The organism is Sagittula sp. S175, from assembly GCF_049800975.1.
Lineage (GTDB): Bacteria > Pseudomonadota > Alphaproteobacteria > Rhodobacterales > Rhodobacteraceae > Sagittula.
Window position 1 is genome coordinate 5,001 of sequence record NZ_JBNAGB010000010.1, and the last position, 57,344, is coordinate 62,344.

Genomic DNA, 57,344 nt, shown 5'->3' on the forward strand with positions numbered 1-57,344 from the left:
GCTTGGTAGGCCATTACCCCACCAACTACCTAATCAGACGCGGGCCGATCCTTCCTTCCCCCTAAGGGCGTATCGAGTTTTACTCCCAGTTTCCCGGGGCTATCCTCAACAGAAGGGCACGTTCCCACGCGTTACTCACCCGTCCGCCGCTCACCCCGAAGGGCGCGCACGACTTGCATGTGTTAGGCCTGCCGCCAGCGTTCGTTCTGAGCCAGGATCAAACTCTCAAGTTGAAACGCGTTACCGCGTATCCTTGACGTTCGAACCTCTGCACATCTCCAATACTCAGCGCAACTTTGGGGCCGCGCCTATATCCACCCGGCTAAGGAAGGATACGTATTGGAAGTCATCTGTTTGATAACGTGCTTCAGGTTTCATCAGAAACCGAAAGCCGCTCAAACAGTGAAGCTGACCTTTCCATCATCGGACCTAAATCCTAGGAAAGTCGATATGAGAGGGTTGATCCATCGATCGGACCAGAGCCGCCCACATATCTCTTCAGATACCAGCGATGTCAAATAACGTAGAGACAAAAACCGAACCGGTGCGCCCTAACTTCCGGCGCGCCCGCCCGTCAATGCCTCTGATTTTCTCCGCTTCCCTTCGCCTCAGTCCCGCCTCTCAGCGTCACATCCGCTCCGTTCCGCGTCCCAACCAGCACCTCAGCGCCGCCGGTGAAGGGGTATCTACTTAGACCATCACAGAGTCGCAAGAGCTTTTTTCAAAAAAGTTCCGCTGACCCGGCGGCACCGGCGAGATTTCTGCGCCGAAGCGCCGGACGCCCTCGCGAAACCCAATAAAACAAGGGGGATCACAGACGCCCGAATTTTGGTCGTCGCAGAAGAAAATCCCCGTGGCCCTGTCTGCCGCAGGCCGCTCAGGGCGCGTTTCCACGCAAGGTTGCCAAATCACCCGACTCGTATCCGCGATGCGGGTCAGACCCCCGTGTTCGCAGCCGCAGGATACGGGTCCAATGTAACAAGAAAGGCGGCCCCTCCGGAAAAGCGCCGCCTTCGATCAGGGATTCGAGGCGCGTCAGGCCGCGCGCGGGAATGCCTTTGCGTCGCCCACAACCAGCGAGTCATGCAGGGCCTTGATGGCTGCGCCCATGTCGCCCCGGGGCATGATGTACTGCACATCCACGTTGCGCGGCCCCTGCGAAGCCCCCAGCGACGCAAGCCCCGCGCCGTCCAAGGCCAGCAGACCACGGGTCAGCACGGACAGGCCGTTCAGGTCGCGCCCAACCACCGACACCAGCGCCAATTCGCGGGTGCTGATCTCGGACTGCGGGTATTTCGCCGCCAGGTCCTTTTCGACGCGGCGCACATCGGGGAGCGGCGCATCAACGTAATGCGTGATCGTATTTGCGTTCGAGACCTTCGACACGATGCGCACGCCATGACGGGTCAGCGCCTCGAGGATTGCGGCGTCGTAGCCTTTGACCCCCACCATGTCCTGTTCGAAGACTTCCAGCGCGAGCACGTCGAGGCCGGTGACGATCTCGACTGCCGCTTCTTCGGCGGGCTGGTCGTCGATCAGGGTGCCGGGGTCCTGCGGTTCGAAGGCATTGGTCACGCGCAGGGGTACGCCTGCCTGCCGCAGGGTCTTGGCAGCCGAGGGGTGGATCGCCTCCATACCGAGGTTCGCCATCTGGTCAGCCACGTCGTAGTTGGTCCGGCCCAGCTTGCGCACCTTGTCGGCACCGACCAGATTCGGATCGGCGGACGACAGGTGGAATTCCTTGTGGATGATCGCCTCGCGCGCACCGGTCAGCGCGGCCATGCGCGAGAAGGTCACCTCGGAATAGCCACGATCGTATTCGCGCATCAGCCCCTCGGAACATTGCGCGTAGCCGGTGACGATGGGCATCTCGGCCATCGGGTCCACGCCGTCGAGCGCCGAAGTGATGCGCTGTTCCAGCGTGACCTCTGCCTCGTCGCGCCAGCCGGTCAGGTCAACCAGCCGCGCATTCACTCCCGCCCGCGTCAACAGCAGCACTGCAACAAAGGCAGAATGCGCCTCGCCGATGCCGGACAGGAGTTCGCGGATTTGCAGGAGATGCGCGTTTAGCCGGAAATGTCCATAAGAGCAAAGCCGACCGAGATCCACGAGGCAGGTGCGCGCGCCTTCGATGCGGTCCTGCACCATTGCCGTGGCAGCGTCGATGTCGTCGGGGTGATCCAGCACGTTGCAATGCGCCGCGATCATGGCGGCGGCCGCGTCGTCCAGCGCGGCATTCCAGGCCCCTGCCCCCTTGCCATCGGCAAAGCAGGCGTAGGCGCCAGGCGTGCCGGTCTTTTTGTGTTCCAGCAGCAGGTTGGTGATGCCGCCGAAGGCCGAGACGACGAAGAACCGCCCGTAGTCAGTCCGCCCGTGGTCGGTAAAGACCGTGTCGCGCAGTTCATCGAGGCGGGACATGGAAGTCCCGCCGATCTTTTCGACCGTATGGCTCATGGCTTACGCGTCCTCCAGGGCGGGGGCGGCATAGGAGCCATCGGCCTGATGCACCTCGTTGCCGGTCACCGGCGGATTGAAACAGCAGGCCATAACCAGTTCCTCCTCCGCGCGCAGGATGTGGCGGTCGTGCTGGTCGAGCGCATACATGACGCCCGGCTTGATCGCATGCGTCTCGCCGGTGGCGAGATCGGTGATCGAGCCCTTGCCCTGCATGCAGTAGACGCTTTCGAAGTGGTTCTTGTACTCGAAGGTGTGCTCCGATCCGGCCTCGAGGAAGGTGATGTGGAAAGAAAAGCCCATCTTGTCGTGGGCCAGCAGCATGCGGACAGAGGTCCACTGCGCATCGGACACGACGCGGTCGGGGTCATTCTTGGTGATTTTGTTGAAGTCGCGAACGATCATGTCTGTTACTCCGCTGCCATTTTGGTTGTGGAAAGGACGTCACGCGCGGCGGCGATCAGGATGTCGAGGCCGCGTTGCAGCGTTTCGTCGGGTGTCGTGAGGGGGGCGAGGATCTTGACCACCTCGTCGTTTGCCCCCGAGGTCTCGATGATGAGGCCACGCTCGAAGGCGAGGGCGCAAATCTCGCCCGCCAGCTCGCCCGAGCCGACGTCGACGCCGCGCATCATGGAACGGCCCTTGAGGGTCGCGCCGGGGATCATGTCGGCGATGGCTTGCAGCCCCTTTTCGACGATCGCGGCACGGCGCGCGATGTCCTGCTGGAAGGTGTCACCGGTCCAGAATTTCTCCAGCGCGACGCGTGCCGTGACGAAGGCATGGGTGTTGCCACGGAAGGTGCCGTTGTGCTCGGCCGGGGTCCAGATGTCGTGCTGCGGACGGATCAGCAGCGCGGCGAAGGGCAGACCGAAACCGGACAGCGACTTTGCCAGCGGGATCAGGTCGGGTTGCACATCCATCTCCTCGAAGGAGAAGAACGTGCCGCAGCGGCCGATGCCCGCCTGGATGTCGTCGAGGATCAGCAGCGCGCCGTGCTTTTTCGCCAGGCGACCGATGCCTTCGATCCATTCCTTGGACGCGGCGTTCAGACCGCCCTCGCCCTGCACCGGCTCCAGCAGGAAGGCGGCGGGGGCGTCGATGCCCGAAGACGGGTTGTCGAGCATCTGCTCGATGATCGCCAGCGTGTCCACGTCGGGACCAAAGGCACCCTCAAAGGGCATACGGGTCACGCCATGCAGGTCCATGCCGCCGCCGCTGCGCTTGCCCGCGTTGCCGGTCGCCGCCAGCGCGCCCATGGTCATGCCGTGAAAGCCATTGGTGAAGGCGATCACGTTCGACCGCCCGGTCACCTTGCGCGCCAGCTTCAGCGCGGCCTCGACGGCGTTGGTGCCGGTGGGGCCGACCATCATGACCTTGTGGTCCATGCCGCGCGGCTTCAGCACGGTGGACTCGAAGGTTTCGAGGAAGGCCTGCTTGGCCTCGGTGTGCATGTCGAGACCATGGGCCACGCCATCGTTCGAGATATGCTCGATCAGCGCGGCCTTCATGTCGGGATCGTTGTGGCCGTAGTTCAGGGACGAACAGCCCGCGAGGAAGTCGATGTAGGTGCGCCCCTCGGCGTCCGTCATCTCGGATCCGGAGGCCTTGGTGAACACGGTGTCGAAGCTGCGGCAGTAGCTGCGCGCCTCGGATTCACGGCGCTTGAACACGGAAATTGTCGAAGCGGTCATGGACTGCTCCTTTCTATATGTACAGGTGATGGGAAGGGGGGTTGGGCGCGCGTTACGCGGCGCGCTCCATCCGTTCGGACGCCAGGTCGATTGTGACCATGTTCTCGGTCTTCTGGCGGTCTTCGAAGTGCTGCGATTGCAGGAAGTGCGGTTCGCTGTCGAGCGTGCCGCCCTGGATGCGGGCGAACTTGCGGAACATGCCCCAGGACGCCGCATTGTCAGCCGTAATGGTGGTCTGAAGGCGCTGAACATTCTCGCAGACGTCGCGGTTCAAAAGCGATTGCAGCATCAGCACGCCGAGGCCCAGACCACGCGCGCGCTCGGACACGGCGACCTGCCAGACGAACAGCGTGTCATCCGCGTTCGGCGTCAGGTAGCCCGAGATCCAGCCGACGACCTCCCCGTCCAGCTCGGCCACCACGCAGGTGTCGGCGAAATGATCGCACTGCAACAGGTTGCAGTAGATCGAATTCTCGTCGAGCGGCTTGCACGCGCGCACCAAGTCCCAGATGGCCGGGCCATCCTCGGCTGCGGGCTTGCGCAGGTTGGGGATACTCGTACGGGCAAGGTCACGGGGGTGCTGCATGTGTCTCTCGTCGGCTGTTTTCTTCGATCGTCAAAGTATCGTCGTTCCAGATTATTTCAATAGGCAAAGTAGTTTTTTTGACATTTCGCCGGAATATCCCATATTTTACCCCATAAATCCAAGTTTTATGGAGGCAATTAACTTTGATTAACGAAACGAAAGCGCCTTGTGAACCATTGGAAGCCCCGGTAGTCTGGCACCTGAGAGTGACAGGAGAGACAATGGACCGCGTCGATGCGAGCCTGATCGCCCTGCGGCGCATCATCCGCGCCACGGAGCTTTATGGCAAAGACCTCAAACAGGTGGCGGGCATCACCGCAGTCCAGTTCCGGGTGCTTCAGATCATCGGCGAAAAAGGCTTTGCCACGGCAAAGGAAATCTCGACCCGGATGCGGGTCAGTCAGGCAACGGTGACGTCCCTGGTGGACAAGCTGGTGCGCGAATCCATGGTCACGCGCGAAAAGTCCAAGACCGACGGCCGCCAGATCGACATCTGCATCACCGAGAAAGGCCAGACCACGCTCGACGCCGCGCCGGACCCGCTGCAACAGCGATTCGTCCGCAAGTTCGCCGCGATGGAGGACTGGGAGCAGGCCATGCTGATGGCAGGGTTGGAGCGAGTCGCGCAGATGCTGGACGCCGATGACCTTGATGCCTCCCCGGTGTTGGACACGGGTGACATAAAGCACTAGCTGGCCCGTCACGGTATCGTGACCGGCCGAAATGTCCCTTATTGGCGACATCCGGTCGCACCTGCGCCATGCGGGCACGCTTTCTTTGTTAACGTTTCGTTACGCAAACAACGTCCGCGACAACAACAGAAGGAGGGGACATGTTCCAGAAAATCGCCATACCCGTCGATCTCGCCCATGCCGACAAGCTGGGCAAGGCCTTGGCCACCGGGGCCGATCTCGCAAAGCGCCACGGCGCAAGCGTGACCTACATCGGGGTGACAGGCACAGCGCCCGGCAAGACGGCGCACTCTCCCGAGGAATACGCCGCGAAACTGGCGGACTTCGCCAGCGCACAGGCCACGGAACACGGCATCGACGCCATGTCCGAAACCGTGACCGCCCATGATCCTGCAATCGATCTGGACAAACTGCTGGTCGAAACGGTCGGCAAGCTGGGGGCCGATCTTGTCGTCATGGCCACCCATGTACCCAACGCCGCCGATTACCTCTGGGCCGCCCATGGCGTCTCGATTGCCGGTCACGTGAAGGCGTCGGTTTTTCTCGTGCGCGACGTTTGACGCCCGCAACAGGACACAAAAGGAAAGAGAGGACACATGACGGACCAGAGCACTGGTGCCGGGGACGGGATACCCGCACCTGACGGCCAATCCCATATCATCGACACCGAATACGAAATCGGCCAGGACAACGTCGAAGGCAGCGTCGGCCCCTTCGGGTTCGACATCCACAACCCGGTCTTTGCCATCTCCGGCCTCGCGATCGTGGCCTTCGTCTTTTACACGCTGGCACTGCCGGAACAGGCGGGGGCGGCCTTCAGCTGGCTCTTCAGCGCGGTCACGACGCGCTTTGACTGGTTCTTCCTCGGCGCGGCGAACATCTTTGTCATCTTCTGCTTGCTGCTGATCGTGACGCCCGCCGGCAACGTTCGCCTTGGCGGCACGGCAGCCACCCCGGACTACGGTTATGTCGGCTGGTTCGCCATGCTGTTTGCGGCGGGCATGGGCATCGGCCTGATGTTCTACGGCGTGTCGGAACCCATGAGCCACTTCTCCTCCTCGCTGGGCGGCACCGCCGTGGGCGAAGACGGCATCCGCACCGACTGGGCCCCCTTGGGCGCAGCAGCAGGAAACGAAGCCGAGGCTGCACGTCTGGGCATGGCCGCGACGATCTTCCACTGGGGCCTGCACCCCTGGGCGATCTATGCCGTGGTGGGCCTCGCGCTGGCGCTGTTCTCGTATAACAAGGGCCTGCCACTGACGATCCGCTCGGCCTTCTACCCGATCTTCGGGGACCGCGTCTGGGGCTGGACCGGGCATATCATCGACATCATCGCGGTGTTTGCCACGCTCTTTGGCCTTGCCACCTCGCTGGGCTTTGGCGCGACACAAGCCAACGCGGGCCTGAACGAGTTGTTCGGCATCCCGGTCAGCTCCACCACCGAAGTCATCCTGATCTCCTGCATCACCGCCGTGGCGCTGGTGTCGGTGCTGCGTGGCCTCGATGGCGGGGTAAAGGTCCTGTCCGAGATCAACATGGGCCTCGCCTTCCTGCTGCTGATCTTTGTCCTGCTGGTCGGCCCGACCATCTGGCTGCTGACCTTGTTCGCGGACAGCCTGCTGGCCTACCTGCAATACCTGCCCGCCCTGTCGAACCCGATCGGCCGTGAAGACGTGAACTTCAGCCAGGGCTGGACCGCGTTCTACTGGGCCTGGTGGATCAGCTGGTCGCCGTTCGTCGGCATGTTCATCGCGCGCGTCAGCCGTGGCCGTACCGTGCGTGAATTCGTCGTCTGCGTGCTGCTGATCCCTTCGCTGGTCTGCGTGCTGTGGATGTCCGTCTTTGGCGGCACGGCCCTGCACCAGGTCATCACGGACGGCTATACCGCCGCGCAAGACGCGAGCCTCGAACTGAAGCTGTTCAAGATGCTCGACGCGCTGCCGCTGACCCAGATCACCTCGATCATCGGCATCGTGCTGGTCGTGGTGTTCTTTGTCACCTCGTCGGACTCCGGCTCGCTGGTGATCGACACGATCACGGCGGGTGGCAAGGTCGACGCGCCGGTGCCGCAGCGCGCCTTTTGGGCGATCTTCGAAGGTGCCGTGGCCATCGTGCTGCTGCTTTCGGCGGGCGGTCTGCAATCGCTGCAATCCATGGTGATCTCCACGGGCCTGCCCTTCACGCTGGTTCTGCTGGTGATGTGCTGGGCGATCTGGCGCGGACTGGCCAACGAGCGCCGCGCGATCAAGTGAAAATGAGGGGCGGGGCCTCATGGCCCTGCCCCAACTTGCAGGCATGATAGAACTGTCCGAGGCGGGAATTGACAGCCCGCCCACCCCGCAACAAAAGTTGCGAAAGGCCGGGAGGAGGTCCGGGCCACAAGGACAGGGATTTCCCAGATGGACAAACCGGTACTTCGCGTCGGACTGATCGGCTCGGGCTTCATGGGCAAGGCGCATGTCTTTGGCTATGCCACCGCCGAAAAGGTCTTTGACCTGCCCGCCCGGATCGAACTGCACACCGTTGCCGACATCACCGATGACGCTGCCGCCCGCGCCGCCCATGCGTTTGGGTTCGCCAATGCCACGAGCGACTGGCGCGCCATGGTCGCCAACCCCGAGATCGACGTGGTGAACATCACCTCGCCCAACGCGCTGCACAAGGAGATGGCGTTGGCCGCCATCGCCGCTGGCAAGCATGTCTACTGCGAGAAACCCCTCGCCCCCACCGCCGCAGACGCGCTGGAGATGACGGAGGCCGCAGAGCGTGCGGGCGTGAAGACTCAGGTGGGGTTCAACTACCTTTGCAACCCGATGCTGAAACTGGCGCGCGAGATGATCGAGGCCGGGGAACTGGGCGAAATCCGTGGTTATCGCGGGCTGCACGCCGAGGATTACATGGCCGATGCCTCGGGCTGCTACACCTTCCGGCACGACCCGGCGGGCGGCGGCGCGCTGGCGGACATCGGCAGTCATGCGCTGGCGACGGCGGAATTCCTGCTGGGGCCGATCAGCCGCGTCATGGGTGACTGTGTGACGATGATCCCGCAACGCCCGGACGGCTACGGCGGCAAACGCGACGTGGAGGTGGACGACGTGGGCCGCGCCTTCCTGCGCTTTGCCAATGGCGCCACCGGCAGCATCGAGGGCAACTGGATCGCCACGGGCCGCAAGATGCAGCACGACTTCGAGGTCTACGGCACCAAGGGCGCGCTGTGCTTCAGCCAGGAACGGTTCAACGAGCTACACTTCTTCTCGACCGCCGATGCGCCGGGCCGTCAGGGTTTCCGCCGGATCGAGGCCGCGCCCACCCATGCGCCCTACGGCAACTTCTGCGTCGCCGCCGGACACCAGATCGGGTTCAACGACCTGAAGGCGGTCGAGGTGGCGGGCTACGTCAACGCCATCCACGGCGGCGCGGACGAGCCGTTCAACTTCCGCAAGGGTCTGGGCATACAGACGCTGGTGGAGCGCATCCAGCAAAGCTCGCGCGAGGAGCGCTGGCTGGACGTCTGAAAACCTGACCCGCGTCAAGGTGCGCGGGTCGCGTCCGTGGGACAATAGCCTCCTCTGAAAGGGAGGAGGCGACCATGGCAACGGCACATCATCACATCGTCGGCGGCGGCATCGCCGGTCTTGCGGCGGCGGTTTACCTCGTGCGGGACGCGGGCGTCGCGGGCGAGGATATCACGATCCACGAACAACTCGGCGTGTCGGGCGGGTCACTGGACGGGTCTGGCGATGCGCAACAGGGCTACCTCGTGCGCGGCGGGCGCATGTTCGAGGAGCATTTCGCCAATACCTTCGACCTGCTGGGGTCCATTCCCTCGGCGGACGATCCGACCGTTTCGGTCAAGGAAGATGTCCTCGCCTTCAATCAGATGGTGCCGGGGTCGGGCAATTGCCGCCTGATCCGCGACGGCAAACCCGCCGAGGACCGGTTCACGCTCGGCCTGTCTCCGCACGACATATTCGACATCAACCACCTGATCCTGCACCCGGAAAACGGGCTGGAGCAGCGCACCATCGACAGCTGGTTCCGCCCGGAGTTCCTCGAATCGAACTTCTGGATCATGTGGGCCACGATGTTTTCGTTCCAGCCGTGGCATTCCTTGCAGGAAATGCGCCGCTACCTGAAACGCTTCATCCACCTCTTCCCCGGGTTCACCCGGATCGAAGGCATCCTGCGCACCCGCTACAACCAGTATGATTCGATGATTGCGCCCATCGTGGCGTGGCTGCGGGCGCGCGGCGTGCGGATGGAACTGACCAAGCAACTGGTGGATGTGACTCTGGAGGGCACTCGCCAGTCGCGGCGCATCACGGCGCTCAGGATGCAGGACGGCAGTTCCATCGCCGTGGGCGGCATGGATTTCGTCTATCTCACCCTCGGGTCGATGACCGATGGCTCGGCCCTTGGCGACAACGACACCGCGCCGGTGCTGGACGACGCGCCCGGCGGTGCTTGGACGCTGTGGCGCAAGCTGGCCTCGGAGCACGAGGGCTTTGGCCGCCCCGAGGCGTTTTGCGGCGACACGCAAAAGACCGCGTGGAATTCCTTCACCGTCACCCTCGACGGCCCGGATTTCATCGAGTTCATGGAGGACTATTCCGGCAACCGCACCGGCACCGGCGGGCTGGTGACCATCGCGGATTCGGGCTGGCTCATGTCCTTCGTGATCTTTCACCAGCCGCATTTCCGGGGCCAGCAGCACGGGCGTTATGTCTTCTGGGGCTACGGGCTGCGCGGCGACCGTCCCGGAGACGTGGTGAAGAAACCGATGTGGCAGGCGACCGGCGACGAGATCATCACGGAGTTGGCCCATCATCTGCGCCTGACGCCCGAACAGAAAGCATGGTTCGACACCGCAAAGGTCCGCCCTTGCCGGATGCCCTTCATCACCAGCCAGTTCATGCCCCGCCGCCCCGGAGACCGCCCGGGCGTACGCCCCTCCGGCGCGGCGAACTTTGCCCTGATGGGGCAATTCGTGGAACAGCCCCGCGATTGCGTGTTCACCGTGGAATACTCGGTGCGCTCGGCCCGCGCGGCGGTTTCGGCCCTGACGCATCGTATCGATCCCCCGCCGCCGGTGGCGCGAACGGACCTCGACCCGCTGGTGCTGGCACGGGCCGCGAGAGTGCTGATGGGGATCTGACGACCCGGCGCAGGACGCACAACAGACCTGCGCCGACGCAGGGGAACCAAACCGCGTGATGCGTGGTTGATGCGTCATGCACGATCTCGCCAAAGCCCCGCATGACTCCGAACACTCCAACGCCAAGGCCATCCGCGACCCGGCGGACGAGGCCAGCGTCTTTCGCGCCTCCCGCCTCTCCGCCCGCCTGATCTACGAGGTCATCCGCCGCGACGGCGAGGAGGAGCTGGAACGCCCCACCGTCTCGCTGATCTATTCCGGCATCGCGGCGGGCATCCTGATCTCGCTTTCGGTCATCACGCAGGCCGTTTTGAAACACCACCTGCCCGAAGCCGACTGGGCGATCCTGATCGAGGCGCTCGGCTATTCGGTCGGCTTCATGGTGGTGATTTTTGGCCGGATGCAACTGTTCACCGAGAACACCATCACGACCGTCCTGCCCGTGGTCACGCGCCAGTCGCTCAGCTGCCTGCTGAGCATGTTCCGGCTCTGGGGCATCGTGTTGGTGGCCAATATCGTGGGCGCAGCCATCGCTTCGTGGTTCTTGCACATGCCGGACCTCATCCCGCTCGAGGCAACCGAAAGCCTGCTGGCCGTGGCCCATCACGCCACAGACGGCACAGCCACCGCGAACTTCTACCGCGCCATCCCGGCGGGCATCATCATCGCGGCAGTGGTCTGGATCATCCCCGCCGCGCAGAACAGCGCGTTTTTCGTGATCCTCGCGATGACATGGCTCATGGCCGCAGCGGGCTTTGCCCACGTCATCGCAGGATCGGTCGAGGCAGGCCTGCTGATCTGGTACGGCGAAAGCAGCATATGGGAGATGTTCACCCGCTTCTTCCTGCCGGTTCTGGCGGGGAACGTCGCGGGCGGAACGGCGGTGTTTACCCTCCTCACCTGGGGTCAGGTGAAGAACGAAGTGACCAAGGTCTAATCCGCACCGCCGAACAGCGTCCCCATCCCGCCGTCCACCCGCAGGTCGACTCCCGTGATGAACCCGGCGGCGTCCGAGGCGAGGAAGACTGCCGCCTCGGCCACGTCCCAGGCCGTGCCCTGCCGCTTCATCGGCACCTTTGCGGCGCGCTGGTGGGACAGCTCGACACGGTCGCTGCCGGGCTTGATGAAGGCAGCCGCGTGCGGTGTGTCGATCATGCCGGGCAGGACGCAATTCGCCCGGACGCCGCGCGCCGCGTATTCGATGGCGACGGATTTGGACATGCGCTGCAAGGCGGCCTTGGATGCCTCGTAGCCCACGTAGCGATAGGGTCCATTCGATTCCCCTGCGAGGCTGGAGATGTAAACTATGGCTCCACCACCGTCCTCGAGCAGGGGTAAGGCCGCCTGCGTGCAATGGAACGCGGCGTCCAAGTTCACCGCGAAGACCTTTTGCCAGCTGTCAAATTCCGTGACCTCCACGCCGCCCGGTTTGCTGATCCCGATGTTGAAATGCAGCACGTCAAGGCCACCCATGGCCGTGCGCGCCGCCTCGGCCATTGACCGCGCCGCCTGCGGGTCGGTCATGTCGCCCGCGAAAACATGCGCCTGCCCGCCCTCGTTGCGGATCACCTGTGCGGTGGCCTCCGCCGCCTCGGGCGCGCGGTCGACGCACAAGACCTGCGCCCTTTCGCGGGCATAGAGCACCGCCGCCGCCTTGCCATTGCCCCAACCGTCGCCCACCGATCCGGCCCCGATCACGGCAACCCGTTTGCCCGCAACACGTCCCGTCATTCGAACACCTTGTTTGGAAGCCACATGGCAAGGTCGGGAAAGGCAATGGCCAGCCCGAGGATCACCAGTTGCAGCAGAACAAAGGGGATGATCCCCGTGTAGATGTCCCGCATCGACAGCAGGTTCCCCGCCGCACCTTTCAAGTAGAACAGCGCAAAGCCAAACGGCGGCGTCAGGAAGGACGTCTGAAGGTTCAGCGACACAAGAATGGCGAACCAGTAGATCATGTCGCCGCGCGCCACATGGTCGCCAAGATCCATGGCCTGCACGATGGGGGCAAAGATCGGCAGCATGATGAGCGTGATCTCGATCCAGTCAAAGAAGAACCCCATGACAAAGATCATCGCCATCATGGCAATCAGCAGGCCCCATTCACCGAACGGCAGCGCATTGGCGGTTTCGACGATGAAGTGCTCTCCGCCGACCTTGCGGAAGATATAAGAAAACGCCGTCGCGCCGACGAAGATGAAGAAGAGCATTCCCAGCGTCTTGATGCTGCCGTCCATGCTGTCGTTCAGCGTCTCGCGGTTCAGCCGCCCGCGCAGCGCGCCCAGCAGCAGCGCGGCAAAGACGCCCACCCCCGACGCCTCGGTCGGGGTGGCGATGCCGCCAAGAATCGATCCCAGCACCGCGACGATCATCACCAATGGCGCCAGCACCGACTTCAGCGTCTCCAGCCACAGGCCCGAGGTATCCTCTGCTGAGGCCGGCGCCTTGGGCGCGATAGACGGCTGCAGGGCCGAGCGCACAACGATGTAGACCACGTAGGCCAGCGACAGCAGCAGGCCCGGGATCAGTGCTGCAACGAACAACCGCCCCAGCGAGATCGACAACAGATCGCCCATGAAGACCAGCATGACCGACGGCGGTATCAGGATACCCAAGGTCCCCGCACTGGCCACGGTCCCCGCCGCCAGCCCCTTGTCATAGCCACGTTCCACCATCGTGGGGATCGCCAGCGTCGTCAGCATCACCACCGACGCGCCGATGATGCCCGTCGCGGCGGCGAGGATCGTGCCCATCAGCACCACCGCCAGCGCCAGCCCGCCGGGGATCACGCGCATCAGCCGTTGCAACGTGACCAGCAAGTCCTCGGCGATGCGCGTCTTCTCCATGATGAGGCCCATCAGGATGAACATGGGCGCGGCCACCAGCACGGCATTCTCGATGGTCCCGGAGAAAATCCGGTTGGGCAGCAGCGTCGCATGCACCATCTTCATATCGCCGGTCCAGACAGCTAGCAGGCCGAAGACCAGCGAAATGCCCATCAGCATCACCGCCACCGGCGCGCCGGAAAACAGCGCCACGATCAGCGACAGGAACATCGCGCCGGGCAGCGCGGCAGAGATCAGCTCGATCATATCCGCGCCTCCAGATCGGGGCGCTTCAACGCGGCGAGCGCGCGCAACAGCACCGACAGACCGCCAAGGATCGTCAGCACAGCCCCCAGAGGAATCATCGACTTGATGATCCAGCGATTGGGCAGGCCGATGCCGCCGGGCGATCCCTCGCCACGCTGGAACGACCGCAGGGTAAAGTCGTAGCCATACCAGGTCAGCAGCGCCATGAAGGGGATCAGGAAGGCCACAATCGCCACGATCTCCACCCACAGCCGCGTGTTGCGGCGCATGTGCTGGCTGACGAGGTCGATGCGGACATGGGCGTTTTCTACGTAGGCATAGCCGAAACACAGCACGGCAATCGCGCCGTGCAGGTGCCATTCCAGCTCCTGCAACTTGAACGACCCCGTCGCAAAGAAACGCCGCCCGATCACATCATAGAGGATCACGGCCATCAGCAGCAGCAACAGCCAGCCACAGAGTTTCGCCACCGCGCGGCAAGGCAGGGCCAGCCGCTCGGACCACGTCAGCAAAGTCATGAAGTACCTATGGGAAAAGGTGCCGGGCGGTTATGAGGAGCCCGCCCGGCAGGAGGATCACTTGATGTAGGCGAGGTCCGACCACTTGGAGAAATTCGCGCGGAACTCCGACAGGCTCTCCCATGCGCGCTTGAAATCCGAGTCCGCCTCGGACTGCTCGGCAACCACTTCGTCCCAAGCGGTCTGGAAGGCGCCCATCATCTCGTCGTTCCACTTGTGGACCGTGACACCGGCGGCCTCCAGATCGGCCAGCGGCTGCAACTGCTTGGCCTCACCCTCGGCCGAGGTCAGCGCGACGTTGGCCTGACAGGCGGTCTGGATGGCGAACTGCTTCTGCTCATCCAGACCGTCCCATACGTCCTGATTGACGATAAAGGTGATCAGCGAGGTCTGCTGGTGCCAGCCGGGGAAGTAGTAGTTCTTGGCGTAGTCGTTCATCGACACGGACTTGTCGATCAGCGGAAAGGACACCTCGGCGGCGTCGATCGTCCCCAGCCGCAGGCCGGTCAGCGTGTCGGCGACGGGCATGGACTGCGCCTCGACCCCCAGCTTCTGCATGACGTTGGCGCCAAGGCCGAAGATCCGCATCTTCACGCCCTGCAGGTCGGCGGGGGTGTTGATTTCCTTGGCGAACCAGCCCGAGGCCTCGGGGACGAGGATGGTGCACAGCTCGGTGTGGATGTTGTAGGGCGCGGTGATCTCGGCCCAGATTTCCTTGCCATCGCCGTTGTACCACCACGCGGTGTATTCGCGCACGTCCGGGCCAAATGGCACAGCGGTAAAGATCGCCGCCGAAGGAATGATGCCCTGCGCGAAACCGGGCGAATACCAGCCCGCGTCCACCGCGCCGGTGCTGATCGCGTCCCACATCTCGTTGCCGCCGACAATGGCGCCGGGTTCGTTGAACTCGATGGTCAGGTCACCGCCGGTCAGCTTTTCCACCTGCTCGGTCAGACGCACGCCGCTGTCGCCCAGCAGGGGCAGCGAGGACGGATAGATCGATTGCATGACGAGGCTTTCGGCATGGGCCGCACCGGCCAGCGCCATGGTCAGCGCGACCGCAGAGGTCAGGGTTTTCATCAGGTTTCCTCCCAAATTTGCATTGATCCACATTGTGGATACATCTCCCTAGCATGTAAGGTACGCATCCCTGCGCCAGACTGTAAACAGAAAACTGTAAAGCCCTTGCCATCGGAAAAACCATCGCGCACCATGAATTCAAGCGAGGAGAAAAACGTCCACATCATGGATACACAGGAAGACCCGAAGACCGCTGGCGGCGCGCAAAGCGTCGATCGCGCCCTGATGCTCCTGTCCCTCGTCGGGCAGGGCGGCGGCGCGCCCGTCCCCATGACGAAACTGACCGAGGCCACGGGCCTCAGCCGCCCCACCGTGCGCCGCTTGATGCTGGCACTGATCCGCGCCGGAATGGTGGTGCAGGACGAGGCCAACCGCGCCTACGCGCTGGGGCCGGAAACCTACATGCTGGGCCTCATGGCGCGGCGGCGCATGGACCTGCTGAAACAGAGCATGGACAGCCTCGTGCGCCTTGCCGACGAGAGCGAGGAAAACACGTACCTTTCGCTGCGCCGCGGGGCCTATTCGCTTTGTGCCCACCGCGAGGAAGGCACCTACCCCATCCGCACGCAGGCGCTTAAGACCGGGGACCGCCACCCGCTTGGCGTCGGTGCCGGGGCCATGGCGATCCTCGCCGCGCTGAACGATTGCGAGCGTGCGCAAGTGCTGGAAACCGTGACGCCGCTTCTGGCCGCAGGCTACCCCGGCTACACGCCCGAGGCCGTGGCCGACAGCATCGCGCAATCGCAGGCGCGCGGCTGGGCGCTGAACCCCGGCCTCTACCTGTCCGATTCATGGGCCATCGGCATGGCGATCCGCGCGCCAGGCAGCGGCGAAGTGCTGGGCGCGATCTCCATCGCCGCCATAGACCGCAGGCTTGGCCCGGACCGGCAGGACACATTGGCCGCGCTGCTCAGGCGCGAAGTGGCGCGCATCGAAGCGCGCCTTGAAAAACAATTGCAGGGCCGTGCCTGAAGGCACCCCGAGGGAGGAAAAACCATGACACAACCGCAAATCATCGGCTGGGCGCATTCGAAATTCGGCAAGGCCCCCGAGGCCACGCTGGTCGAACTGATGCAAGGCGTCGTGCCTGACGCGCTGGCCCACGCCGGCATCGCGGCCGAGGATGTCGACGGCATATTCGTCGGCACCTACAACAACGGGTTTTCGAAACAGGCGTTCGAAGGCGCGCTGGTCGGCATGGCCGTCCCCGCCCTGTCGCATGTCCCCGCCGTGCATATGGAAAACGCCTGCGCCACCGGGTCGGCGGCGCTGTATGGCGCGCTGGATTTCATCGCGGCGGGCCGAGGCAAGATCGCCCTCGTCGTGGGCGCGGAAAAGATGACCGCCACCCCCGGCGCGCAGATCGGCGACATCCTCATGACCGCCGCCTGGGGCGAGGAAGAGACCAGCGATGCCGGTTTCGCAGGCGTCTTTGGCCAGATCGCCGACGGCTATTTCCAGCGCTACGGTGACAATTCGATGGAACTGGCGATGATCGCCGCCAAGAACCACGCCAACGGGATGCTGAACCCCTACGCGCATATGCAAAAGCCCTTCACCGCCGAATTCTGCAACACCGTCAGCGACAAGAACCCCCGCGTGGCCGGGCCGCTGCGGCGCACCGACTGCTCGCTGGTCTCGGACGGCGCGGCAGTTCTGGTGGTGGCGCACCCGGACGTGGCCGCCGACATGACGCGCGCCATCGCCTTCCGCGCCCGCGCGCAGTCCAACGACGTGCTGGCCCTGTCCCGCCGTGACCCCTGCGAATTCGCCGGACCGCGCCGCGCTTGGGCGCAGGCCTTGGAAGCGGCAGGCATCACCCTCGACGACCTCGACATGGTCGAAACCCATGACTGTTTCACCATCGCGGAGCTGCTGGAATACGAGGCCATGGGTCTGGCCGAGCGCGGCCAGGGCGGGCGTGTCATCCGGGAGGGCATCACGACTCGCGAGGGCAAGCTGCCGGTGAACCCCTCGGGCGGGCTGAAATCGCGCGGCCACCCCATCGGCGCAACAGGCGTCTCGCAACATGTCATGGCCGCGATGCAACTGGACGGCTCGGCGGGCGACATGCAGCTGGACGACGTGCAGATGGCGGGCGTCTTCAACATGGGCGGCGCGGCGGTGGCCTCTTACGTGTCGATCCTGGAGCGCGTGAAATGAGCCTACAGAATCGGGACCCCCGGCTGCCCTGGTCCACCCGCACGCATAACCTTGCGCATTTTCTAACGAAGAACGCCGCCCGCCTGCCCGACCGCCCCGCGATCATCTGGGGCGACCTGACGCTGACATGGGCGACACTTGACCAGCGCGTCAGCGCCTTGGCCGCCGCCATGCGGGACGACTACGGCCTGCAACCGGGCGACCGCGTCATGGTGCAAAGCGCCAACAACAACCAGATCACCGAGATCATGCTCGCCTGCTGGCGCGCCGGGGTGGTCTGGGTTCCGTCGAACTTCCGCCAGCGCCCGGACGAGGTCGCCTACCTGGCACAAAAGGCCGACGTGGCGCTGATGTTCTGCGAGGAAGCCTTTCCGGAACATGCCACCGCCTGCCTCGACGCCGCGCCAAAGCTGTCTAAGGTCATCTGCATCGGCGAAGGGTTCGGCACGCCCTACGATTCGCTCATCGCGAAACACCTCGGCACACATGTGCCGAACGCCGCCGTGGACCGGGACGCACCCTGCTGGCTGTTCTTCACCTCCGGCTCCACCGGGCGGCCCAAGGCCGTGGTCTTGACCCATGGCCAGCTGACCTTTACCGCGCTCAACCACCTGCACGACCTGACGCCCGCGACGACGCCAGATGACATGAGCCTCGTCGTCGCCCCCCTGTCGCACGGCGCCGGGATGCACCAACTGATGATGATCGCGGGCGGTGTCTGTTCCGTGCTCGTGCCGCCGGGCAAGTTCGACCCCGCCGCCGCATGGGCGCTGGTCGAGCAATACAAGATCACCAATATGTTCACCGTGCCCACCATCGTGAAGATGCTGACGGAACACCCGGCGGTGGACGATTACGACCACTCCTCGCTGCGTTACGTGATCTACGCGGGCGCGCCCATGTACCGCGAGGACCAGAAACACGCCCTTCGCAAGCTCGGCCCGGTGCTGGTGCAGTACTTTGGCCTTGGCGAGGTCACCGGCTGCATCACCGTCCTGCCGCCGCACGATCACCGCGTCGAAGATACCGAGGATGCGCGCATCGGCACCTGTGGTGTCGAACGCACCGGGCTGCATGTCTCGATACAGGACGATCAGGGCCGCGAATGCGCCCCGGGCGAAACCGGGGAAATCTGCGTCGCAGGCCCCGCCGTGGCCGCCGGCTACTACATGGACGACGCCGCCAACGAAAAGGCGTTTCGCGACGGCTGGTTCCGGACCGGGGACCTCGGCCACATGGATGCGGAGCGCTACCTGTACATCACCGGGCGCAGCTCGGACATGTACATCTCGGGCGGCTCGAACGTCTACCCGCGCGAGATCGAAGAGATCATGCTCACCCACCCCGCCCTGTCCGAAGTCGCCATCCTCGGCGCACCGCATCCCCGCTGGGGCGAGGTCGGAATCGCCGTCTTCACCTGCGAGCCCGGCCAATCCGTCACCCCCGAGGAACTGGCCCGCCTGCTGGAACCGAAACTGGCGAAATACAAGCTACCACACCGCTACATCTTTCTCGATGAGATGCCAAAGACCGGCTACGGCAAGATCACCAAGAAGCTGGTGCGCGAGGAACTCGAGGCGCGCGGCCTTTGGCCCCAGCCGGAAAACGCGTCATGACCCGCGACATCATCCGCCACCCCGGCCCGCCCGCCGATCAGCCATGGATCATGGCGCAGGGTACCGGACGTAGCCTGCAAATCACACTGCCCAAAGGGAAAATCCTGATGGAGGCGGTGGCCGAGGCGATGGACGCCGCCGGAGCCGACAGCGGCGCAATGGTGCTGGACGGGCTGGTCATGGGGCCCTACCGATTCGTCGGCCCCGGCCCGTCGAACGACGGCATCCATGCCGCGTGGTACAGCGCTCCGCGCGGCGGCGCACGCGCCACGATCACCCACGGCACGGCCATGGTCGGAAGGCGGGACGGCGCATGGTGGCTGCATTGCCACGCAGCATGGGAGGGCAAGCAGCCCCTCGCGGGCCACCTGCTCCCGGACGAAGTCACCCTCGCCGAAGACGCCACCGTCACCCTCCACGCAATAAACGGTGCGAAGTTTGATGTCTCGATGAATGCGGAAACGCAGTTCGCGATCTTCCACCCGACCGGCGGCCAACCGGGCAATGCGGTGATCGCGAAACTGAACCCGCACAAGGATGCCGTAACCGCGATTCGCGAAATCTCAGCCAAAGCGGGGTTTGCCAAGGCCCATGTCTATGGCGTCGGCAGCCTCGTCGGCGCATGCTTTGCCGAAGGTGGCGACATGGCCTCCCCGATTTCCGAAGTCTTCGTCCTCCCCGGCGCAACGACCGGAAACACGACCAATCTACCGCTGCACTGCGTCGATCCCGATGACGCACAATTCAACGGTACCCTTCTTCCAGACGGCGGCCCGGTCTGCGTCACCTTCGAATTGCTGCTAATGGACGCAAAGACATAACTCCAAAGCGCCACGCGCCTGCTTCATCTTGATCCAAATACCCTCGGGGGTCCGGGGGCAGAGCCCCCCGTCGCGCAAAGCGCGACAAACGACAGATGGGTCCGCATGCAGCATGACAGACGGCAGAGGCGCGCAACCCGTCCAAAACCGACCCCGCCTCACCGAAGTCTTCAAAAGACTTCGCCCCGGAAACTTCAAAAGTTTCCGGCACCGCCCTCACTCGGCGCGCGACAACTCGTCGATGGTATCCGCCCGGATCGAGGTGATGTGCTTGCCCAACACCTCGTGCACCTTCTCCCAGTCTCCCGCCCGCAAGCCTTCGACGATGGCGACGTGCTGGTCGAAACTCGCCTCCCGGCGCTGCTTGAACCGGGCGTTCAGCGCCGTCCGGATCGTCGCAATCCGCGCCTCGACAAGATCAAAGGCGTTCTGCACCAGCGAATTGCCACAGTGGTCAAAGAACAGCTTGTGGAACTCGGTGTCGATGCGGACGTAGCCGATCTCGTCTCCCGCGAGCATCCGCTCCCGCATCCGCGCAATGGCATCGTCGAGCTTGGCGAGGAACAGCTTGCGATTGCCCGCCATGGACAGCCGCAGCGCCTCGCGCTCCAGCATCAGGCGATAGTCGCAGATCTCGCCCACTTCCTCGCCCGTAGGGGTAAAGACAAAGCTGCCGCGCTTCGGCTTCACCACCACAAGACCGGTGAATTGCAAGGCAGACAGCGCATCGCGCACCGGCGTGCGGCTGACCCCGAAGGCCGCCGCCAGCTTGTCCTCGCTGATGTTCTCGCCAAAAGCGAAATCCCCGTCGATGATGCCTTGACGCAGCCTCTCGACCACGATCTCCGTCAGGGTCTTGGGCTGCTCGATGCGCAGTTTCGGGTTCATGCTCATCGCGTCTCGCCTCGCTTCTCGTCAGGGTCTCACCGGGATAGCACGCCGCGCCGGCATGACCCAGCGTGCCAAGGTCTCAGCCCAGTTCCGCGTCGCGATCGGCTGCCGCCTGCCGCGCCGCGCCAACCATCAGCGAAATGTCGTTCACCCCGGCCACGAGGCTGAACCCCTTCGCCCGCAGGTCCGCCCAAGACCGCCCGCCCCCCGGCACCGTCGCGAGCAGCTTGCCAGCCGCGGAAACCTTCCGCTCCACCTCGGCAAAGGCCGCCTGCGGCGTCGCATGCTCCATGTCCTCGATATGGCCCAGCGTCGCCGCCAGATCGTTCGGACCGAGGAAGATGCCGTCCACGCCATCCACCGCGCAAATGTCGCTCAGCGCGGCGACACTTTCCGGTGTCTCGCACTGCACGAAAAGCAGCACGTCCTCGTTCGCCGTCTGAACCGCGTAGTCAGGCCGCGTGCCAAAATCCGAACCGCGCACGATGGGCGCCGCGTAACCGCGCCCGATGCCGCCCTCGCCGCGCATCGGATAGTGGCACGAGGCCGCGATGGCTGTCGCTTGCTCCACCGTGTTCACCATGGGCACCACGATCGAGCGGAACCCGCGGTCCATGACCTTCTTGATCGTCGTGTCGGTGCCATCCGGAACCCGCAGGATCACCTCGCCGCCCGCCGCCTCGACGGCACGGGCCACCGCGACCCAGGTCTCCAGGTCGCCGACGCCATGTTCGCCGTCGATCAGCACCACCGGCCAGCCGTGGCGCACGAGGATCTCGGCTACGTCACAGTTCCCCAGCTCCGCCCAGGCGGCGGTGATGAATTCGCCGTTCAGCAGGCGGGATTTGAGCGCGTTCATGTGTCGGTCTTTCCATTTGGGGCGTCGATGACCTTGCCCGGGTTAAGCAGTCCCGCCGGATCCAGCGCGGCCTTGATGCGGGCCATCAGCGCCAGTTCCTCGGCGGAACGGGTGTAAGACAGGTAGGGTTTCTTGAGCAAGCCGATGCCATGCTCGGCCGAGACCGTCCCGCCGAAATCGCGCACCGTGTCGTAGATGATGCCGGAAATCCGCGCCATCGGCGGCTCGGCCTGCGCGCGGTCCAGCGCCACGATATGCAGGTTGCCGTCACCGATATGGCCGTAATAGACGCTCAGCGCCTCGGGCATATCCGCCACCAGCCGCGCCCGGCAGGCATCGGCAAAATCGTCCATCTTCGCCACCGGCAGACCGATGTCATAGGCGCAATGCGGCCCCAGAACGGTCTGGAACTCGGCACAGGCATCGCGCACCCCCCAAAAGGCCTTCACATCCGACAGGCTCTGGCTGATCGCCGCATCCTCGACGATCCCGGCCTCGAAGGCGTTTTCCATCCAGGCCATGAAGCGCGGCCCGTCAATCGCCTCGTCCAGCCCCTGCGCCTCGAGCAGCACGTAGATCCGGTGCCGACCGGCCAGTGGGCTGCGGGTGCCGACCGTCTCGGTCACCAGGGCCCAGTAATCCGGCCACATGACCTCGAAGGCGGACAGCATCGGCCCCAGCCCGCGCCGCGCCTCGGCCAGCAGGCGCAGCACGTCGTCGTAAGACCCCAGCCCACACAAGGCCGCGTTCACGCACCCGGGTTTCGGGTGCATCCGCAACACCGCGCGGGTGACGATGCCCAGCGTGCCCTCGGACCCGATGAACAACTGCTTCAGGTCGAACCCGGCGTTGTTCTTTATCATCTTGTTCAGGCCGCTCACCAGCGTGCCATCCGGCAGCACGTATTCCAGCCCGAGGATCATCTCGCGGGTCATGCCATAGCGAATAACCCGGTTGCCCCCCGCATTGGTGCCGATATTCCCGCCGATCAGGCAGGACCCCCGCGCGCCCAGGTCCAGCGGAATGAAGAACCCGGCCTCGTCCGCCGCCTTCTGGATCACCTCCAGCGGCGTACCAGCCCGCACGGTCATGGTGCAGGCCGCCGGGTCGATCTCCTCGATCCCGTTCATCCGCTCCAGCGAAATGCAGACCGCCCCATTGATCGGATGAGCGCCCCCGGCCAGCCCCGTCAGGCCGCCCTGCGGCACCATCGGCACGCCGTGACGCGCGCAGATCCGCACGGCCTCCGCCACTTCCTCTGCCGAGCCGGGGCGCACCACGGCCAGCGGGGACACATCAGGCAGAAAGCTGGTGTCGTGCAGGTTCCGCGCGGGCACATCGGCCCCCGAAAGCAGCGCCGCGCCCGGAAAGACGACAGCCAGATCGGCCAGGCAAGAAGCGGTGTCTAGCGGCATGATACATCCTTGAAAATTGGACCGGCGCGCAGGGAGCGAGACGCACGCCGGTCCGGTTGATCCGGGCAGGATCAGTTACGGATCTTGCCCAGCTCTTCCATCAGCCGGTCAAAGTTCTCCTTGCCGACAGACTCCATCGAGGTCTCCCAAACCGGGGCGACCAGCTCGCGCAGCTTGTCCATTTCCGCGGCCGGCATTTCCGAGATTTCCATGCCCTCGGCGGTCAGCTTCTCGGCGGATTCACCGACAGCCGCCCGCGACCGTTCAATCTGCGCATCCCGCGCCGTGGCCGCGCAGGACATCACAAGCGCCTGCTCGTCCGTGTTCAGGCTGTCCCAGACACCCTTGTTCATCAGCGCCGGGTTCGGCGAATAGGCGTGGCGCGTCAGGGTCAGGTACTTCTGTACCTCGTAGAACTTCGTCGCCTCGATCAGCGGCAGCGGGTTTTCCTGCCCGTCCACAGCCCCGGTTTCCAGCGCGGTGAACACCTCGCCAAAGGCCATCGGCACCGGGTTGGCCCCCAGACGACGGAAGGTGTCTAGGAAGATCGGGTTCTGCATCACGCGAAAGTTCAGCCCTTCGAAATCCGACACAGCCTGGATCGGGTGCTTCGAGTTCGTCGCATTGCGGAACCCGTTTTCCCAGATCGATAGCAGGACAAGGTCATGCTGCGGCATTTTCTCGGCGAGGTAGTCGAAGTACGGCCCGGTCATGATCGCGTCGACTTCGTCGTCGTTGGCAAACATGAACGGCAGGCTGAACACACCCAGCGCCGGTTCGATCCCGGCAATCGCCGCCGACCCGGTCACCACCATCTCGATCGACCCCGAGCGCGTCGCCTGCGTCGCATCCGCGTCGTCGCCCAGCTGGCCCGAATAGAAGCCGCGCAGCTTCATCTTGCCGCCCGAACCTTCTTCCATGCAGGTGCTCATGGCGTCGATGCCGGTGGCAATCGGGTGGTCCTTCGCGGCGCCGCTCGACACCTTGAACGTGTGCTTGCCATACTCTGCCGCCACCGCGGGAGAGGTCAGCGCCGTGGCACAAAGCGCCAGCGCGGCAAATGCCTTTGTCAGTTTCATGGTTGGTCTCCTCCTTGTTATAATTCCAAAAATCCCCAAAGGCTCACCTGAGCCAGTTCAGTGGCGTCAGCACGAGTTCCGGGAAAATCACCAGCAACATCAGAACGATGATCTGGGCCATGAGGAACGGCGCGGCCCCCTTTGCCACCCGGTGCAACGGCACGCCGGACACGCCCGCAGACACGCTCAGCACAATGCCGACCGGCGGCGTCACCAGCCCGATGGCGCAGTTGATGACAAACAGCACGCCGAAATAGATCGGGTCGATCCCTGCCTCCTCAACAACCGGAAGCAGCACGGGCGCGAGGATCAGGATCGTCGGCCCCATGTCCAGCATCGTCCCGATCAGCAGCACCAACGCCATGATCGTAATCAGCAGCAGCGTCGGACGATCCACCAGCGGCCCCACCAGATCCAGAACGATCCCGGACAGATCCGCGATGGTGATGAACCATGCGGTCGCCAGCGCCGCCGCCGCCAGCATCATCACCACTGCCGTCGTCAGCGCCGCATCCCGGAAAACGTGGAACAGTTGCGAAACCTTCAATTCCCGGTGCACCACCATGCCGACAAAGATGGCGTAGACCGCGGCGATCACGGCAGCCTCCGTCGGCGTCACCACGCCAAAGCGGATACCGCCCAGAATGATGACCGGCATCCCCAGCGACCACAGCGCCTTTTTCGTCTCGGCCAGACGGACACCCCAGCCCTGCTTTGCCAGCGGCTCCACCTTGTCGCGCCGCGCCACGATCAACCATGCGATGATCGCCCCCAGCCCCATCATCACGCCCGGAACGATCCCGGCCATAAACAACTGCGTAATCGACAGGTTCGTCGCCACGGCAAAGATGATGTAAGCAATGGACGGCGGAATGATCGGCGCGATTACCCCACCCGAGGCCATCAACCCGACCGAACGGGCCTCGTCATGGCCCGACTGCTTCATCATCGGCAGCATGATCGCGATCAGCGCCGCCGAATCCGCCGCCGCCGATCCCGACAGCGACGCAAGGATGATCGCAGCAAATATCGCCACCACGCCCAGACCGCCGCGCACATGCCCGACAAAGGCCATGGCAAACCCGATGATCCGCTTCGACATGCCGCCCGCGTTCATCAACTCCCCGGCCAACAGGAAGAACGGAATGGCCAGCAGTGAAAAATTGTTTGCCCCCACGATCATCCGCTGAGAGATCACCTGCGGATCGAACAGATCCATATGCAGCCCCATCACGGCGGCACAGATCACCAGCGCAAAAGCGACGGGGATGCCGATGCACAGGCTGACCCCCAGCGACACGATGAACAGGAAGAGGGTCATTCCACCACACTCCGTCCGTTCTGGGGCATCCCCTTCAGACACCCAGTGGCGTATCCCAGCATCCGCAACCCGGCCATCAGTCCGATCAGCGACGACATCGGGATCAGCACTCCGAACACCCAGGCCATCGACATCCGCGTCACAGGCGCAATGTTCGTCGCATTGACGTGAAATTGTTGCAGCGTGCCGATCAGGATCATCAGGCAGACCGCCAGCACTGCCCCGTTCGCCAGCGTCAGCAGCACCCTCCGCACCGGCTCCGACACGGTGGACACCACCAGATCAAAGCCCATGTGCATGTTGTGCCGCATGGCCACGATGGCCCCGAGAAAGATCAACCAGACAAAGAAGAACCGCGACAATTCCTCGCTGACATCGATCCCCGATCCGAACCCGTATCGCAGCACGACATTGGCAAAGACCATCACGGTCATGCCAGCCAGCAGGAAAACCAACAGCCATTCCAAGGCCTTGAAGAACAGGTCAATCAGCCTCACCGGCGTCCTCCCGCGATCCGAATGATTTCGCCCGTCGTGTAGGGGGCGTCGAACAACAGCCATTCCGCCGCCTGAGCGACTTCATCGGCGGTGCCAAGCCGCGCCATCGGGATGCCCTCTGCGGCCTTTTCGCGGGAATCCGGCGCGGTCATCACCGCGTCCTGGATCGGCGTATCGATGATGCCCGGAGCCAGGGCATTTACCCGCACCTCCGGCGCGAGATCGCGCGCCATGCCCCGCGTCAGCGCCATGATCGCTCCCTTGGACGCCCCGTAGGCCGCGAATCCCGGCGCCCCGCCGTTCTCTCCGGCGATGGACGCCATGTTGACGATGCCCGCGCTGGGATGGGCCACGCGCGCCTTCAGGAAAACCGAGGCCACCTGCATGAAACCTACCACGTTGACGGCCATGACCCGCGCGACCGCAGGCACGTCAAGTGCGTCCCAATTCGTCTTTTGGCCAAGGATCCCCGCGTTGTTCACCAGATGGGTGACGCCCACGTTTTCAATAGCTTCACCCGCCCGGGTGACCGCTTCGGCATCAGCGACATCGACCACTCTGGAGGTCGCATGCGCGCCCAACTCGGCGGTCGCTGCGTCCAGTCCGCTTTGCGAGACATCCCAAAGGATCGCTCGGTCTCCGCGCGCCACGACCCGGCGCGCGACCGCCAAACCGATCCCGGAGGCGGCTCCGGTAATCAGGACCACAGCGCTCATTCGCCATGCCTATGAGCAAATTCCTGATGCCCGGCGAGGTCGACGACCTCGCAGAACTCAGCATAACTCAGCCCGGCAATGCCGCCTGTCAAACCTGTCTGTCTCAAATGGTCCAACGCTGAACGACTTGCCGCCGCCGCTGCAAACAAAGTCGTTACAGCATAGAGGAGGACCGAGAACCCCAGCTCCCGGACGTCGTTTATGCTTAACAAAGCCGCGTCGGTCCCATCGACAAGGCTGAGCACCTTCGGCCCTTCTACCCGCGCTGCGATCGCCTCTACCTCCGCGCGGGTCTTCACACCGTCAACAAAGATCAGATCGACTCCGGTATCAATGTACCGCTTTGCCCGCGCCACCGCCTCATCTAGCCCTGCGGCTGGCAAGGCATCCGTGCGGCCAATGATAACGATGTCCCGCCCGGCCCGCGCCTCTAACGCTGCACTAAGCCGCGCCGCTCCGTTTTCCGCTGTCTCGAGCCTCACACCGGCCAGTTGCCCGCATCTTTTGGGGCTGACCTGATCCTCGATATGGAGGGCCGCCACGCCAGCCTGCAGGTATTCCTCAATAGTCCGCCGCATATTCAATACGCCACCATACCCCGTATCCGCGTCAGCGATCACCGGGATATCCACGGCCCGGACCATGTTTCGCGCATGGTCCGCCATTTCCGTCTGAGTCATCAATCCAAGGTCTGGCGCGCCCAACCGGCTCGCGGTCGCGCCCAGACCAGTCATGTAGACCGCATCGAATCCGGCAGCCTGAATCATCCGTGCGGTCAAGGCATCAGGCGCGCCGGGCGCAACGACCAATTCACGATCGAAGATACGCGACCGCAACCTCTGGGCTGAAAGCACTGTTGTCTCCTCCACCCGCGCTGCGCATTTGAAATAGCGCTATTCTGATCGGCGGGTGTCAAAGGTGTAACATGTTACACTTATGTTTTGTCAATCCTCTGCCTCACTTGCGGGAAACTTTCTTCCGGGCCTGAACCTCGACAGCCTGTGCACGCCCTCAGTTGTCTGCCGGGTCGTCATTGTGGTCGGATCAAGGGTCTGCGGCGCAGAGAAGCCCTGAGGGTCCGTATCGCGCATGGACTGAATCCCAACTTTTTGTTGCAAGCTAAACATTTACGCTCTTTAACATCCTAGAGATTCGCTGTGAGCAGGGCCTTGCAAACGGTAAGCTGACCGATGCCAAGCTAAGGGCCCGAGCGGTGGCAACGACCACACGCCAGACACAGCTTGACGGGGTCCGCGCATGGATCGCCTATTCCAGCGAACAACGCCCGCGTACACCTCATGTCCTGCTGACCGCGGCCTAAGCATATGATAACCGCGTCCCGAACCTGAAGGTTGCTGCCTGTAAAATAAAGCCAGCGCCGTAGTTTAGCCCGGCGGCTAACTGGTCGAAAATCCAGAACCAACTCCGACGGCCCTGGCAGATTGCCTTCGGAAGGCCGGGAAGCCGCACAAAGTCATCATCACCGCGATCGCCAGAAAGCTGGTGAGCATCGCGAACACGCTATGCAAGATGCGTCAGCATTGGGACGACCCGCCCGCCTAACGAATACAGCTGCCAAGCCATGTAAACCCAACGCGGGACCACGGAGCCAGCGGCACGCCAGGAGTATGTTGTTGGCAAAGAGAAGTTTGCAGGTCCCACCTCCGACAAATTATCGGCCAAAAATGGAATCTTGCCTCTGGACCTTCCGCATTGCGATTTGTATAGGTCACTGCGTGTTCCGGCGTAGCTCAGCGGTAGAGCAGTTGACTGTTAATCAATTGGTCGTAGGTTCGATCCCTACCGCCGGAGCCAAAATCACCTAAATGGTTGATTTCATTGGTTGAGCCCCGACAAGAGTCGGAGCCACGCGTGCACGTGCACATTTTGGTGCACAAATGCGTGCACGAACCGGTACACGGACCCCGACTCCAGGATGCCCTGAAACCTTTTCGGAGGCTGTCCGCATGGCTGGAGTCGCACATACCCCATACCTCGAAAAACGCCCCTCGGGCTTCTTCTTCCGGCGCCGGATTCCGTCCCGGCAAGCAGAGATATCAAACCCTGTACAGAAAACTTCACTGTGTCTGTCGTTAAGAACCGACGTCCTCGCCGAAGCGAAAATACTCGTCGCGCGCCTTACGGCGCTCACCGACCTGGCTTTCGCGCTGACGACGGAGAGACCGGTGAACCATCTGAGCGCCGAGCACCTGACACTGCTGACCGAACTTGCGCGTTGCCAGATCGCGGCGCATGAGGCCCTGCGGGCCTCTGCCGAGCCGCGCTCGGAGGCGGCCGCGACTTTTGCCGCGCAGACCGAGCGCGCGACTCAGGACATGCTGCGCCGGGCCCTGGCACTGGGCGACCGGACACCAGTCGAGGCTCCCCTGCGCGAGATCGCGCGGCAGTTCGGCGTAACAATTGACGAGACCAGCGCCGACTGGCGCGCCCTCGCCTTTGAAGCGCTCCGTGTCATGCTTGATGTCTCCCGTGAACGGGAGAAGCGTGAGGTCGGGATCTACGAAGACGTGACGCCGATCTTCCGGTCGGTCCTGGCGAGCCGGTTGAGCGCCCCGGCCGCCGCACTGCCCGTGGCTGCCGCGCAATCCTCCGCCCCCGCCCCGGCTATCCCGGCAGCGACTGCATCGGTCGCGCTCTCCATCGCAGTGCCGACCATCCCGGCGGCTACCATGCCCCGGACGGCAGCAGAGGCGGCTGCTCCTCGTCAGGCGCCGATCACACCCCCGCCGGCCCCGGTGGCTCAGACGGAGACACCGGCGGCATCGGAGGAATCACCCGCTCCGACCTCCGGGAGCGCGCCCCCGGTCGTCGCGGCCACGGACGACGACACCGCGTTCCGGATCAAGCTGCGCCCACCGCTCCTGGAGAACATCGACCTGAGGGACCTCTCTCCCGAAACGCAGGAAGTCCTTCTCACAAAGCCCCGTGGCATCACGCTTCTCGAGGGCATCCGGTTGATGAAGGAGCTCAAGATGTCCGGATACGGCGACGATTTCTCCATGGAGCAGACCGGAGACGAAGCCGCCGGCAAGAAATGGAAATCGAACAGCGGCAGCAAGGCGAACGTTGCCGAGAAATTCTGGGTGGAGTTCGTCGGGGATGTCCCGTTCGAGGAGGCGAGCCGGGACGACATCCGCGATGCCTTGAAAATTCTGCCCCAACTGCCCTTCCAGCACTCCAAGGGGAAGACGAAGTTCGTGGCCGAATTCGGGTTCAAGGCGCTGGTCGAAGATCTCGAAGCCGAAGAGGAACGCGCGGAAAAGGACGCCCTCAAAGCGCTCGGGACCGGTCCTGACGTCACCGAAGCAGACCGTGAGAAGGCCTGTCTGCATGCACGTGTTCCTCGACTTCGCGCCGAGACCCGCGCCAAGCATCGTGGCTACATCAAGTCTGTCGGAAAGATGCTCTATGATCTCCAGCTGATCGACCGCAATCCGTTCGAGATCTGCGGCGTCTCCAACAAGCTGAAGGACAAGTGGAAGAAAGGCGAAGAGAAGCGGAAGCGGATCTGCTGGGATGACCGCATCTACACTTTCCTGGGTTCGCCCGTCTTCCAGGGGCCTTTCGACGATCCGGGTGAACCCCTCTACTGGATACCGCTCATCGCACGCCTCATGGGCCTGCGGGAGGAAGAGGCCTGCCAGCTCGGCCCCGACGATTTCGGCACCGACAAGAGAATCGCGTATGTCGACGTGAAGTGCCTCGATGCCAACAACGTCAAGACCATCGACTCGCAGCGCCGTCTCCCGGTCCATCCGACGCTGATCGAGCTCGGCCTCCTGAAGCTCGTGGAACTCCGCCGCAAACAGGGCAAACATCGCCTCTTCGTGAACCTGACGCGTGGAGAGACGAAGAAGACCTATTCGGAGAATTTCTCCAAGAAGTTCACGTATTATCGGAAAACGCACGACTGCTACTGGGAAGGTCTGGACCTGCACGCCATGCGCACTTCGTTCAATTCCGATCTCATGAACGAGGACAAGTCCGACGCGATCCGCTGCGTTCTCATGGGTCACGACCCCGTCGACGAAGGCGCAAGATCCTACGCCCAAGGCCTCACGCTCGAGACCCTCTACGAGCGGATCTGCGATGTCGAGCTCGACGTCTCCATGATCGCTCGGCCCTTCGACGACACCGGGCGCTTCCAACGCGAGGACAAGGTCGTCGATTTCCGGTGCGCCGCGCGCTGATATCATCTTTGATGGCGTTGCCGGAACGGGCAGGCATATTGGTCACGGGAAATTCTTGGCGCGACGGGCCCTGGCCAGCTCCAGAAGACGATCTTGTTCTTCCACTTGAAAGGACCATCGCAGAAGCCGGTGCTTGCCTCATCCACAGCGCCAGTCCGGTTTCCGGGATGTGACAGCTATGGAAAGGCCCGGGCCTTGTCGTCATGTCCTACCGGGGTGACGAGATTATGCCCTCCTTGCAAGCCTTCTGGGACCTCGCCAATAAAAGACCGTCCATTGCCGCAAGTTTCCGCTCCCTGCTGTTTCCGCCGGAAAACCGTTCGACCGATGTCCTGATCACAACCCGAGCAGCAACGGAGATCAGGAATGCTTGCCCGCCTAAAATCGCTCGTCGGAAGGACTGACGAGAAGTCGTCGAAGCCGAACTATTCAATCCCGTCCGGAGACACGGCCGCTCTCCCCCAGGAGCCGATGCCTCTGCCACACGCGGAGCCGCCGACGGCCGGATTTCCGCTGGAGTGCCTGACACCGAAGCTACGCAGCGCTGCCGAAGCGATCGTGAGGAAAACCCAGGGCCCGGCCGCGCTGGCTGGGCAGTCTGTCCTTTCGGTGGCCTCGCTTGTTGTCGGCAGCCGGGCAAAGGTTCAGACCCTCGCATCGGAGGCGAACGCAACTGCCGCCTTCGTCACGATCGCTCTGTCGGGCGAGCGCAAGAGCGCTGCTGACAGGATCGCAAAGGCCGGTATCGACCGGGTCATCATGCGTCTCCGGAAGGAACACGAGATCGCCATGGCGCGTCACAAGGCGGAGGTCGCAGGCATCGGGCGCGGCGAGGAGAAGCCGGAGGCACCCGTCTGTCCGAGCTTCCTCGTCACCGAACCGACGATAGAGGGCGCCTTCAAGGCCATCAGCTCCGGCGTGGGTTTCCTTGGCTGGTTTTCCGACGAGGCGGCGAGCTTCTGGGGCGGGCATTCGATGTCGAAGGACCACCAGGCAAAGACGAGCGGCATCCTCTCAAAGCTGTGGGACGGCGATTCTATCGCACGTCCTCGCGCCGGCCAGGACGGTGACGGCTTCGTACCGCCGACTGCCACGACCATGAACCTGATGTTCCAGCCGACACTCATTCGCGATACCTACGGCGACGAATTCCTGACCGGCCAGGGTCTTTTGGCTCGGATGCTGCCCTGCTGGCCGCAAAGCAACATGGGCAAGCGGAAATACCGCCGGCCGACCGCGGAGGACGAAGCGGCTGCCCTTCGCTTCCGTGATGAAGTTGAGGCCGCCTTGACCCGCACGCTCGAAGAGCCGACCGAGCGGTCCCTTGCCCTTGCGGACGACGCTTTCGCAATCTGCGTAGAGTTTCATGACAGCATTGAGGCACAGCTCGGTCCCGGAGGCTGGGCTGCGGACATCTCCGGGTTTGCCGGCAAGGCACCGGAACATGCCTGCCGCCTCGCGGCGATCATGACGCTCTTCGAGAACCGGGCCGCCGAGTGCGTCTCCCGCGAGGTCATGGAAGCCGCCTGCAAACTGGTCAAATACTACCTTGGCCAGTACAAATTCCTGTGCATCGCGGCGACCAACGAGACCGAGGTCGCACAAGCCCAAACTCTTCTTGACTGGCTTCGCAAGAACCTGAATCCCGGCGAAGGGTTCGCGACCGACCGGGTTCTGCAATTCGGGCCGGTCTCAGCTCGGCGGGCGAAGGCCCTCGACCGGCAACTCGGCGTTCTGAAGAAATACGGATGGATCCACGAGCTTCCCGCCGGCACGATTATTGAGGGCAAGCGGCGTCGCAAAGCTTACCGTCTCAGCCCCAAGGCATGATCTCGTACCCGGTGGCCGACGGTATCAGCCGGCCACCGGGAGTATTCAGATTCCGCACGTGGGTCCGCAGCTCACCGCCCCAGGAGCAGTTTCTCGGCGTCGATCCGGGCCCGGCCGATAGATCGGATGTTGGCAATGCGTCGAAGCGACGTGAGGCACGCGTCGATCGCATGTCCCCTCTCAGTCAGGTCCGGCACTTCCCGCACCTCCCCGTTGGCACCAAGATCGGGATCGTAATGGCCATCGAACACGGTGAACATGCCCAGAGTCTCGCGCTCGAGTTCGCGCTGCAGGACGGCCGACAACAGCTCGATGTCTGTGTCGTCACGGCGCGAAAGACCCGCGCAGGCATTCATTCTTTCGAGGGTGCGGCGCAGCGACCCGCGCTCGATTGCATCGGCGGAAACCTCGTTTCCAGGAAAATTCTTGGTGAACTCCCTGGCCATCGCGATCACCAACGCGCACAGTTCGTCCAAGGGCATTTGATAGTAGGTCTGCATGTCTTCTCCTTCAGAAGCTTCGGTCACGGCGGAATTGCCGCGCCTTCAAGCGCCGGCCCTTGCGGGCCGAGCGGTTTCACGCAGTGGAGAGGTCAAATAGCTCGCCCAGTATGACATCGCAGTCTGGATCCAGATCCGCGATAGCGACAAGGAGGTTGTAAAGATGGTCGGCCAGGAGGCAGACCTCCTCGATCCGAGGGTCCAGCGGATCGATCATCGCGAAGCAGCCTGTTTCTCCGGCCTCCGGATTGCCGGCGAAATCGAGGGAGATGAGCCGATAGAGCCAGAACAGCTCGTGTCGCAGCGCCCTCGTGAGAGACCTGCTTTCGGACAGCAACGATAGAAGCCCAAGGCAGCGGCGGTGCGCGGTCGGGCCGCCGAGTAGGGCAGCAACATTGAGCAGCGCTGCCCCGTCCTCATGGAAGAAGATCCTGGTTGCTACGATCGCAGGATCATGGCCGTCGAGGACAGAATTGCTGGAACAAATGAACATTTGGGTCTCCTAATGAAGTCGACGCCAGTCGTGGCAGTCAAGGCCCCGAAAAATCTCCTTTCTCTATCGAGGTGATTGGCCGGCGCTTCTGTAGCAGCAGGAGGATGTTCCACCGGCGTGTTTGTCTTTGTTGATCTCGAGGCGCCGCGTTTCCGTTGGCCGCGCTCTCGTCACGAGGAGCGCGGCCAACGGAGTGACGGCGTCCATCCCTTCTCTTCTCTCCACGTCTGGACAGCTCCGGACATGGAATTGTGGAATTCACAATCTCGGTCCGGATGTTGCGGCACGTTGCGGCGGACAACGGAAAAAATTGAGAATGGGTACTTCCTACCCCATGGGGGTGAAAGAGACCCGTTTTCAATTGAGCCGAAAAATTGCAGAGATTACGGTATCTTGCGGCGGCAAGCGGCGGCCCACCTACAACCGGTGGTCAGGCGCCGGCGTCACCCTTTCCGCATGTCGTAGCCACCAAGGGCCCCGCCCGACGACTCATTCATGGCGTTTCCGACCCTCGAGATTGCAGCGAGACGCTGGTGAGCGGACAGCGTGCGCCATTCACTGTGAACGAATATCGACCAGACGTCTCGCCCCTCAGACTTCAGCGTCCACCCCAACGCCTGCAAGGCCATTTCGGCCTTTGCCCGCAGTTTTCGACGTTTCTGCCGCTCCGTGACATGCGGCACGACATACGCGATCTCGTGGTCTTCGCAGCAGTAATGTCGCTGTATTTCCAGGCGGACCAGAATGCCGGGAGCCCGGGCCTCGAGCCAGATGGCCACTGCGAGCGCGTCCGCTTCGAGCTGCTTCCCCACCGCCCTGGTCCTTTCCATGGCAGCAAGTGTTTCGGGAGACCTCGGAGGGTAGTCGTGCATCGGTATATTCCTGGTTATTCATGATTGGTTCCGGGTGACAGAGCCGCCAGAAAGGGACCCGCACCACACGCCGTCCGCCTCGATGTCCATGTTTGGCGTTCCCTTGCGAAGCACTTTTGGGGTTCCGCTGCCCGGACTGTCCCGGAGTAGACGAAGCAGACTCCGGGGCTAAACGCGCAATGTCGTGGGGGAAGACCTCCGGCCGGCAATGCGTGCACCATGCTCACGCGCAGCCCTCATCCCCTGTGCGTGATCGTAGCTGTCCATGGTCGTCGCGGCGCTCTTGTTGCCGATGAGGGCTGGCGCCAGATATCCGCCGCTCTGAATTTCCTCAGAGGCCTCGGTCGCGGCATTGTCTCTGACCCGATGGATGCTCACGCGCACGCCGAGATGCTTGAAAGTCAGATCGCCGACCAGACGGCCGAGTTGCGCCGACGTGATGGCCGCCCCCATGTCGACCATGCTCGGAAAGAGCGCCGAACCGTCATCGAAGAGAGGCCGGAAACTTCGCTGATAGTCGTCAAGAGCCGACCACAGCACGGGGTTGATCAAGACCTTGTCATAGCCGGCGAACCGCTTCTTCGCCTCGCGCATTTTCAGCACGCGCCCGGGAAGCACGACATGCACGTAGGGCTTTTCGAGGAGCACGACGGTCGTGCCGAAGGCGAGGTGCGACAGGGCCCGGGCCCGCTGCGGCAGGGCCGCGGCAAATGACAACAGCAGGCCGTTGCGGAAGTCGCGTGCGACATGCAGACCACGAGGGCCATTCTCGCGTGCCGCGTCCATGCGATCGACGCCGAGATCGAAAATCGTCGACGCCCCGACGATCTGCGCGCCAGTTTTCGTCGGCCGGCCCGCGATCTTCGCGAGAGCGTCATGACGCGCGATGACATGGTCGCATCCCGCGCTATGGAAGCCGGGATCCGCAACGACCCGGAAACCGGAGACGATACGCGACAGATAGTCGGAGACGCTCCGATCCGAAACACCGTCAGCCCGCAGATCGGTCGCGTAGACGTGGAACGAGGTACCTGTGGGCTGCGCCTCTCGACCGAGAACGGCCGACGCGCGACACCATCGCGCCAGGGCATTTGCCACGGCCTGGACGTGGTTGGCGCTCCATTTCTCGGAGATTGGTCCAAGCTCGCTGCTCAGCTTCGCGATGAGCTTCCCGTGCCACTCCTCCGGGAGCGACGAGATGGCGGACCGAGCCCGCGCGTCGATCGACTGCGCCGCGACCTTCGGGGTGCAACGGCTCTGGCGCAGGACCTGGCCGATCATGCCCGCGATCGGGACACCCCAGAGGACGGGGGCGCCGAGCTGAAGGTAAGCGAGCTCGGAAGCAGCATATTCGGCCCCGAGGCGCGCGGAGAGCGCACCGAGATAGCCGGCTATTTCCGTGCGGTCCGGCACGGGCATGTGCCAGCCCCTATCGCCGCGCCACTCCGAAAAGCCATGCACCGAACGGAGAACGGGCCCTGGATCGACGCTTGGTCGATCCAGCCCGAGGGCCTCGCGGAATTCCTCCGGGGAGCACGGTGCGGCTCGCCCGGACTGAGATTTCGTCGCACGCATCAGAAGATCTCCCGTTTTATTGTATTGGCCGGTCGTTCCGATCGCGCCACCAGAAGGGCCAGGCATGTGCACCGGGGTCCCGACTCAGGGTCGACTGCGGGACGCGAATATTGGTTGATGATCGCGTCCACACCGGTGCGGGGCAGTTTTCCTTTTTCCGAGCGCTTCTGAAGTGGTGTCTTCATCCTGTATTCCTCTTATTTCCGAGTTTTTCGGGCTGCCGGGACTTCCGATCGGCGAGGTATTTGCTCCAGCGGTCGAGAGCGAGATCCTCGTCTATCTCTGCATAGTGCGCGAGCGTCGTCTCCAGCCGCTTGTGACCGAGGAGACGCTGGACATCCGGCAGCCGATCTGGATCTTCCCGGAGCCATAGCCAGCCCAGAAAATGCCGGTAGAGATGCGGGTTCATCTTGAACCCGACGATCCGTTTCGTGTGCCGGACGAGACGCTCGAGCAAACCGGCGTAAGGTTGCCCCACGTCCCCCCCTTCCCCCTGTGACGGGAAAAGGAATGGATTCGCGTCGTCTCCTGCTCGCAGAGCCTTCGGCCGGACCTTCTCGATGAACGATTTCAACCTGGCCGAAGCGTGCTCATCGAGCGGTATATGAAGATCCGGGTCATCGCTGTCGCGACCCTTCACTTGCACATTCGGAACAATGATGCGCGCCGTTCCACCCGCCCAGGAAATCCATGACAGACGGATACCGGTGATGTTGGCCCGCCGCGGTGCCCGCGCCAACAGAATGTCGCTGGCGATGGCGCACATGATGTCCCGAGCCTCTTCAGGGCCGAGCAGGTCCATCCTGGTCTTGCCGCGGCATCTCCGTTTCCGTTTGTCGATGATCGAGTTGACCTCGTCGGTCAGGATGTCGCTCAGATCGATCAGCCGCTGCTGGCGGTCACCGATGATTTGCCGCAGCCGAGCTTTGTTACGACGCGAGATGCCCGTTTCGCCAATCGCATGTTCCTTGATATGCCCGGCGATGGCATTCACATCGTCGGCGCTTCGACCGATGTAATCCCGCGCCAGCTTCTTCAGCGTCTTCCCGACCGACTCGGCATAGCTGCTGGGAAACTCATCGTCGGAATTCCCGGAACTCAGCGCGTCGAGGACGCTTTCGATGACATCCGGATCGGTGTACTCGGTCAGATCCTCGATCAGATACCCCGTTGCGGCGTAGAGTGCTTTGGCCCCTGCGATGAGCTGATAACGTCTGTTCTCGAGCGTTTTCGCGCTCCAAGTCTGGCTCGGGAGGAGGAAGCCGGCCGACTGGCGCTCCTCGTCCGTGCGCTTGCGGCCCCCGTTCTTCTTTTTCAGCAGGGCCTTCTTCGAGTTTACCGGGCGGGTGGTCTCGGCGGCGTCCAACTGCGCAAGGAATTTCATTTCCGATAGCCCATCACGAGATGCCTCTCCCCGCAGCCACCGGCTGACGGGGCCGTCGAACTCGGAGAGCAGCTCTGAAAAGACCGCGGCATCGACGCCGTACTTGTTCCTCCCGTCGGGGAACGGATGCTCCACCACGTTGAACCCAAAGGAGCTGAAGTCTGCATCGGCCGCGAGGCGAGTGCACAGCCCCGAGATGCGCTGCACGTGCTTTTTGCAAGTCGCTTCCCCCTTCGGGCTGACCGCGAGCCGGTGCAGATAGTATTTGTGGAGGACCTCTGTGGAGATTTGACCAGGTGAAATCTCTTGATTGTAGAGGAAATGGAAGAACGTCCCCGAGATCAGCTTCAGGTCGTCCGGATAATCTGACGCGGCCAGCAATTCGTGCACGTCGCGATAGATACCGGACACGTCACGAATTCCAGAGGGCCGGTTCCTACCACCAGGGCCCGAAATGGCCGACAGGATGTCGGATTTGTAGGTTTTGAAACTGCGTTCCGAAAGGTCGAGGGTTGCCGCCGACCAGCTGGACAATTTCTTGATCGCGCGGCGACGATCCACGATTTCGATCTCGGCTACCCAGCCCGCGGCCTTCAGAAATGCCTTGAGGCGGGAGATGAGTACGCGGTTGCGACTGTCGGTTTTCTCATCTTCCGTCGTGCGAGCCAGGTCGCTCATCAGGCGGGAATAGGTCATCTGACCCGTCGGCGTCGGCAAGTGGATCCCCATGACCTCGCCGAGAGCATCGAGAGTTTTCCTGTCCGATCGGATGCCGGGGATCTCGAGAATATTCTTCACGGCCTTCGGATTCAGACCGGCCTGCAAGGCCAGCGCGTGCTTGGTCACGCCGGATTTGTCGAGATAGTTCCGAATTTGATCTTGAACCGTCATGTCTTCACTCCCGTGCATGGTTCGGGGCTCACTCGAGATCGAGATCCGCCCTCCGTACGGGGCGGATCCGATGCTCGAAGAGCGCCAGCCAATCGGGGTGCACGAGCCAGCTCTTGCCAGGTTTCGTTCCGTCAAGGAACACCCTGCCGCGTTCAGTCATGGTCCCTTTCACGATCCAGTCGCGGATCGTCCGCGGATGGCGTCGCATTCTCTTGGCGACGTCTGCTGTTGTCAGGTATTCGTCGTGGTTTTCATCTTCGGAAGTCGGATTTCTATCTTCGGACATCTTGGTCTCCTCTTTGCTACAAGAGGGACCTACGCCCCGGTGAAGCGGCACCAAAACAAGGACGCAATCTATTTTGGAGGCTCAGCAAAAACCCGGCGATGAGCGGCGGGAGGATATCTGCTAATTTTGCGAATTCCGTTTCAGGTTAGCCCGATTAGCAGCAATAACTGTGCGTTTGTGCGTGCGCTATCATCCCACGGCGAGCAGTGTTGAATGCCTCTCAACCGAACTCGCGATGCCGTCTGCCACTTCTAATGAAATCGATGACGTCTTCGATCAATTCTTGGTCCGCCCGTTTTCCGATAGCGCATTCCCAGACAATCGCAGTTCGCCAGCCCAATTGGTGAAGCTCGTCCAAAACACGAGAGTCACGAGCCACATTCGCGGAGAACTTCCTGCTCCAAAAACTTACATTACTGGAAGGCATCGTGGCTTTGGGGCATCCTGCATGTCTATGCCAGTAGCATCCATGTACCTGGACTGCGAGATTCCACTTCCGAAGAACTAAGTCGGGAGAGCCCGGCAATGATCGAACATTCACACGATATCGATATCCGGCGGCATGGAGCGCCTTCCTGAGAAGCATCTCGGGCTTGGTGTTCTTGCTGCGGATGCCAGACATCATCCGCGAGCGAGTCTTCTTGTCGACGATGTCTGTCATGACTGTAATATGGTTCCGAATAGTAGATTTTTCACCTGGTTCCTGACGGCAAACCTGGTAGAACACCTTGACTCCGGAGGTGTGGTTTGGCGAAGAAATACGCAATAATCGATCTTTTTGCCGGGCCTGGAGGGCTGGGAGAAGGCTTTTCGCGCGCGGGTCAGGAAGCCGAGGCGAAAGCGCGCATCCACTTGTCGATAGAGATGGAGCCCCATGCGGTTCGGACGTTGCGCCTTCGGGCGTTCCTTCGCAGTTTCGAGACTTTCCCTCGAGAGTATCATGATGCGCTAAATGCAGGCCATGGTCTGCCAGACTGGACAGAGCTGTATCCGTCAAACTGGCAGCGAGCTAATGCAGAGGTGAGGCAACGGGTGCTCGGCCAAGAGGGCGTTTTCGAGGAGCTTGCCGACGAATTGGACAGAGCGCGAGAGACCCATCACGGCGATACGATCCTGATCGGAGGCCCCCCATGCCAAGCCTATTCCCTTGCCGGGCGTTCCAGAAACAAGGGCAAGCAGGGTTACGTCGCTGAAGATGATGACCGGCACTATCTCTATCGTGAATACGTGCGGATCCTGAACCGCCTCAAACCGAGCGTGTTCATCATGGAGAATGTGAAGGGGATGCTGTCGTCGAGGGTCGATGGCGGCGGCATTTTCAGTCGCGTGCTCGATGACCTCGAAGCCGCCGGCGAACACGGGTATCGCCTTCTGCCTCTTGCAACGACGCCGCCTGCCGGCGGCGAAAGGGCGGATGGCCGCGATTTCCTGATCCGGGCAGAGGAGCACGGCATCCCCCAAACTCGCCATCGCGTTATCGTGCTTGGGATTCGCAATGATATCCCGATCCCCAGAATCGATGTTCCGCTGCTCGGCAAACCACAGGTCCCCGTCACTGTTTCTGAAGCCATCGATGATCTTTGTCGCCTTCGCAGCGGCCTGAGTCGCAAGGACAGCACGTGGGCCTGGCACGAGGCTGTGCGCGAACAAGCAGAGCGGATCGCGCGCGACAAGGCCATAGAACACGATATCCGCCACATCGCGCGGGATGTCGCAAAGGCGAACTCCCGGCCCGAGCTTCGGACTGTACTCAATAGAGGTAACGGCGAATTCCTTCCGAAGCACCTTCGCGACTGGCTGCTGGACGACACACTCGCTGTGACGCTTCATCACGAGACCCGGGGGCACATTCCCGCAGACTTGGGCCGATATCTGTTCTCGGCGGCATACTCGCGTGTTCATGACCGGGCACCGAAACTCTCACAGTTTCCAGAGTTCCTGCAGCCCGAGCATCGAAACCGTGGCTCAGGAGACTTTGCGGACCGCTTCCGAACACAGGTCGCAACGCGTCCATCGACGACAGTGACGAGCCATATATCCAAGGACGGACACTATTTCATCCATCCTGACCCTGGCCAATGCCGCTCTCTCACTGTGCGAGAAGCTGCTCGGCTTCAGACCTTTCCCGACAACTACTTCTTCTGCGGTCCGCGGACGATGCAGTATCATCAGGTCGGAAACGCTGTTCCCCCCTACCTCGCCTATCAGATCGCGAAGGCCGTCCTGCGGCTCCTCGGTTGAGCCCGATTTAATGCCTAAGGTTGCGGCTCAGCTGCCCACCGTTGCCAACGGACGTTTTGTGGGGAGGTCGCCCGTCACGCCTGCCACGCGAAAGAAGATCTTCTCGATCTCCCGTGTCAGCACCGACTGCTCCAACTCCCCGAGATCAATGATCTCGTTGCGCAGCCTGACCATCTTCGTCGCCGCACGCATCACGTCCTCCATGCGCCCGCGGCCAATCCGCTCGGATGTCACCTTCCAGGCTGACGCAACGGCCCGCGCCAGCTTGCAGTCCCCGGCAAGCGATGCGCGCTCGAAGATCTGAACCATCGCGTCTTCACTCAGGGCGTGCACCAACTGCCACCTGTCGGCCGCGTCGGGGCCAAGATCGAGGGTGACCCCACGGATCCAGAGTCTCTGGAACGCGTTGCGCACGCCGCCTTGGAAGCGCTCCCGGTTGCGCTCAGGGAACCGCCAAGAGACGACATCGGCCAGAAGCGCCGACGACAGGAAAGCCCAGACGTCGTCCCTCAAGGCCTCGCCCGTCGAAAGGATCTCCTGACCGCCGAGCCAGGTGGTCACCTCCGTGTCGAATGCAGAGCGCGACTTCTGGTCGGAGTTTTCCGGAAAACCGTGCCTTTCCGCGATCTGCCTGATGTCCCGGGCAATATCGACAGCGGATTTGGCACTGACCGATCCCCCGCTGGGGGCGAACCAAAGGAAGGAAGAATGTTCATCGAGAATGTCGAGCGCCTCTTTCACGGTCGGCATCTCGCTCCCGACGTCATCGATGATCCTCATCACGCCCAGCTCGTTCAGGCGAGGCAATAGCAGGACACGTGTCATTCACCTTCTCCGACCTGTGCAGCAGCCATGATTGTTGCGCGGAAACGTCCCGGAGCACCGGTCAACTCCGCCCTGATCTTGTTGAGGGACTGCCCAGGGAACGCCATGTCCAGCCAGTTCCTGACCTGATCCCCCACCGAGCCCTCAACGCAGTGCGAGAGCGCCTCGTCGCAATCGGGCATGCCGACAACATTCTCAATCATTTGAGACATCACATCTCCCAGCACAGCCTGGACCGTCGCCGGATCGCCCGCAACGAAGCGTTCGCAAAGTTCCGTCATGTCGGCGTTCACGTAGACTCGCACGGCACCTCCGAAGTCGGCGTCGAGTAAGCCGCTGCGCCAATGCACGTACCAAGGTGCCGAAGCATGCGGCTGGCCGGCGAATGCCGACGCGAAACTAATGGTCTCGAGTGGGAAGCGTGCCGCTCCACCATCCTCGAGCAGAATGTCCTTGCGCTCAGTCCAGAGTCTGGCGCCCGGCATTGCCGGCGAAAGCGCACCGGGACTGGCAGGCTCTGCATCCAGAACGATCCCGGCCTCCAGCAGAAGGCGCCCGGACAAGCGCGATCCGGTCACGACAGCACGGACCTCGAATTCGGGTACGGAAGGCACAAGCTTTCGCGTCTGGATCCGGTCCATTCTTCTGGGCATCTTCCCCGAGCCGGTTCCGGCTTTCAGGACAAGGGCCATCGAAAGCTGATCGAGCGGAATGCCGAGCTGCACCGCCGCCCGGTCGAAATCGATCTCGAAACGGGCACCCACCTCCAAGTCCCGTTCATAATCCCAGCCTTCAAAGATATCGGTGGCCGGCACCAGAGGTTCGCCCGGATCGCCGATCCGCCACCCCGCGAACCCGACCGCGGCCGCGTCGAGACGGCTGAATGGAAATGCAACACGCTGGTTCATGCATTCGCCTCCTCGAGCGACAGCCGCAGCCCGATGGCCGCCTCGTCTGGCACGGGCACCCTGCAGACGACCTTGCCCGCCATGGTGCCGATTGCCATGCTCTCGCCCGGCTCAGTCGCATCCGCGACGGTGAGGTCGAGGACCTGCCCGGTAAAGCCGACGTCCACATCATCCGGAGATGCGATACCCCCGTCCATGACCAAGTGCGGCACGGCCCTCAGGACAAGGTTCGTTGATCGTCCGTCGTTCGACAGATCCGCTTCGAAGACGGCAATCTTCCGCCCGGCATCGATTTCCAAGTGTGAGAAGCGAGGCGAAGATACTCTTGTCCGTTTCGTCGTTCCGCTTCCGCCGCCTCCGGATCGGCGGCCGGGGCCCTTGGCCGATCCCCCCTCCAACAACCGGCCCATGAGCGTCGCTGTGGCCGCGAGGGAATATCCCCTTTCTTCCGACTGCCCCGAAGCGGACAAGGGATTGGCAAATGTCCGCGCGGCCTGGTTGATTCGATTCAGCCCTACGTTCACGAAGGTCTTCGAGCGTCCTTTGGGGAGGTTGTCGGGGATCCAGTCGTCGTGCGCTGGCGGTTCGGCGTCGGCGAATGCCGCTTCGACCGCGTCGTCATCTGAGCAGACGAAAACGCCCCCCCATTCGAACCGTGCATCCGAGAACGCTTCGCCTTCGACATACTTGACGACCAGCTCGACCGGCCGCATCAACGCGATGTGGCTTGCCTGTTTCGGGAAAGGGCTGTCAGCACGCAACGAGGCTGGATGTCGATCGGAGCGCAATCCCTTGACCATGGCAATCCGGCCCAGATCCATGGCCGGACGCTGGCTGCGGACGGTCTGGCCGCCACCTGACCTGATCTCCGAAAGCGCCTTGGCGAAATGATCGAGCGGCGGATAGTCTTCCGGATCGGGAACGTGGATGTCCTCTCCTTCCACGTCGATGGAAACCGAGAGCTTCCGATGACTCGGCGTGTCCCTGCACATCCTCGGCCAGAAATTCCAAAGGACGGTCTCGAGCAGATGCGGACCGACCGGGAGTCGCTCATCCTCGTCGTCGTCCTCATCGAGGCGGGGCGATACGATCATGATCGTCGTCCCTGTCGCTTCGGCGCTTCGTTCGGGCAGACCGAGCAAGCCTGCCAGCTGAATTGCTTTGTCCCCGGAGAACGGCTCCACTCCGCATGTATCGTCGAGACTTCCCCACCAGTGTCTACCAGTAAATCGCTTCCGAACGTCACCTTCAATTGCCGCGAAGGTTCTGCCGAGGCGACATGCCATCAGCCTGCGAACCGGAAGGCCGTCGCAGCTCGTCTGGCTGTCGACGAGAATTGTCGAGTGTCGACTTAACGCATAAAGTGACGTCTTCCCGTAACCATATGTTCCACCGCCCTGATGGGTGTCGCGGGCGGCGCCGACATTCCGCATGAAATTCACGAAATCCGGATCTTCAGGCCCATCCGCCACCAGGTCCGCTCGGGTTGGCCCCGAAAGCCCGCTTGTCCCGAAATCAGCGATCTCGAAGACCTCGAGGCTTTCTCCCATCAGTTCCTCCTGAAAAAGAGCAGCGTCGGCGTCCTTCGGAATTTCCGCGAATACGTGCTCCCGAAGAGCAGCGAATTGCTCGCCCTGTAGAACCCGGCTTCGCAGCATAACCTTCGGGCCTTGGTCCGGTAGCGTGGCATCCATCGAGTTCTGCAACGCTTCGCGGATGACCGTCTGTAGAAGCCCGAGCGCCGGCCGCCCGAGAAGCCGTCTGAAGCCTTCGCCAGTAATATTTCCCGTCGTGGCGAAAGGTTCGCTGTAAAGCTCCATAGACTTCATTCCGGAAATCCTTTCAGCAACTTCTCCATATCCTCGTGAGGAACAAGGAAGTCACGAGCATGCGAAAGATCAATTTCATAAGAAAGCTTCGCGACACCGGCCGGCAAGACACCGTCCGCGAAATCATCGGGCGTCAGTCGCGGAAATCCTGGCTCGACCCGATAGATGTCCAAGCCTTCGAAAGAGAAACGCGTGCGGTTCCACCTGTCGTCATCAGGCGAGTCGCACCCAAGCTTGCCCAGAGCCTCGGTCAGAATTTGGGAGTCGGCACCAGCCTCAATGATCGACTTGCACAGACCGCATACAGACAGAGTACCCTCCTCCGCCCTTTCCAGCCGAACGTGCGTCAGAAAAAGTGTTCCCCCCTCCGGCGGATCGAGCTGCAGTATCCCGTTGATGCCCAGATGCCCGGCATCCGCGCGTCCTGATGTCTTCACCTCCAGCGCACGATCACCGCTCCGGAAGTCGTGTCGCTGGCCAAAGGGCCCAGTCCACGATGAAATGGCGCCAGGCTTCAGATCCACTATCCGTTTCAGGATCAGCAACTCGCCGACCAGCCCCATGACCTCTGCCGACGACGGGTCCTTGCGGCCCCGGCCCATCAGCAGTGCCCGGAAATCCGATATCGTTCCCGACACGGCCTTGGCAGGTGCCTGCCCGTCGCGAAGCCTGATCAGGATTTCACCTGCGAGCTCCGCGAAGACGTTGTCGAGTTTCCGCTCCGAAACCATCAAGTCGATGAAGGACACCGAGCTTCCGTCCATCGTGAACGTGCTGATACCGGCGAAGAGGTTCGGCCCCGACCCCAGATCCTTCGGCGGGGGTCTTCTGCCGAACGGAACAAGAAGGCGCGGCTCGCCATCCGGCCCCACGGCATACAGAGCCGGACCGTATCCCGTCTCTACGCCGGTGGTCAGAGTCGGAACCTCAAGCCGTCCGTCAGCACCACCGGTCGACCTCAAACGGCTCCAGAACTCCCGTGCGCCGTCAGGCATCCTGTGGCTCCCGCGGTTCGCCGATTTCCTCCAACTCGTCCTCTTCGAATTGATCCGCGGCCGGTGCATCCAGTTCCACAGCGAAGTAGCCGCCCGCGCGATCCTTCTGCCCCGGAAAGACGATACCGAACCCCATGACATCCTCGACCGCGTCGAGAGGAACACGCGTCTTCGCTGGCCCCTTCGGTGGAGATTTGGCATCGATCGGGTAAAGCAGCAGCAATGGCACCTTGGGCCGAAGGGACTTCAGGTTCGTCCAGTCTTCCTTGCCGTTGAAATCAGCGATGCGTTTGGGCTCCGCATCGACAAGGACGTCTCGTTTGGACATGAGCGCCTTTATGTCCGCGTAGTGATCCGGGGACGCCTCCAGCCGCGAACGACGTATCGTCCCGACCTGCCCGAGTTCACCGAGTTCCCGCGTGGATCTCGTGTCGCTCCGAGGTTGCATGACAGCTACGTTCCAAGGTCCCAATGTCTCTCCCATCTCGTCAAGATAGCCGAGAAGATGAGGCTTTTTCAGATCCATGTGCTCGTTGCAGATTTCGGTTGCAACGAAGTAGCTCCGGATCGCTTCGAATGGCACCTCCCGAAAGAGCACGTGGCTATTCTCATTCGATCTCGTCCCGGCTTCCTCGATGCAGGCGTCGACAAGGTTTGCTGCAGCGCGCCAGTTACCTCTCAGAACGTCCGCCTTCCTGTGATCGAAGCGGATCGTCTGAACATGCTGACCATCGTAGCTCATGCTGGTGCGATGGACATGCTTCATCTTTGCCGCCGACGTGATGGCCATGCCGGGAATCGACCGGACCTTAACGGCGAATTGCATCGGCGTCAGATTGCGGGTGTTGTATTCGGCGATGTCTTCCCGGATCTCCTCTTCGATTCGCGCCAGCGCCCGGAAGTTCGCGATCAGATCCGCGGTCGTCCACAGCCGCGGAAGGTCGTCATAGCCGGGCCTGTATCCAAACCAGCGCCCCATCTGCAGAAGCGTATCGTATTGCTTCGAGGTCCTCAGGAAATAGGACACTGTCAGACCCTCGAGAGTCAGGCCGCGCGCCAGGACCGTGCCTCCGACCACGATGCAGGTGACGGGACCGTTCTCGTAGTCGAGCCGGCGATCGCTTTTTCCGTTTTCGACCGGGAAGGTCAGCGCGTCCAGAACATCCGGCAGATAGTCACGGACGGTCTCGAGACTCTCTGGAATCCGGTCCGCGCCCGGCGGCGCCGTGCGCTCGACCTCGTCAAGGAAAAGCGAGTCGAACCGTACGCCTGTCTCTCCGGAACCGGAAACGATGTCGGGGCCATGCGTTTCGATCCAGTTTCTGATCAGGTCGGACATGTAGTCGTGCTGGGCAACATACTGCGACGAGTGAACCAGCATCGACATGTGCTTGTCCTGATGCCCACGTGACCGCCGGATCGCGCAACTGGCGAGGAACCACATGATCGCGTTCTCGAGGCTTGCCGTCATGATCGGACGGAAGCTTTCCTTCTCGTCGTTTCTGGTCGGTCGGATCAGGTCCGGGTCGTCCTTGGCAAGCAGCCGCACCATGTCGCGACCGTCGTCCTCTTCTTCGGCCGAGTCGCTTCCGAATACTTCTGCCGCCCCGAAGTAACCGATTGGCTTCTCGAGCGCCGTGATAAAGTCGGCAGGATACAGATCGTCCAGTTCCTCTTGATTGAACGGGAACGGATCGATGAAGACATTCGCAAACGGAGTAGCGGTATACCCGACATACGAGACTGCCGGTAGCTCGGCCAAGACTTGCCGGATCGCCTCGTTGATCCGGGTCATGTCGAAATCCCCCCTCGAAGAATTGACGGACGCCTGATCGCATTCGTCATCGATCAGCAGAACCTTCAGCTTGTCCATGACGATCTTCGGGGTCTTCCTAATCGTCTTACGTAGGGCACGGAGGCGGCTGACCTCTTTCTTCATCACGATGAGCTGCGCATGACCCTCATGCGGCATCGTGAAAGCGCCGTTGGCAGGGTGGCTGAAGTCTCCAGTTTCGTCGCTGGTGGTATACAGCTCCCACAGGTGCCTGTGCCTCCCAACAACGTCCTTGGCAAAGCGATCTTGGGTCTGCTTCCGAAGCTTGTTTGTCACGCCGCCCAGTACAATGATCAGGTTGTAGCCAGCATCGACGGCCTTCGCCATCACGGCCGTCATGTTGGCGGTCTTTCCGGATTGGACATAGCCGACGACAAGCCCACGGCATCGAAACTGATCCTTAGTGGGATTGTCGAGGAGTGAAACCACTTCATTGGACGCTTCATCCAGCGACCGGATCGTTGCTTCGGCCCAGCCCTTCGTGTTCAGCAGATAGGCGTGGAGCGCGGGCCAATGACGATCATTGCCTCGAGGACCGTCGTACCATTTCTCCCGATCCGAGATTATGGAGTTCTTCCGGAGGATAACGACATCCTGCTCCGTCGCTCGCACCCTCTGCACTGCATCGTCGAGGTCCGAGATCATTTGCTCGGTGAAACTCATTCCCCAACTCTCGAGGTTTTCTCTGACCGCCGCTTTAACCTGATCAAGGTTGTCATAGTTCGACTTACGATCCCGGATTTCCCTTTCGAACTTGAGAACCTGTGGTGAAGCATGTGTCACGATGTAGCCCTTCTCAAATCTCTCGTAATTACTAATGCTTGAACACCGCGGACGAAGCAAGCGACGGGGATTGCCAGTCCAAGTTTCACTGCAGTCCAATGCCGATACTGGGACCGAATCGGCCGAGCTCTAATCGAAAAAAATGTATCCTTGTTTGAAGATCAAGCTCGTACACCCGGAACTCGCCCCTCTGACTGGTAAGGAACGCCGCCGAACACTCGGAAGGCGTGCCGGTGAGCACCGAACAGCATCTCGTGTGTCTGTAGGAGATAGGCGCGGACCAGAAAGACGCGGCTGTGCGACAGCTTGATGTGCGCGACCTGCAGCTTGGTCCTCTCGCCCCCGATCACCGCGTAGTCCTCGCTCCAATCGAACTGGAAGGCCTCTCCCGGCCGGAACGACAGCGGCACGAAAACACCACGCCCCGTCGTCTGCTGCTCGCGTTGACGTTCCATGCGCCATTCCCGGGCGAACGCGGCCACACGGTTGTAGGAACCAGTGTACCCAAGAGCGACCAGATCGGCATGAAGATGCGTCAGCGGGCGGCGCAGCTTGCGCGACTTCGAGGCTTCAGTCTTCAGCCACGCCGCAAGCTTGTCTGCGAAAGGATCGAGCTTGCTGGGTCGCTCCGGCACCGTGAACTTCGGCACCACGGTACCGGCCTTCAGGTACTTCTTGATCGTGTTCCGCGACAGGCCTGTCCGGCGCGCGATCTCACGGATGGGCAACTGCTGCCGCAGCGCCATCTTCCGTATGACATTCAGTAGTCCCATGTGCATCACTCCATTGCCCCCGTCGCTCAGTGCGCTCGGGAGGACGGTCACATGGGTCAATTCTCAATGGAAATCTGGTACCTTCCCTGGTCAGTTCCGTTTGGAAATCAAAAGCTTGGATGTAGGCATTGTTAGTCGGCTTCACCAACAGGGAGGGAGGAGTCGAGTACGACCCCTTCCTGATAGGAAGAAAGATTGAGGTCCTTGAAGACGAACTCGGTACCTTGGTCGACGCAGTTCATCTTCGGATCCTCTCGCAGCCTCCTCAAGCATGGACGGAACTCCGGTTGAGAGTGGTCCAGTTCTTCAAGGGATAAAGCATCGCATGAACGGATCAACCAATCGAGACACCGGAACAAGTGCAACTGACCGCCATCCGCACGCGTTTTCTTCCCAAGATCGCATTCTCCGCCCTACTTCGTTTCCGTGACGTCGGCATCGGATCCATCTTCTATTGGAAGGGGCAAGCGAGGCCGGAACCCCTTCCCGGCAACAAGAGGTAAGACGAAATGACAAACCAAGACAAAGCCGAGGCCATCGCCAAACTGCCGTCGGATCAGCAGGTCGACCTTATGCAAGCGGCGGCGCGGGCCACGGAACCGAGGCCGGTGCGAGGGAACACGAATACCCGTTTCTACGCTCACGAGTGCGGTCTGTCCCGGCGCGTCGTCGCCGCTATGCGCAGCGAAGGCCACGGCGAAAAGATCTACAGTGGCAAGGGCAGCAACTCCGGCCGCTGGTATTTCCCCATCGAGATTCTGGAGCGCGCAGCCACTGCCGCGCGGTCCTCTCATGCAAGGATCAAGCTCTATGCCTCCTGCGGCCAAAAATGAAACCACGAGCGCCTGACCAATCGGCCGGGCGGAACATTCCAAATCGAAGTAGAGACAAATGCAGCCCAAACTTACCGACATCGCCGACATCGAGGACATCATGAAACTCAGGTTTCGGCCCGCGTTGCGGGCCGGATCCGCGCATCTTATGACACCGGCCGAGTTAGATGAAGCTACCGCCGAAGCCCGAAGCCGCTACAAAGAGAATCCGCGCGGCGCGAACCGACTCGAAGCCCTCAACAGATTCCTTGCCGAATCCAAGCGACGTCAGCACGAGACGCCCGCCGATCGGGCAAATCGCCTACGTAAGCGCATCGCATGGGAAGTGACCCAAGATCGACGCGAAGAGAAGGCCCAGAACTGGTGGAGCTCCGACGACGGTCCGGTTCGCTACTGATGCGCTGAGCTTCTCCCCGACAATCGGACCGTGACGGTGACCTGCCCCCTGCTGGTCCCTCACTCATAATGAGAGTCTGCAGGTTGGGATTGGGTATTCGGCTTCGCCGTCTGGCGCAAGTGCGCCGGGCGCCGAGCCCTCAAATTGCTCAAGCGCTCGGCGCGCTTGCAGCGGTGTCTGGTTGGCCAGAGATGAGTGCGGCCTGACCGTGTTGTAGTCATAGCGCCACAAGGGCCAGCTTACGCCGCGCATCGTCTTGGCTGTCGAATATCTCCTCGTTCAGTAGCTCGTCCCTCAGGCTGCCATTGAAGCTCTCGATGAACGCGTTTTGCTGCGGCTTGCCTAAGTCGATGTAGTGCCACGGCACCTTGTTCTCGTCGGACCATTTCAGGATGGCCCGACTGGTGAACTCGGTACTGATATCGCTGACAATGCAGCCGGGCTTTCCGTAGATCCGGATCAGGGCGCTGAGTTCCCGGGCAACCCGTGCGCCTGACAGGCTGGTGTCCGCGACGAGGCACAGGCACTCCCGGGTGCAGTCGTCGATCACCACCAGGATCCGGAACTTCCGCGACGCGCCGAAGCTGTCGGACACGAAGTCCAACGAGCAGCGTGCGTTGGGCCACGCGGCAACCGGCATCGGCACCCTCGTGCCGCGCACCCGTTTCCGGCCTCGCCGTCGCTTCACCGAAAGGCCTTCCTCGCGGTATATGCGATACAGCTTCTTGTGGTTCATCATCATGCCCTTGCGTTCCAGCAGGACGCCGATCCGGCGGTAGCCGAGACCTGTGCCGCGTGGCGGCGATCTCCTGCATCGCTTGGCGGATCTCGGTGCAATCCCGCGGGCGTTCACGCCGGACTGTCTTCGGATCGACACCGACAAGCCTGCACGCCCGGCGTTACGAGATATCGTGATCCCGCATCACCCGGAGCGCCGCGTCTCGCCGCTTCGTCAATGTCGTCAGCTCTTTCCCAGCAGGTCTTTCAAGACGACATTGTCAAGCATGGTATCGGCCAATAGGCGTTTGAGCTTGGCATTCTCGTCCGCCAGCGCCCTTAGCCTCGCGGCCTCGGACACGTCCATGCCGCCATACCTGGCCTTCAGCTTGTAGAACGTGGCGGTGCTCAGGCCATGCCTGTGGCACACTTCGGCCGTCGGCATCCCGGCCTCCTGTTCCTTGATCATCCCGATAATCTGCGCCTCGGTGAAACAGCTCTTTCGCATGTGTCTGCTCCTTCAGAGTTGGCACAGACTCTACATTACGGTGAGGGATTTCGCGGGGGGCAAGTCGGGAGCGTCGAGGTATTCGCACCGGGCCCGAACTCCTCGTCATATGGGCGAACAACCAGGATAGACTGAGGATCAAGTTCTTTATCGTTCTCGTCGACGACCAAACGCTTCGTTGTCCGATCGGGGAACATCCGATCTAAAGACTTTTTCCCGTCAGCGCTGTCTTGGAATGTCTTCGCCCGAGACGATTTCATGGCGCCGTTCGGGGCATAGAGAGCCGCTGCTTGGCAGTCAGTGAAGTTGAACGTGTGCTCGAGACGGCGAATGCCGTAGAAGTGCTCGAGATCGAGCTTCAATTCGTCCATGGTCGTCCCCAGTCGTCTTGTTGCGACACTTGTAGGAGGTACGGACGCTGCATGTCACGGGATTCGGTCGCCGAAGCGGCGGGGATTGGTCACCCCTGGCTGGATACAAGTGTTGTCAGTGGCCGAGCCGGAGCCGTACAAACAAGACTTCTCCTTGGTGCTTGAATTGATGCCCGAAGTACGCCACGACTCTGGGCACATCTTGGAGTCCGCCCGAAGCCGGTGCACGGTCGTGTCGGAATTTCCTTTGGAATCAAAGGTGCTTGGCTGCGCGGTGAGCCCCCTACCGCCGGAGCCATAAAAAGCCCTATAATCTCAACGGATTATAGTGATTTTTTGACTTTACGCCCACAGTGATGATTCAAGTTTTTGCAACGAGCGCGCATTGGGAAAAGTTCAGATTGACCAGCCCTCCGCGAAATCCCTCACTGTGATGTAGAGTCTGCGCCAACTCTGAAGGAGCAGACTTATGCGAAAGAGCCGTTTCACCGAGGCGCAGATAATCGGGATGATCAAGGAACAGGAGGCCGGAATGCCGACTGCGGAGGTGTGCCGCAGACTCGGCCTGAGCACGGCGACGTTCTACAAACTGAAGGCCAAGTATGGCGGGATGGAGGTTTCCGAGGCTGCGCGGCTGAAGGCGCTCGAGGATGAGAACGCCAAGCTGAAGCGCCTGTTGGCCGAAACCATGCTGGATAACGTCGTCTTGAAAGACCTGCTGGGAAAGAACTGACGACATTGACCAAGCGGCGAGACGCGGCGCTTCGGGTGATGCGGGATCATGACATCTCGCAGCGCCGGGCCTGCAGGCTGGTTGGTGTCGATCCCAAGACAGTCCGGCGAGAACGCCCGCCGGACAGTGCCGAAATCCGCGAAGAAATGCAGGACATCGCCGGCGAGCGGCGCAGATTCGGCTACCGCCGGATCGGCGTCCTTCTGGAGCGGAAGGGTATGATCATGAACCACAAGAAGCTCTACCGGATCTACCGCGAGGAAGGGCTGTCCGTGAAGCGGCGGCGAGGCCGGAAACGGGCGCGCGGCACGAGGACACCAATGCCAGCCACTGCGAGCGTCAACGCGTGTTGGTCGCTGGACTTCGTATCCGGCAGCTTCGGTGCCTCGCGTAAGTTCCGGATCCTCGCCGTGATCGACGACTGCACGCGGGAATGCCTGTGCCTTGTAGCGGACACCAGTCTTTCCGGCGCACGGGTCGCCCGGGAACTCAGCGCCTTGATCCGGATCTATGGTAAGCCCGGCTGCATTGTCAGCGACAACGGCACCGAGTTCACCAGCCGGGCCATCCTGAAATGGGCCGACGAGAACACCGTGCCGTGGCATTACATCGATCCCGGCAAGCCGCAGCAAAACGCCTTCATCGAAAGCTTCAACGGCAGCTTGCGCGACGAGCTTCTGAACGAGGAGATCTTCGACAGTCTCGATGACGCGCGACGTAAGCTGGCCCTGTGGCGCTACGACCACAACACGGTCAGGCTGCACTCATCCCTGGGAAACCTGACGCCATAGCAAGCGCGCCGAGCGCTTGAGCAATTTGAGGCCTCCGCGCCCGGCGCGCTTGCGCAAGACGATGAAGCCGAATACCCAAATCCAACCTGCAGAATCTCGTTATGAATGAGGGACCGGCAGGGGGCAGGTCACGAAATTTGACACCGCACCAGGAATGCGGAGTCGTTGGGGCTTGGTGCACAAATCCCGGTAGGGATTCATCTCGCGAATCCAGCATGATAGCTGGAGGTCATGAGCAGTTGGGCCCCTACGAAGTACAAGATCATGAACTGGTCGGCTTGCAATGACAGCCTGAAGCGTCGCGGATCGCTGTCGATCTGGTTTGCTTCCTGGATGGCTTGGGTGCCGCCGCCGAACGGCAAGCGCGGTCGGCGGCAGGAGTTCAGCGATGCGGCGATCCAGACCCGTCTGACCTTGAAAATCCTGTTTGGCTTGCCGCTGCGGCAAACCACGGGTTTCGTTGAGAGCCTGCTGCAACCGGTCGGGCGGGATGGGGCGGTGCCGGATTTCATCCCCCTGTGCCGTCCCATTGCCCGGCAGGCGATTTGCAATGCAAATCCGCCTGACCCTCCTCAACAAGTACACAGTTCTTGGCATACCTGTCACTCAGGTCGGAGGCTAAGTCCGTCCGGGGAAAGGGGAAGTGCAGTCAAGCTCCGATTGGTGCAACAAAGCCTGCCTGACCGCCCTTGCGCAGACGTATGCCGTCGTTTGCGCACTAATAAGCTTTCTCGGACTTTTTGGCGGGGAAATGGCGATCCCGACAGGACTCGAACCTGTAACCTGCCCCTTAGGAGGGGGCTGCTCTATCCAGTTGAGCCACGGGACCGCACGCGTCCGGTCCTAGCGCATCGCGCAGGGCTTGTCACCGCCAATGCGCACACATCATGCGCCAACTGTCTTGCACTGCTTGCGCATTTACGCGCGCGCGGCATATCGTGAAAGAAACTCAGAAGAAGGACTTGGCAGACGTGACATCCGACGATCACCGCCCGCTTACCCTGCGTGACGTTTCCGAAGCTTCGGGCGTATCCGAAATGACCGTCAGCCGCGTGCTGCGCAACCGGGGCGATGTCAGCCAGGCCACCCGCGAAAAGGTGCTGGAAGCGGCCAAGGCCCTCGGCTACGTGCCCAACAAGATCGCCGGTGCGCTGGCCTCGCAGCGGGTGAACCTCGTGGCGGTCATCATCCCCAGCTTGCGCAACATGGTGTTCCCCGAAGTCATGTCCGGCATCTCGAAAGTGCTTGAGAATACGGAATTGCAGCCCGTCGTGGGCGTCACCGACTACCTCCCGGAAAAGGAAGAGCGCGTCCTGTACGAGATGCTGTCCTGGCGCCCCTCCGGCGTGATTGTCGCGGGTCTGGAACACACCGATGCCGCGCGCGCCATGCTGAAGGCCAGCGGCATCCCCGTGGTCGAGATCATGGACACCGACGGCACGCCGATCGACTGCGCCGTGGGCATCTCGCACCGTCGCGCGGGCCGCGAGATGGCCAAGGCGATCCTCAAGCAGGGTTACCAGAAGATCGGCTTCATGGGCACCAAGATGCCGCTGGATCACCGCGCCCGCAAACGCTTCGAAGGCTTCACCGAGGCGCTGGCCAAGGAGGGCGTCGAGATCGCCGAGCACGAGTTCTATTCCGGCGGATCGGCTCTGGCGAAGGGCCGCGAAATGACCAAGGCTATGTTGGAGCGGGAACCGGAGCTGGATTTCCTGTATTACTCCAACGACATGATTGCTGCGGGTGGCCTCATGCACTGTCTTGATGCAGGCGTCGACGTGCCGGGACAGGTGGGTCTGGCAGGGTTCAACGGCGTGGAATTGCTCGACGGACTGCCGCGCAAGTTGGCGACAATGGACGCCTGCCGCACCGAGATCGGCACCAAGGCCGCCGAGATCATCGCCGCCCGTGTCGAGAACCCGGAGGCGGATTTCGAGCGGATCGTGGAGCTGTCGCCCAAGATCGCCTACGGCGACACGTTGAAGCGTCGTTGACGCATTTGGCCTGATCCTGCGCGGGTCGGGGCGCGCCGGGGCTCTGCCCCGGACCCCGAGGTATTTTCGAAACCAAAGAAGACAGGGCGGAAGAAGACGGGGCGGCAGAAGACGGGGCGGATATTCTGCTCTGTCAGGTTCGGATCATCTGGCGCGCAGCTGGTTGATGAGGGCAATTGCCTGCTGCACAGCGTCCTCGATGCTCATATCCGTCGTGTCCAGTGTCACCGCGTCCTTTGCAGCCTTCAGCGGTGCGTCGGGACGGTTCATGTCGCGCTCGTCCCGCACGCGCAGGTCTTCGAGCACCTGCGCCTCTGTCACCTCGTCGCCCTTGCCACGCAATTCGGCGCAGCGGCGGCGGGCGCGGACCTCGGGCGAGGCAATGACGAACAGCTTGGCCTCGGCATCGGGACAGATCACCGTACCGATGTCACGGCCGTCCAGAACGGCACCGCCATCACGGCGGGCAAAGGCACGCTGGAAATCCACGAGCGCGGCGCGCACCGCCGGGATGGCCGCCGCCTTGGATGCGGCCTGCGCGACTTCGGCGGTGCGCAGGGACGGATCGTTCAACCGGTCGGGGGTCAGCGTCTCGGCGGCCTTGATGGCAGGCACACCGTCCAGCATCTGCCGCCCGACAGCGCGATACAGCAACCCGGTGTCCAGGTGCAGGAACCCGAAATGCGCCGCGACGGCACGCGCGATCGTACCCTTGCCGCTGGCTGCCGGTCCATCAATGGCCACTGCAAAGCTCATGTCGTTCTCCGTACTCGGGCCTGCTGCTTAGCAACGCCCGACGCAAAGGAAAAGCCTCAGCCGTCCCGCGAGGCGCGAAGATGCCCGAAGAACCCCCACAGCACAGCCAGCAGGCACAGCGTCGCCGAGACGGATTTCACCACGGTCAGACGCGAGGCAAGTCGGACCGTTTCAGCGTCGAACCGCTTCAGCAGTTCACCGACGAAGTGGTTCTCACCAAGATCCGCCGCCATGCCGACAACCGCCACCACGCAGATCGCAAAGGCAACCCGGACGGCAAACAGCTTTCGCGCCGACAGGCAGAGCCACAGCGCGAGCAGTGGCGGAAAGACCAGATCCAGCCTGTGCTGGATCAGCGCGTAATAGGCGCGCCCCTCGGCGCTCAGCGCGTCGAGGAAACTCTGCGCCTCTTCCGGCGAATAACCGAAGGGGCGCAGGTCAAAGGGGAGCAACCCCGCAGCCTGATCGGCGATTTCCGGCAGAGTCCAGAAGGCCATCACGCAGTACAAAGCCGCCACGGCAGCAGACAGGAGCGTATAGCCCCTCGCCTTCATGTGCGTTCGATCCGCGCACCGAGGTCGGCCATCAGGGTCTCGAAGATCGGGAAGGACGTCGCAATCGGCTGGCCGTCATCCACCGACATGGGCGCGTTGGTCGCCAGACCCATCACGAGGAAGGACATGGCAATGCGGTGGTCCAGATGCGTCTCGGCGGTGAAGCCGCCCGGCACGTCGCCAAAGCCACGACCATGCACCGTCCACCAGTCCTCGCCCTCCTCCACGGTGATGCCCGCGCCGCGCAGGCCCTTGGCCATCGCGTCGATGCGGTCGCTTTCCTTGACGCGCAGTTCCTTGACGCCAGGCATGTGGGTCTTTCCTTCCGCGAAGGCCGCGACCACGGACAGCACCGGGTATTCGTCGATCATCGACGCGGCACGCTCGGCGGGGACCTCGATACCCTTCATGTTCGGCGAGAACTTCGCGCGCAGGTCGGCCACCGGCTCGCCCCCCTCTTCGCGGATGTTCTCAAAGGTCAGGTCTGCGCCCATCTCCTGCAGCGTAAAGAACAGCCCGGCGCGCGTCGGGTTAAGGCCGATGTTGGGCACCAGCACGTCCGAGCCTTCGGCCAGCAGCGCGGCGCAGACCGGAAAGGCGGCGGAAGAAGGGTCGCGCGGCACGATGATGGTCTGCGGCGTGAACTCGGGACGGCCCTTCAGGGTGATGACGCGACCCTCCGGCGTGTCCTCAGTGGAGATCGTCGCACCGAAGCCCGCCAGCATCCGCTCCGAATGGTCGCGCGTCGCCTCGCGTTCGATCACCACCGTCTCGCCCGGGGCGTTGAGACCGGCCAGCAGCACGGCGGATT

General features: G+C 62.3%; 48 protein-coding genes, 2 tRNA genes, 1 rRNA gene and 4 pseudogenes (2 of these 55 cut by a window edge). 19 read left to right on the plus strand and 36 right to left on the minus strand.

Going from position 1 to position 57,344, the window contains the following annotated elements:
- The 5 genes from ACP16H_RS13800 to ectA form a co-directional block, all read right to left on the minus strand.
- Positions 1-233 (minus strand): 16S ribosomal RNA (locus tag ACP16H_RS13800) (it extends 1,218 nt beyond the left edge of the window).
- 802 nt (positions 234-1,035) lie between these two features.
- Complete coding sequence (locus tag ACP16H_RS13805; protein WP_425072889.1) at positions 1,036-2,454, minus strand: aspartate kinase; 1,419 nt, start codon at positions 2,452-2,454, stop codon at positions 1,036-1,038.
- A 3-nt stretch (positions 2,455-2,457) separates the two neighbouring features.
- Positions 2,458-2,859, minus strand: a complete 402-nt coding sequence (locus tag ACP16H_RS13810) for an ectoine synthase (RefSeq protein ID WP_425072890.1) — start codon at positions 2,857-2,859, stop codon at positions 2,458-2,460.
- 5 nt (positions 2,860-2,864) lie between these two features.
- Complete coding sequence (gene ectB / locus ACP16H_RS13815; protein ID WP_425072891.1) at positions 2,865-4,145, minus strand: diaminobutyrate--2-oxoglutarate transaminase; 1,281 nt, start codon at positions 4,143-4,145, stop codon at positions 2,865-2,867.
- Between the two features lie 52 nt (positions 4,146-4,197).
- On the minus strand, positions 4,198-4,731 hold the full coding sequence (gene ectA / locus ACP16H_RS13820; RefSeq protein ID WP_425072892.1) for a diaminobutyrate acetyltransferase: 534 nt from the start codon (positions 4,729-4,731) through the stop codon (positions 4,198-4,200).
- Positions 4,732-4,952: 221 nt separating this feature from the next.
- On the opposite strand from ectA, the gene ACP16H_RS13825 reads away from it, so the two are divergent.
- From ACP16H_RS13825 to ACP16H_RS13850, 6 genes are all read left to right on the plus strand, one after another.
- Positions 4,953-5,423 carry a MarR family winged helix-turn-helix transcriptional regulator gene (locus tag ACP16H_RS13825; RefSeq protein WP_425072893.1) on the plus strand — a complete coding sequence of 157 codons (471 nt, stop codon included), beginning with the start codon at positions 4,953-4,955 and terminating at the stop codon, positions 5,421-5,423.
- A gap of 140 nt (positions 5,424-5,563) precedes the next feature.
- A complete protein-coding gene (locus tag ACP16H_RS13830) occupies positions 5,564-5,983 on the plus strand; it encodes a universal stress protein (protein ID WP_425072894.1) in 420 nt (139 codons plus the stop codon).
- 36 nt (positions 5,984-6,019) lie between these two features.
- Complete coding sequence (locus ACP16H_RS13835; RefSeq protein ID WP_425072895.1) at positions 6,020-7,675, plus strand: BCCT family transporter; 1,656 nt, start codon at positions 6,020-6,022, stop codon at positions 7,673-7,675.
- 147 nt (positions 7,676-7,822) lie between these two features.
- Positions 7,823-8,938, plus strand: coding sequence for a Gfo/Idh/MocA family protein (locus ACP16H_RS13840; RefSeq protein ID WP_425072896.1), 1,116 nt, complete (start codon positions 7,823-7,825; stop codon positions 8,936-8,938).
- A gap of 44 nt (positions 8,939-8,982) precedes the next feature.
- On the plus strand, positions 8,983-10,578 hold the full coding sequence (locus tag ACP16H_RS13845) for an oleate hydratase (protein WP_425073031.1): 1,596 nt from the start codon (positions 8,983-8,985) through the stop codon (positions 10,576-10,578).
- A gap of 76 nt (positions 10,579-10,654) precedes the next feature.
- On the plus strand, positions 10,655-11,515 hold the full coding sequence (locus ACP16H_RS13850; protein ID WP_425072897.1) for a formate/nitrite transporter family protein: 861 nt from the start codon (positions 10,655-10,657) through the stop codon (positions 11,513-11,515).
- Here ACP16H_RS13850 and ACP16H_RS13855 read toward each other — a convergent pair.
- The 4 genes from ACP16H_RS13855 to ACP16H_RS13870 are packed head-to-tail and all read right to left on the minus strand — an operon-like array spanning position 11,512 to position 15,268.
- Entirely contained in the window at positions 11,512-12,309 is a 798-nt protein-coding gene (locus tag ACP16H_RS13855) for an SDR family NAD(P)-dependent oxidoreductase (protein ID WP_425072898.1), read from the minus strand. The genes ACP16H_RS13850 and ACP16H_RS13855 overlap by 4 nt on opposite strands.
- A complete protein-coding gene (locus ACP16H_RS13860; RefSeq protein WP_425072899.1) occupies positions 12,306-13,670 on the minus strand; it encodes a TRAP transporter large permease in 1,365 nt (454 codons plus the stop codon). Before ACP16H_RS13860 ends, ACP16H_RS13855 begins: the two co-directional genes overlap by 4 nt.
- A complete protein-coding gene (locus ACP16H_RS13865) occupies positions 13,667-14,188 on the minus strand; it encodes a TRAP transporter small permease subunit (protein ID WP_425072900.1) in 522 nt (173 codons plus the stop codon). Before ACP16H_RS13865 ends, ACP16H_RS13860 begins: the two co-directional genes overlap by 4 nt.
- A gap of 57 nt (positions 14,189-14,245) precedes the next feature.
- A complete protein-coding gene (locus ACP16H_RS13870; RefSeq protein WP_425072901.1) occupies positions 14,246-15,268 on the minus strand; it encodes a TRAP transporter substrate-binding protein in 1,023 nt (340 codons plus the stop codon).
- Between the two features lie 165 nt (positions 15,269-15,433).
- Here ACP16H_RS13870 and ACP16H_RS13875 point away from each other — a divergent pair, with 165 nt between their 5' ends.
- The 4 genes from ACP16H_RS13875 to ACP16H_RS13890 are packed head-to-tail and all read left to right on the plus strand — an operon-like array spanning position 15,434 to position 19,868.
- Positions 15,434-16,240 carry an IclR family transcriptional regulator gene (locus ACP16H_RS13875; protein ID WP_425072902.1) on the plus strand — a complete coding sequence of 269 codons (807 nt, stop codon included), beginning with the start codon at positions 15,434-15,436 and terminating at the stop codon, positions 16,238-16,240.
- A 24-nt stretch (positions 16,241-16,264) separates the two neighbouring features.
- A complete protein-coding gene (locus ACP16H_RS13880) occupies positions 16,265-17,431 on the plus strand; it encodes an acetyl-CoA acetyltransferase (RefSeq protein WP_425072903.1) in 1,167 nt (388 codons plus the stop codon).
- The gene (locus ACP16H_RS13885) at positions 17,428-19,047 is read left to right on the plus strand and encodes an acyl-CoA synthetase (RefSeq protein WP_425072904.1); all 1,620 of its coding nucleotides are present in this window, start codon (positions 17,428-17,430) and stop codon (positions 19,045-19,047) included. Before ACP16H_RS13880 ends, ACP16H_RS13885 begins: the two co-directional genes overlap by 4 nt.
- The gene (locus ACP16H_RS13890) at positions 19,044-19,868 is read left to right on the plus strand and encodes a hypothetical protein (RefSeq protein WP_425072905.1); all 825 of its coding nucleotides are present in this window, start codon (positions 19,044-19,046) and stop codon (positions 19,866-19,868) included. The genes ACP16H_RS13885 and ACP16H_RS13890 overlap by 4 nt, the downstream gene beginning before the upstream one ends.
- 216 nt (positions 19,869-20,084) lie before the next feature.
- Here the strand turns inward: ACP16H_RS13890 and ACP16H_RS13895 are convergent, their stop codons facing one another.
- The 8 genes from ACP16H_RS13895 to ACP16H_RS13930 all read right to left on the minus strand — a co-directional run bounded on the left by ACP16H_RS13895 (position 20,085) and on the right by ACP16H_RS13930 (position 27,500).
- Entirely contained in the window at positions 20,085-20,762 is a 678-nt protein-coding gene (locus ACP16H_RS13895; RefSeq protein WP_425072906.1) for a GntR family transcriptional regulator, read from the minus strand.
- Positions 20,763-20,838: 76 nt separating this feature from the next.
- Positions 20,839-21,618, minus strand: coding sequence for an HpcH/HpaI aldolase family protein (locus tag ACP16H_RS13900; protein ID WP_425072907.1), 780 nt, complete (start codon positions 21,616-21,618; stop codon positions 20,839-20,841).
- Entirely contained in the window at positions 21,615-23,033 is a 1,419-nt protein-coding gene (locus ACP16H_RS13905) for an FAD-binding oxidoreductase (protein WP_425072908.1), read from the minus strand. The genes ACP16H_RS13900 and ACP16H_RS13905 overlap by 4 nt, the downstream gene beginning before the upstream one ends.
- 71 nt (positions 23,034-23,104) lie before the next feature.
- On the minus strand, positions 23,105-24,112 hold the full coding sequence (locus ACP16H_RS13910) for a DctP family TRAP transporter solute-binding subunit (RefSeq protein WP_425072909.1): 1,008 nt from the start codon (positions 24,110-24,112) through the stop codon (positions 23,105-23,107).
- Positions 24,113-24,155: 43 nt separating this feature from the next.
- Entirely contained in the window at positions 24,156-25,433 is a 1,278-nt protein-coding gene (locus tag ACP16H_RS13915; protein ID WP_425072910.1) for a TRAP transporter large permease, read from the minus strand.
- A complete protein-coding gene (locus ACP16H_RS13920; RefSeq protein WP_425072911.1) occupies positions 25,430-25,930 on the minus strand; it encodes a TRAP transporter small permease in 501 nt (166 codons plus the stop codon). Before ACP16H_RS13920 ends, ACP16H_RS13915 begins: the two co-directional genes overlap by 4 nt.
- The gene (locus ACP16H_RS13925) at positions 25,927-26,646 is read right to left on the minus strand and encodes an SDR family NAD(P)-dependent oxidoreductase (RefSeq protein ID WP_425072912.1); all 720 of its coding nucleotides are present in this window, start codon (positions 26,644-26,646) and stop codon (positions 25,927-25,929) included. The genes ACP16H_RS13920 and ACP16H_RS13925 overlap by 4 nt, the downstream gene beginning before the upstream one ends.
- A complete protein-coding gene (locus ACP16H_RS13930; protein ID WP_425072913.1) occupies positions 26,643-27,500 on the minus strand; it encodes an isocitrate lyase/PEP mutase family protein in 858 nt (285 codons plus the stop codon). Before ACP16H_RS13930 ends, ACP16H_RS13925 begins: the two co-directional genes overlap by 4 nt.
- 886 nt (positions 27,501-28,386) lie before the next feature.
- On the opposite strand from ACP16H_RS13930, the gene ACP16H_RS13935 reads away from it, so the two are divergent.
- The 3 genes from ACP16H_RS13935 to ACP16H_RS13945 all read left to right on the plus strand — a co-directional run bounded on the left by ACP16H_RS13935 (position 28,387) and on the right by ACP16H_RS13945 (position 32,687).
- Positions 28,387-28,461 (plus strand) — tRNA-Asn (locus ACP16H_RS13935).
- A 152-nt stretch (positions 28,462-28,613) separates the two neighbouring features.
- Entirely contained in the window at positions 28,614-30,857 is a 2,244-nt protein-coding gene (locus ACP16H_RS13940) for a hypothetical protein (protein WP_425072914.1), read from the plus strand.
- A 366-nt stretch (positions 30,858-31,223) separates the two neighbouring features.
- Positions 31,224-32,687 carry a DUF3987 domain-containing protein gene (locus ACP16H_RS13945; protein ID WP_425072915.1) on the plus strand — a complete coding sequence of 488 codons (1,464 nt, stop codon included), beginning with the start codon at positions 31,224-31,226 and terminating at the stop codon, positions 32,685-32,687.
- Positions 32,688-32,758: 71 nt separating this feature from the next.
- On the opposite strand, the gene ACP16H_RS13950 is transcribed toward ACP16H_RS13945, so the two are convergent.
- The 7 genes from ACP16H_RS13950 to ACP16H_RS13980 form a co-directional block, all read right to left on the minus strand.
- The gene (locus ACP16H_RS13950) at positions 32,759-33,187 is read right to left on the minus strand and encodes a hypothetical protein (RefSeq protein ID WP_425072916.1); all 429 of its coding nucleotides are present in this window, start codon (positions 33,185-33,187) and stop codon (positions 32,759-32,761) included.
- A gap of 76 nt (positions 33,188-33,263) precedes the next feature.
- Entirely contained in the window at positions 33,264-33,680 is a 417-nt protein-coding gene (locus ACP16H_RS13955) for a hypothetical protein (protein WP_425072917.1), read from the minus strand.
- Positions 33,681-34,123: 443 nt separating this feature from the next.
- On the minus strand, positions 34,124-34,492 hold the full coding sequence (locus tag ACP16H_RS13960; protein WP_425072918.1) for a hypothetical protein: 369 nt from the start codon (positions 34,490-34,492) through the stop codon (positions 34,124-34,126).
- 228 nt (positions 34,493-34,720) lie between these two features.
- Complete coding sequence (locus ACP16H_RS13965) at positions 34,721-35,971, minus strand: hypothetical protein (protein ID WP_425072919.1); 1,251 nt, start codon at positions 35,969-35,971, stop codon at positions 34,721-34,723.
- Between the two features lie 337 nt (positions 35,972-36,308).
- Entirely contained in the window at positions 36,309-38,402 is a 2,094-nt protein-coding gene (locus tag ACP16H_RS13970) for a tyrosine-type recombinase/integrase (protein WP_425072920.1), read from the minus strand.
- Positions 38,403-38,430: 28 nt separating this feature from the next.
- Entirely contained in the window at positions 38,431-38,688 is a 258-nt protein-coding gene (locus ACP16H_RS13975; RefSeq protein ID WP_425072921.1) for a DNA-binding protein, read from the minus strand.
- A gap of 220 nt (positions 38,689-38,908) precedes the next feature.
- Positions 38,909-39,349 carry a very short patch repair endonuclease gene (locus tag ACP16H_RS13980; RefSeq protein WP_425072922.1) on the minus strand — a complete coding sequence of 147 codons (441 nt, stop codon included), beginning with the start codon at positions 39,347-39,349 and terminating at the stop codon, positions 38,909-38,911.
- A gap of 86 nt (positions 39,350-39,435) precedes the next feature.
- On the opposite strand from ACP16H_RS13980, the gene ACP16H_RS13985 reads away from it, so the two are divergent.
- Entirely contained in the window at positions 39,436-40,929 is a 1,494-nt protein-coding gene (locus tag ACP16H_RS13985; protein ID WP_425072923.1) for a DNA cytosine methyltransferase, read from the plus strand.
- A gap of 27 nt (positions 40,930-40,956) precedes the next feature.
- Here the strand turns inward: ACP16H_RS13985 and ACP16H_RS13990 are convergent, their stop codons facing one another.
- The 6 genes and pseudogenes from ACP16H_RS13990 to istA all read right to left on the minus strand — a co-directional run.
- Positions 40,957-41,754, minus strand: coding sequence for a hypothetical protein (locus tag ACP16H_RS13990; protein ID WP_425072924.1), 798 nt, complete (start codon positions 41,752-41,754; stop codon positions 40,957-40,959).
- The gene (locus tag ACP16H_RS13995) at positions 41,751-42,662 is read right to left on the minus strand and encodes a hypothetical protein (protein ID WP_425072925.1); all 912 of its coding nucleotides are present in this window, start codon (positions 42,660-42,662) and stop codon (positions 41,751-41,753) included. The genes ACP16H_RS13990 and ACP16H_RS13995 overlap by 4 nt, the downstream gene beginning before the upstream one ends.
- Positions 42,659-44,491: a hypothetical protein gene (locus ACP16H_RS14000; protein ID WP_425072926.1), complete on the minus strand. Its 1,833-nt coding sequence runs from the start codon at positions 44,489-44,491 to the stop codon at positions 42,659-42,661. The genes ACP16H_RS13995 and ACP16H_RS14000 overlap by 4 nt, the downstream gene beginning before the upstream one ends.
- Positions 44,488-45,486 carry a PD-(D/E)XK motif protein gene (locus ACP16H_RS14005; RefSeq protein WP_425072927.1) on the minus strand — a complete coding sequence of 333 codons (999 nt, stop codon included), beginning with the start codon at positions 45,484-45,486 and terminating at the stop codon, positions 44,488-44,490. The genes ACP16H_RS14000 and ACP16H_RS14005 overlap by 4 nt, the downstream gene beginning before the upstream one ends.
- Positions 45,479-48,103, minus strand: a complete 2,625-nt coding sequence (locus ACP16H_RS14010; RefSeq protein ID WP_425072928.1) for a Z1 domain-containing protein — start codon at positions 48,101-48,103, stop codon at positions 45,479-45,481. Before ACP16H_RS14010 ends, ACP16H_RS14005 begins: the two co-directional genes overlap by 8 nt.
- 200 nt (positions 48,104-48,303) lie before the next feature.
- Positions 48,304-48,876, minus strand: a pseudogene (istA, locus tag ACP16H_RS14015) (IS21 family transposase); the annotation flags it as partial.
- A gap of 509 nt (positions 48,877-49,385) precedes the next feature.
- On the opposite strand from istA, the gene ACP16H_RS14020 reads away from it, so the two are divergent.
- Together ACP16H_RS14020 and ACP16H_RS14025 are read left to right on the plus strand one after the other, a co-directional pair.
- The gene (locus ACP16H_RS14020; protein ID WP_425072929.1) at positions 49,386-49,709 is read left to right on the plus strand and encodes a hypothetical protein; all 324 of its coding nucleotides are present in this window, start codon (positions 49,386-49,388) and stop codon (positions 49,707-49,709) included.
- Positions 49,710-49,767: 58 nt separating this feature from the next.
- Positions 49,768-50,106: a hypothetical protein gene (locus ACP16H_RS14025; RefSeq protein ID WP_425072930.1), complete on the plus strand. Its 339-nt coding sequence runs from the start codon at positions 49,768-49,770 to the stop codon at positions 50,104-50,106.
- A 63-nt stretch (positions 50,107-50,169) separates the two neighbouring features.
- Here the strand turns inward: ACP16H_RS14025 and ACP16H_RS14030 are convergent.
- A pseudogene (locus ACP16H_RS14030) lies at positions 50,170-51,331 on the minus strand (IS3 family transposase).
- Positions 51,332-51,366: 35 nt separating this feature from the next.
- Positions 51,367-51,702 carry a hypothetical protein gene (locus ACP16H_RS14035; RefSeq protein WP_425072931.1) on the minus strand — a complete coding sequence of 112 codons (336 nt, stop codon included), beginning with the start codon at positions 51,700-51,702 and terminating at the stop codon, positions 51,367-51,369.
- Between the two features lie 469 nt (positions 51,703-52,171).
- Here ACP16H_RS14035 and ACP16H_RS14040 point away from each other — a divergent pair.
- A pseudogene (locus ACP16H_RS14040) lies at positions 52,172-53,331 on the plus strand (IS3 family transposase).
- Positions 53,332-53,559: 228 nt separating this feature from the next.
- Positions 53,560-53,697: pseudogene (locus tag ACP16H_RS14045) on the plus strand (transposase); the annotation flags it as partial.
- Positions 53,698-53,978: 281 nt separating this feature from the next.
- Here ACP16H_RS14045 and ACP16H_RS14050 read toward each other — a convergent pair.
- Positions 53,979-54,055: transfer RNA gene (locus ACP16H_RS14050), tRNA-Arg, on the minus strand.
- A gap of 142 nt (positions 54,056-54,197) precedes the next feature.
- Between ACP16H_RS14050 and ACP16H_RS14055 the strand changes: the two genes are divergently transcribed.
- Entirely contained in the window at positions 54,198-55,223 is a 1,026-nt protein-coding gene (locus tag ACP16H_RS14055) for a LacI family DNA-binding transcriptional regulator (RefSeq protein ID WP_425073032.1), read from the plus strand.
- A 144-nt stretch (positions 55,224-55,367) separates the two neighbouring features.
- Here ACP16H_RS14055 and ACP16H_RS14060 read toward each other — a convergent pair whose 3' ends face one another.
- The 3 genes in view from ACP16H_RS14060 to aroA are tightly spaced (at most 56 nt apart) and all read right to left on the minus strand, a layout consistent with a single transcriptional unit that may run on beyond the window.
- On the minus strand, positions 55,368-55,979 hold the full coding sequence (locus ACP16H_RS14060; protein ID WP_425072932.1) for a (d)CMP kinase: 612 nt from the start codon (positions 55,977-55,979) through the stop codon (positions 55,368-55,370).
- Positions 55,980-56,035: 56 nt separating this feature from the next.
- On the minus strand, positions 56,036-56,533 hold the full coding sequence (locus tag ACP16H_RS14065) for a hypothetical protein (protein WP_425072933.1): 498 nt from the start codon (positions 56,531-56,533) through the stop codon (positions 56,036-56,038).
- Positions 56,530-57,344 carry the 3' portion of a 3-phosphoshikimate 1-carboxyvinyltransferase gene (gene aroA / locus ACP16H_RS14070; RefSeq protein ID WP_425072934.1) on the minus strand. It continues 529 nt past the right edge of the window, so the window shows 815 of its 1,344 coding nt (coding positions 530-1,344); its start codon lies beyond the right edge, outside the window; the stop codon is at positions 56,530-56,532. The genes ACP16H_RS14065 and aroA overlap by 4 nt, the downstream gene beginning before the upstream one ends.

What these genes read in the sequence shown, in the direction of transcription:
- ACP16H_RS13805 (WP_425072889.1), bottom strand. Translation starts at nt 2,454, where the DNA reads ATGAGCCATACGGTCGAAAAGATCGGCGGGACTTCCATGTCCCGCCTC.
- ACP16H_RS13810 (WP_425072890.1), bottom strand. Translation starts at nt 2,859, where the DNA reads ATGATCGTTCGCGACTTCAACAAAATCACCAAGAATGACCCCGACCGC.
- ectB (WP_425072891.1), bottom strand. Translation starts at nt 4,145, where the DNA reads ATGACCGCTTCGACAATTTCCGTGTTCAAGCGCCGTGAATCCGAGGCG.
- ectA (WP_425072892.1), bottom strand. Translation starts at nt 4,731, where the DNA reads ATGCAGCACCCCCGTGACCTTGCCCGTACGAGTATCCCCAACCTGCGC.
- ACP16H_RS13825 (WP_425072893.1), top strand. Translation starts at nt 4,953, where the DNA reads ATGGACCGCGTCGATGCGAGCCTGATCGCCCTGCGGCGCATCATCCGC.
- ACP16H_RS13830 (WP_425072894.1), top strand. Translation starts at nt 5,564, where the DNA reads ATGTTCCAGAAAATCGCCATACCCGTCGATCTCGCCCATGCCGACAAG.
- ACP16H_RS13835 (WP_425072895.1), top strand. Translation starts at nt 6,020, where the DNA reads ATGACGGACCAGAGCACTGGTGCCGGGGACGGGATACCCGCACCTGAC.
- ACP16H_RS13840 (WP_425072896.1), top strand. Translation starts at nt 7,823, where the DNA reads ATGGACAAACCGGTACTTCGCGTCGGACTGATCGGCTCGGGCTTCATG.
- ACP16H_RS13850 (WP_425072897.1), top strand. Translation starts at nt 10,655, where the DNA reads ATGCACGATCTCGCCAAAGCCCCGCATGACTCCGAACACTCCAACGCC.
- ACP16H_RS13855 (WP_425072898.1), bottom strand. Translation starts at nt 12,309, where the DNA reads ATGACGGGACGTGTTGCGGGCAAACGGGTTGCCGTGATCGGGGCCGGA.
- ACP16H_RS13860 (WP_425072899.1), bottom strand. Translation starts at nt 13,670, where the DNA reads ATGATCGAGCTGATCTCTGCCGCGCTGCCCGGCGCGATGTTCCTGTCG.
- ACP16H_RS13865 (WP_425072900.1), bottom strand. Translation starts at nt 14,188, where the DNA reads ATGACTTTGCTGACGTGGTCCGAGCGGCTGGCCCTGCCTTGCCGCGCG.
- ACP16H_RS13870 (WP_425072901.1), bottom strand. Translation starts at nt 15,268, where the DNA reads ATGAAAACCCTGACCTCTGCGGTCGCGCTGACCATGGCGCTGGCCGGT.
- ACP16H_RS13875 (WP_425072902.1), top strand. Translation starts at nt 15,434, where the DNA reads ATGGATACACAGGAAGACCCGAAGACCGCTGGCGGCGCGCAAAGCGTC.
- ACP16H_RS13880 (WP_425072903.1), top strand. Translation starts at nt 16,265, where the DNA reads ATGACACAACCGCAAATCATCGGCTGGGCGCATTCGAAATTCGGCAAG.
- ACP16H_RS13885 (WP_425072904.1), top strand. Translation starts at nt 17,428, where the DNA reads ATGAGCCTACAGAATCGGGACCCCCGGCTGCCCTGGTCCACCCGCACG.
- ACP16H_RS13890 (WP_425072905.1), top strand. Translation starts at nt 19,044, where the DNA reads ATGACCCGCGACATCATCCGCCACCCCGGCCCGCCCGCCGATCAGCCA.
- ACP16H_RS13895 (WP_425072906.1), bottom strand. Translation starts at nt 20,762, where the DNA reads ATGAGCATGAACCCGAAACTGCGCATCGAGCAGCCCAAGACCCTGACG.
- ACP16H_RS13900 (WP_425072907.1), bottom strand. Translation starts at nt 21,618, where the DNA reads ATGAACGCGCTCAAATCCCGCCTGCTGAACGGCGAATTCATCACCGCC.
- ACP16H_RS13905 (WP_425072908.1), bottom strand. Translation starts at nt 23,033, where the DNA reads ATGCCGCTAGACACCGCTTCTTGCCTGGCCGATCTGGCTGTCGTCTTT.
- ACP16H_RS13910 (WP_425072909.1), bottom strand. Translation starts at nt 24,112, where the DNA reads ATGAAACTGACAAAGGCATTTGCCGCGCTGGCGCTTTGTGCCACGGCG.
- ACP16H_RS13915 (WP_425072910.1), bottom strand. Translation starts at nt 25,433, where the DNA reads ATGACCCTCTTCCTGTTCATCGTGTCGCTGGGGGTCAGCCTGTGCATC.
- ACP16H_RS13925 (WP_425072912.1), bottom strand. Translation starts at nt 26,646, where the DNA reads ATGAGCGCTGTGGTCCTGATTACCGGAGCCGCCTCCGGGATCGGTTTG.
- ACP16H_RS13940 (WP_425072914.1), top strand. Translation starts at nt 28,614, where the DNA reads ATGGCTGGAGTCGCACATACCCCATACCTCGAAAAACGCCCCTCGGGC.
- ACP16H_RS13945 (WP_425072915.1), top strand. Translation starts at nt 31,224, where the DNA reads ATGCTTGCCCGCCTAAAATCGCTCGTCGGAAGGACTGACGAGAAGTCG.
- ACP16H_RS13950 (WP_425072916.1), bottom strand. Translation starts at nt 33,187, where the DNA reads ATGCAGACCTACTATCAAATGCCCTTGGACGAACTGTGCGCGTTGGTG.
- ACP16H_RS13955 (WP_425072917.1), bottom strand. Translation starts at nt 33,680, where the DNA reads ATGTTCATTTGTTCCAGCAATTCTGTCCTCGACGGCCATGATCCTGCG.
- ACP16H_RS13965 (WP_425072919.1), bottom strand. Translation starts at nt 35,971, where the DNA reads ATGCCCGTGCCGGACCGCACGGAAATAGCCGGCTATCTCGGTGCGCTC.
- ACP16H_RS13970 (WP_425072920.1), bottom strand. Translation starts at nt 38,402, where the DNA reads ATGACGGTTCAAGATCAAATTCGGAACTATCTCGACAAATCCGGCGTG.
- ACP16H_RS13975 (WP_425072921.1), bottom strand. Translation starts at nt 38,688, where the DNA reads ATGTCCGAAGATAGAAATCCGACTTCCGAAGATGAAAACCACGACGAA.
- ACP16H_RS13980 (WP_425072922.1), bottom strand. Translation starts at nt 39,349, where the DNA reads ATGACAGACATCGTCGACAAGAAGACTCGCTCGCGGATGATGTCTGGC.
- ACP16H_RS13990 (WP_425072924.1), bottom strand. Translation starts at nt 41,754, where the DNA reads ATGACACGTGTCCTGCTATTGCCTCGCCTGAACGAGCTGGGCGTGATG.
- ACP16H_RS13995 (WP_425072925.1), bottom strand. Translation starts at nt 42,662, where the DNA reads ATGAACCAGCGTGTTGCATTTCCATTCAGCCGTCTCGACGCGGCCGCG.
- ACP16H_RS14000 (WP_425072926.1), bottom strand. Translation starts at nt 44,491, where the DNA reads ATGAAGTCTATGGAGCTTTACAGCGAACCTTTCGCCACGACGGGAAAT.
- ACP16H_RS14005 (WP_425072927.1), bottom strand. Translation starts at nt 45,486, where the DNA reads ATGCCTGACGGCGCACGGGAGTTCTGGAGCCGTTTGAGGTCGACCGGT.
- ACP16H_RS14020 (WP_425072929.1), top strand. Translation starts at nt 49,386, where the DNA reads ATGACAAACCAAGACAAAGCCGAGGCCATCGCCAAACTGCCGTCGGAT.
- ACP16H_RS14025 (WP_425072930.1), top strand. Translation starts at nt 49,768, where the DNA reads ATGCAGCCCAAACTTACCGACATCGCCGACATCGAGGACATCATGAAA.
- ACP16H_RS14035 (WP_425072931.1), bottom strand. Translation starts at nt 51,702, where the DNA reads ATGGACGAATTGAAGCTCGATCTCGAGCACTTCTACGGCATTCGCCGT.
- ACP16H_RS14060 (WP_425072932.1), bottom strand. Translation starts at nt 55,979, where the DNA reads ATGAGCTTTGCAGTGGCCATTGATGGACCGGCAGCCAGCGGCAAGGGT.
- ACP16H_RS14065 (WP_425072933.1), bottom strand. Translation starts at nt 56,533, where the DNA reads ATGAAGGCGAGGGGCTATACGCTCCTGTCTGCTGCCGTGGCGGCTTTG.